At 43.1% G+C, this 47,467-nt stretch carries 36 protein-coding genes and 1 pseudogene; 14 read left to right on the top strand and 23 right to left on the bottom strand.

What is annotated here, in order from left to right:
- Positions 1-54: 54 nt before the first annotated feature.
- Complete coding sequence (locus ACU01J_RS15730) at positions 55-975, bottom strand: IS5 family transposase (RefSeq protein WP_481085133.1); 921 nt, start codon at positions 973-975, stop codon at positions 55-57.
- Positions 976-1,052: 77 nt separating this feature from the next.
- Positions 1,053-1,208, bottom strand: a pseudogene (locus ACU01J_RS15725) (glycosyl transferase); the annotation flags it as partial.
- 426 nt (positions 1,209-1,634) lie between these two features.
- Here ACU01J_RS15725 and rplY point away from each other — a divergent pair.
- Both rplY and ACU01J_RS15715 read left to right on the top strand, forming a co-directional pair.
- Positions 1,635-1,913: a 50S ribosomal protein L25 gene (rplY, locus tag ACU01J_RS15720; RefSeq protein WP_126573717.1), complete on the top strand. Its 279-nt coding sequence runs from the start codon at positions 1,635-1,637 to the stop codon at positions 1,911-1,913.
- A gap of 436 nt (positions 1,914-2,349) precedes the next feature.
- Positions 2,350-2,487 (top strand): hypothetical protein, encoded by a 138-nt coding sequence (locus ACU01J_RS15715; RefSeq protein WP_481086567.1) that lies wholly within the window; start codon positions 2,350-2,352, stop codon positions 2,485-2,487.
- Positions 2,488-3,064: 577 nt separating this feature from the next.
- On the opposite strand, the gene ACU01J_RS15710 is transcribed toward ACU01J_RS15715, so the two are convergent.
- From ACU01J_RS15710 to ACU01J_RS15675, 8 genes are all read right to left on the bottom strand, one after another.
- The gene (locus ACU01J_RS15710) at positions 3,065-3,793 is read right to left on the bottom strand and encodes an AraC family transcriptional regulator (protein ID WP_481086566.1); all 729 of its coding nucleotides are present in this window, start codon (positions 3,791-3,793) and stop codon (positions 3,065-3,067) included.
- Positions 3,794-3,911: 118 nt separating this feature from the next.
- Positions 3,912-4,388, bottom strand: a complete 477-nt coding sequence (locus ACU01J_RS15705) for a hypothetical protein (protein ID WP_481086565.1) — start codon at positions 4,386-4,388, stop codon at positions 3,912-3,914.
- Between the two features lie 118 nt (positions 4,389-4,506).
- Positions 4,507-5,868 carry an MFS transporter gene (locus tag ACU01J_RS15700; protein ID WP_481086564.1) on the bottom strand — a complete coding sequence of 454 codons (1,362 nt, stop codon included), beginning with the start codon at positions 5,866-5,868 and terminating at the stop codon, positions 4,507-4,509.
- 10 nt (positions 5,869-5,878) lie between these two features.
- Positions 5,879-6,796 (bottom strand): diiron oxygenase, encoded by a 918-nt coding sequence (locus tag ACU01J_RS15695; RefSeq protein WP_481086563.1) that lies wholly within the window; start codon positions 6,794-6,796, stop codon positions 5,879-5,881.
- Positions 6,797-6,835: 39 nt separating this feature from the next.
- Positions 6,836-7,738 carry a TauD/TfdA family dioxygenase gene (locus ACU01J_RS15690; RefSeq protein WP_481086562.1) on the bottom strand — a complete coding sequence of 301 codons (903 nt, stop codon included), beginning with the start codon at positions 7,736-7,738 and terminating at the stop codon, positions 6,836-6,838.
- Complete coding sequence (locus ACU01J_RS15685) at positions 7,735-9,285, bottom strand: AMP-binding protein (RefSeq protein WP_481086561.1); 1,551 nt, start codon at positions 9,283-9,285, stop codon at positions 7,735-7,737. The genes ACU01J_RS15690 and ACU01J_RS15685 overlap by 4 nt, the downstream gene beginning before the upstream one ends.
- Entirely contained in the window at positions 9,282-9,971 is a 690-nt protein-coding gene (locus ACU01J_RS15680) for a thermostable hemolysin (RefSeq protein ID WP_481086560.1), read from the bottom strand. The genes ACU01J_RS15685 and ACU01J_RS15680 overlap by 4 nt, the downstream gene beginning before the upstream one ends.
- A gap of 472 nt (positions 9,972-10,443) precedes the next feature.
- Positions 10,444-11,307 (bottom strand): phage integrase N-terminal domain-containing protein, encoded by an 864-nt coding sequence (locus tag ACU01J_RS15675; protein WP_481086559.1) that lies wholly within the window; start codon positions 11,305-11,307, stop codon positions 10,444-10,446.
- A gap of 751 nt (positions 11,308-12,058) precedes the next feature.
- On the opposite strand from ACU01J_RS15675, the gene ACU01J_RS15670 reads away from it, so the two are divergent.
- Positions 12,059-12,745: an HNH endonuclease gene (locus ACU01J_RS15670; protein WP_481086558.1), complete on the top strand. Its 687-nt coding sequence runs from the start codon at positions 12,059-12,061 to the stop codon at positions 12,743-12,745.
- Between the two features lie 108 nt (positions 12,746-12,853).
- Here ACU01J_RS15670 and ACU01J_RS15665 read toward each other — a convergent pair whose 3' ends face one another.
- The 3 genes from ACU01J_RS15665 to ACU01J_RS15655 all read right to left on the bottom strand — a co-directional run bounded on the left by ACU01J_RS15665 (position 12,854) and on the right by ACU01J_RS15655 (position 17,886).
- Complete coding sequence (locus tag ACU01J_RS15665) at positions 12,854-14,110, bottom strand: site-specific integrase (RefSeq protein ID WP_481086557.1); 1,257 nt, start codon at positions 14,108-14,110, stop codon at positions 12,854-12,856.
- A gap of 852 nt (positions 14,111-14,962) precedes the next feature.
- Positions 14,963-16,333, bottom strand: coding sequence for an L-serine ammonia-lyase (locus tag ACU01J_RS15660; RefSeq protein WP_481086556.1), 1,371 nt, complete (start codon positions 16,331-16,333; stop codon positions 14,963-14,965).
- 11 nt (positions 16,334-16,344) lie between these two features.
- Positions 16,345-17,886, bottom strand: a complete 1,542-nt coding sequence (locus tag ACU01J_RS15655) for a sodium:solute symporter family protein (protein WP_481086555.1) — start codon at positions 17,884-17,886, stop codon at positions 16,345-16,347.
- Positions 17,887-18,224: 338 nt separating this feature from the next.
- On the opposite strand from ACU01J_RS15655, the gene ACU01J_RS15650 reads away from it, so the two are divergent.
- The 3 genes from ACU01J_RS15650 to ACU01J_RS15640 all read left to right on the top strand — a co-directional run bounded on the left by ACU01J_RS15650 (position 18,225) and on the right by ACU01J_RS15640 (position 22,045).
- Entirely contained in the window at positions 18,225-19,523 is a 1,299-nt protein-coding gene (locus tag ACU01J_RS15650) for an MFS transporter (protein ID WP_481086554.1), read from the top strand.
- Positions 19,524-19,622: 99 nt separating this feature from the next.
- A complete protein-coding gene (locus tag ACU01J_RS15645) occupies positions 19,623-20,639 on the top strand; it encodes a nuclear transport factor 2 family protein (protein WP_481086553.1) in 1,017 nt (338 codons plus the stop codon).
- A 404-nt stretch (positions 20,640-21,043) separates the two neighbouring features.
- Positions 21,044-22,045, top strand: coding sequence for a LacI family DNA-binding transcriptional regulator (locus ACU01J_RS15640; protein ID WP_481086552.1), 1,002 nt, complete (start codon positions 21,044-21,046; stop codon positions 22,043-22,045).
- A 231-nt stretch (positions 22,046-22,276) separates the two neighbouring features.
- Here ACU01J_RS15640 and ACU01J_RS15635 read toward each other — a convergent pair whose 3' ends face one another.
- Positions 22,277-24,889: a cellulose-binding domain-containing protein gene (locus ACU01J_RS15635; RefSeq protein ID WP_481086551.1), complete on the bottom strand. Its 2,613-nt coding sequence runs from the start codon at positions 24,887-24,889 to the stop codon at positions 22,277-22,279.
- A gap of 458 nt (positions 24,890-25,347) precedes the next feature.
- Between ACU01J_RS15635 and ACU01J_RS15630 the strand changes: the two genes are divergently transcribed.
- The 5 genes from ACU01J_RS15630 to copI all read left to right on the top strand — a co-directional run bounded on the left by ACU01J_RS15630 (position 25,348) and on the right by copI (position 32,806).
- A complete protein-coding gene (locus ACU01J_RS15630; RefSeq protein WP_481086550.1) occupies positions 25,348-25,821 on the top strand; it encodes a hypothetical protein in 474 nt (157 codons plus the stop codon).
- A gap of 162 nt (positions 25,822-25,983) precedes the next feature.
- Complete coding sequence (locus tag ACU01J_RS15625; RefSeq protein WP_481086570.1) at positions 25,984-27,303, top strand: TolC family protein; 1,320 nt, start codon at positions 25,984-25,986, stop codon at positions 27,301-27,303.
- Positions 27,304-27,318: 15 nt separating this feature from the next.
- Complete coding sequence (locus ACU01J_RS15620; protein ID WP_481086549.1) at positions 27,319-29,031, top strand: efflux RND transporter periplasmic adaptor subunit; 1,713 nt, start codon at positions 27,319-27,321, stop codon at positions 29,029-29,031.
- The gene (locus tag ACU01J_RS15615) at positions 29,028-32,171 is read left to right on the top strand and encodes an efflux RND transporter permease subunit (protein WP_481086548.1); all 3,144 of its coding nucleotides are present in this window, start codon (positions 29,028-29,030) and stop codon (positions 32,169-32,171) included. Before ACU01J_RS15620 ends, ACU01J_RS15615 begins: the two co-directional genes overlap by 4 nt.
- Before the next feature lie 65 nt (positions 32,172-32,236).
- Complete coding sequence (copI, locus tag ACU01J_RS15610; RefSeq protein ID WP_481086547.1) at positions 32,237-32,806, top strand: copper-resistant cuproprotein CopI; 570 nt, start codon at positions 32,237-32,239, stop codon at positions 32,804-32,806.
- 31 nt (positions 32,807-32,837) lie between these two features.
- On the opposite strand, the gene ACU01J_RS15605 is transcribed toward copI, so the two are convergent.
- Both ACU01J_RS15605 and ACU01J_RS15600 read right to left on the bottom strand, forming a co-directional pair.
- Positions 32,838-33,266, bottom strand: a complete 429-nt coding sequence (locus ACU01J_RS15605; protein WP_481086546.1) for a hypothetical protein — start codon at positions 33,264-33,266, stop codon at positions 32,838-32,840.
- A gap of 132 nt (positions 33,267-33,398) precedes the next feature.
- The gene (locus tag ACU01J_RS15600; RefSeq protein WP_481086545.1) at positions 33,399-33,755 is read right to left on the bottom strand and encodes a PilZ domain-containing protein; all 357 of its coding nucleotides are present in this window, start codon (positions 33,753-33,755) and stop codon (positions 33,399-33,401) included.
- A gap of 228 nt (positions 33,756-33,983) precedes the next feature.
- On the opposite strand from ACU01J_RS15600, the gene ACU01J_RS15595 reads away from it, so the two are divergent.
- A complete protein-coding gene (locus tag ACU01J_RS15595) occupies positions 33,984-34,796 on the top strand; it encodes a fumarylacetoacetate hydrolase family protein (RefSeq protein ID WP_481086544.1) in 813 nt (270 codons plus the stop codon).
- 60 nt (positions 34,797-34,856) lie between these two features.
- On the opposite strand, the gene ACU01J_RS15590 is transcribed toward ACU01J_RS15595, so the two are convergent.
- Genes ACU01J_RS15590 through tssI form a run of 4 tightly spaced genes read right to left on the bottom strand, consistent with a single transcriptional unit; the run spans position 34,857 to position 42,213 of the window.
- Positions 34,857-35,954 (bottom strand): hypothetical protein, encoded by a 1,098-nt coding sequence (locus ACU01J_RS15590; RefSeq protein ID WP_481086543.1) that lies wholly within the window; start codon positions 35,952-35,954, stop codon positions 34,857-34,859.
- 1 nt (position 35,955) lies between these two features.
- A complete protein-coding gene (locus tag ACU01J_RS15585) occupies positions 35,956-39,255 on the bottom strand; it encodes a toxin VasX (RefSeq protein ID WP_481086542.1) in 3,300 nt (1,099 codons plus the stop codon).
- Entirely contained in the window at positions 39,252-40,127 is an 876-nt protein-coding gene (locus tag ACU01J_RS15580; RefSeq protein WP_481086541.1) for a DUF4123 domain-containing protein, read from the bottom strand. The genes ACU01J_RS15585 and ACU01J_RS15580 overlap by 4 nt, the downstream gene beginning before the upstream one ends.
- Positions 40,120-42,213, bottom strand: a complete 2,094-nt coding sequence (tssI, locus tag ACU01J_RS15575; protein ID WP_481086540.1) for a type VI secretion system tip protein TssI/VgrG — start codon at positions 42,211-42,213, stop codon at positions 40,120-40,122. The genes ACU01J_RS15580 and tssI overlap by 8 nt, the downstream gene beginning before the upstream one ends.
- Positions 42,214-42,607: 394 nt before the next feature.
- On the opposite strand from tssI, the gene rarD reads away from it, so the two are divergent.
- Positions 42,608-43,498 carry an EamA family transporter RarD gene (gene rarD, locus ACU01J_RS15570; protein ID WP_481086539.1) on the top strand — a complete coding sequence of 297 codons (891 nt, stop codon included), beginning with the start codon at positions 42,608-42,610 and terminating at the stop codon, positions 43,496-43,498.
- Positions 43,499-43,552: 54 nt separating this feature from the next.
- On the opposite strand, the gene ACU01J_RS15565 is transcribed toward rarD, so the two are convergent.
- Positions 43,553-44,971, bottom strand: coding sequence for a basic amino acid/polyamine antiporter (locus ACU01J_RS15565; protein ID WP_481086538.1), 1,419 nt, complete (start codon positions 44,969-44,971; stop codon positions 43,553-43,555).
- Positions 44,972-45,456: 485 nt separating this feature from the next.
- The gene (locus tag ACU01J_RS15560; protein WP_481086537.1) at positions 45,457-45,678 is read right to left on the bottom strand and encodes a hypothetical protein; all 222 of its coding nucleotides are present in this window, start codon (positions 45,676-45,678) and stop codon (positions 45,457-45,459) included.
- 286 nt (positions 45,679-45,964) lie between these two features.
- Between ACU01J_RS15560 and ACU01J_RS15555 the strand changes: the two genes are divergently transcribed.
- Positions 45,965-46,831, top strand: coding sequence for a patatin-like phospholipase family protein (locus ACU01J_RS15555; RefSeq protein WP_481086536.1), 867 nt, complete (start codon positions 45,965-45,967; stop codon positions 46,829-46,831).
- Positions 46,832-46,834: 3 nt separating this feature from the next.
- Here ACU01J_RS15555 and ACU01J_RS15550 read toward each other — a convergent pair whose 3' ends face one another.
- Positions 46,835-47,437, bottom strand: coding sequence for a 2OG-Fe(II) oxygenase (locus ACU01J_RS15550; protein WP_481086535.1), 603 nt, complete (start codon positions 47,435-47,437; stop codon positions 46,835-46,837).
- Positions 47,438-47,467: the final 30 nt, after the last annotated feature.

Genomic DNA, 47,467 nt, shown 5'->3' with positions numbered 1-47,467 from the left:
GGCTTTGTTGCGTAATTCGGACAGAAAAACAAACCGCCCGAAATTGTGCAATTCTTAAACAACAAACTGAGTTTCAGGCATACCAAGCCCTGTAAGCTTGTTCAGCGCTTTAATCATGGCGTAGGTTTCGCCAACCTGAGCATTGTAGTTTCGCAGGCTTAACCTCCCACCTAGCAACTGCTTCACTCGATACATGGCTGTTTCTGATAGTGAACGTTTGTGATAACCATACCGCTTTTTCCACTTCTTGTTGGAGCCGTAGAGCTTTTGGCAACCCACTGCTAAATTGCGAGGATGTCCTTGTTCCCAGAAGGCTGCCCCTTCTCTTGGTGGGATAAGCGGAATAGCTCGCTTAATCCGTATGGCATCATGGCAGTTCCTTGTGTCGTAAGCACCATCTCCAGATATCTCGATGATTTGTCGACGTGTTTGCTTGAGCAAATTAGGAAGGACTTCTGAATCAGTGACATTAGATAAACTCAGTTCTGCTGCTACTATCTCGTGAGTACTGGTGTCGACTGCTAAATGCAGCTTTCTCCAGACTCTACGCTTCCCGTCAGTACCGTGCTTCTTGACCTTCCATTCACCTTCGCCATAAACCTTGAGACCAGTGGCATCAATGGCCAGATGCTGTATCGCACCTCTGGTTTTAGTTTTAAATGAAACCTCAACCTGCTGGGCTCGACGGCTTATACAGGTGTAATGCGGACAAACAAGCGGTATGTTAGCCAGCTTAAATACTGAGTCTAGAAAACCTTGCAGCGCTCTCAATGGCATAGAGAAAACGCGTTTTACCATCAGTGCGGTAGTAATGGCTAGGTCGCTGAATCGACGAGGCCTGCCGCGCTTACTCTGTTTGCTTTGCTTCCACTCGCGTATGGCTTCCTCATCAATCCAGAAAGTGAGTGAACCACGGTTGATTAGGGCTTTGTTGTACTGTTTCCAGTTAGTTGTTTTGTAACGAGGTTTCGGCATAAGGCTACGATGATTAACTGATGTAGCCGATCAGATCGTAACTTCCTGATTTAGTTCCATCGAATTACGCAACAAAGCCTTACGTACCCACAGTCTTCACATAGAACAATCTCTTCATCGAAGTCTTTAAGCTTTGCGTGCACTCGTTTGCTTGAAAAAATACACACGCCAACCAACACCAACTGAGTAACAAACAAGCCCAGGTTAAACAAACCGTAAACCAGTTTATGTACAGTCAGCTCTGGTAATGATGCTTCTTAGGCTGCGACCGATTATTTTCTCTTCGTTTAATGTGATAACAACAATACTTACTGGGCCCATAATATGCTCCTTATAATCTTGAATAGACAGGTTTGGTTAACTTGGTATTCAGATTACAAGGCGCTTACTTTACCCGTCTTGAGGGGTTTGTTCAGATCTGGTCCAATTACTCAATTTTTTCAGCATCAGAAGAGTTGAATCAAAGTTAACCGATTGATTCTATTTGTCCTTAAAATAGGGGCTAATAGGCGATTATCTATTGCTAGAACGGGGATTGAGTGATAGTATCCGCGCTCGCTTACAGAGTTACTACCAATTTCTCTTGAGCGTTTACCACACATAACAAGGTCGCATTGTTAGTGTGAATATGAATTTCTTAAATTTTTGAGAGTAATACTATGAAATTTGAAGCAGTAGTACGTACTGAACTAGGTAAAGGTGCGAGCCGCCGCCTACGTCACGCTGGTAAATTCCCTGCAGTTGTATACGGCGGTGAAGAAGCAGCAGTTTCTATCGTTCTTAACCACGATGACGTTATGAACCAAATGGACAAGCCAGAATTCTACGAAGCAATCACTCTAGTGATCGACGGCGCAGAAGTTAAAGTTAAGCCACAAGACGTTCAACGTCACGCGTTCAAGCCAAAAGTTGAGCACATGGACTTCATCCGCATCTAATTCCCTACCAGGAATTAATTCGGATTAAATCCAGCCTTTTGCATATAAGATAATCGGCCTTACCATCCGAGAAGTCTAAAAATTCGAAACCCCGATGCTACCAACATCGGGGTTTCACCGTTTTTGAGCCCTCAAAAACGCTCTCAATTCTCTTCAACTTACTGAAACTTCGCCACTTTACCTGAGCCCACAATAACCATATCATTTTTGGGTGGATTAAGTGTGGACGAATAGTGGACTTATACAGTAGTTTCTCTCTCAACTATCTTAGACCCATTTTCACCACGACTCAAATCACTGCCCACCTCCCCTACTTTATTCTATGACTCTAGAACATATCTGAAAGTGCCCTCAAAGAGCCTCTAAACGGTTTCCGAGTAAATCCTACATCAGTGTTATACTTTCTATCAAATCGCTTACTGATGAGACTACAGAAATGGATAAAAAGACTTTTACCGAGCAAGAGCTACTCGAAGGATTAGATGCTTATACTGCACATACAGATGAGTTGGCGGAACTGGTTAAGGCAGAGGTGGATTTGGATAAAGCCGAAGAAGATTGCAGCCACGACTAAAGTGATCATTCGCAGCTGCTTATCTTTAAATTGACCTGAGGGACTAACTCATTTTTGGACAAAACTTTGTCAGCGACTTTACTAAATTAGTAACTTACAAATTACTTTAAGTAAGGGAAATGTGAGTTCATTTTGTCGGCTATATAAAGTTCCGTAGTTGTAACACAAGCAGGAAGGTTATTGCTTACCTGCTTAATGTTAAAGCTATTCTCTGGAGTTCATTTCTAAAATGAGTGCTTCTATGAGTTGTTTGGCTGTTAAATTTCTAGTAAAAGAGGTTCCTTGCCCAGACCAACCAGACCAATAGGTGGTATAGTCACTACACTACTAACTTATTCTTAAAATAAGCATTATAAATCATGTAATTATAATGAATTAGTGTATTCAAACTCATGAATGCGGAGAAGAGCCAAAAAAATAAGTCATTTAATAGCAGAAAGTGTGTCCTGATTCTTTGAGCTAGAAAGGTTTGGGGAAAAAACATTTTAGCAATGGCGGCGTACACATCGCTCGCCGCCATTTTAGTATGATACTTTAACAGTATGAATCATTATTACTCTTCCACATGATCTGGAATTTAGGAGCTTAACAGGATTTTTCTCATGCTCCTTGGAGATGAATTAAACTCTTTTTGAAACCAATGGCTGAATGAATCACCAGAGGCAAAACCTAACTTTATCGACAACTCTTCGTTAGTTAAGCCATCTCTTAAACCAGACAATGCTTTGCTGTGTTTCAGTCGGTTAATCCAGCATTTATATGACAACCCAGTTTCTTTGATAAATAGTCTGGATAAGGTACGCTCAGATGCGCCAACTTTCCTAGCCCACTCACTTAGGCTTACTTTTTCCGAAGGATTCCTTATCGCACTTTGGGTTATACGTACAAGCCTCCTATCTTCCGGCAGAGGGAGTATGTTATTACTCGGAACCGCCTGTATCAGTTCCTCCAGCAAAATGCTTAATAAGTTGTTAGCTTTACTTGATTCGACATCGCTGAATGCAAACTTGTCGATAATGCCAATAGCTAATTTACTTGCATCAACTAACATGATTTTCTCTGGCCAGGAGGCAGCAATCTCAGGAGGAATATACATGGCGATTAGATTGGCAGTGTATTTGCACTCAGCGTGGTGAGAAACATTGGGCGGGATCCAAACTAACATTCCTTTTTGAATGAGCCATTGGTTTTGTTCTGCTTGACCTCTACAAACACCTTGCTTCATATATATCAATTGTCCATTTTCATGTTTATGAATTGGTTCAATCATCACTTTGTCAATATGACGCTCGACTGTAAAAAGCATTCTGAAATATTCCCTGCCCAGTTAGTACTATCAAAAGGTAGATACTTTCTTTATACACGAACATATTGATTTGGCAATATTATCAAAATGTTTGGCATAAGGTACTTCCACTTATCAGTTACATAAACAATTGGATCCCTAACAAGTTCAATTTAAGTTGGCTGTGAAAAAACATGGTTATAAAAATGAGTGAAGTACATATCATCTGAGTCATCACTGCTTTGTGTAAACGCTGTGTCTCTGATAACCAAAGAACATCATCCGGATTGAGAGACGTTAATGCATCGTTAGCAGGGTCACGCCATTTTTTTTCAGCGATTGAATCGATGATGAATATGGCAACACTTAGTACAAACCAGATCTGGAACATACGGTGCCAGTCTTGTAAATAAAACATCACAATGCCACTTAACATCACGATCCAGCCAGCTATGTTGTAGTAGCGGTCTGTAAACGCCAGTCCTTTTAACAATAGAGTTTTATTTGAAGCTGTTGCGTTTCTTAACTTATAAGACATCCAAGGAGCGACTAGCAGTGATCCAGTCGCACCAACAGCTCCAATTGCATGTACCATTTTGAACAGGTCATAACTCATTTCTAATCTACCTTTTCATCGTTGTTTTAGAATAAATTATCATTGCTTGGTCGTGTCCAGAACGTTCATAACTGACGCAAAGCAGAACAAACCGGACAACGATGGAAATTTTAAAAGCTTATTTGTAAGACTTGGGTAAAGCGAAAGAGAATAACGAACCAAAAAATATGACAGCAGCTAATATGTAGAAACTTACTTCGTACCCACCATGCTGACTAAGCTGAATCGTAGTGAAAAGACTGATCCCAATAGCAGAACCGAGGTTTCGTAAGAACTGTACTGTAGAGGTCCAACTGCTTAGTTGTTCTTTGGGAGCAGAATTTTGCACGTAAACTAGCGTGCTGGTGGAAACAAACCCCATACCCAGGCCAATGAAAGCAAGGCACCCTGAGATAAGAATTACATTTTCCGAATTGATAGCTGGGATCATCCCAATAGTGCCTGCAAATAGCAGTAACATTCCAATGAGAGCCAGCGACTTAAACCCAAATTTGGCAAGTTTGCTTCCACAAATTGCGGCACCAAATACCCAGCCTAATGCAGCCGTAGTTATTAGCGCACTTAATGACACTGTTGAATGGCCGAGTTGAGCAAGTGTGATCGGGATTATTGTGACAGCTGAATATAGGGTCGCGCTTGACACTAAAACCATTACAACGGTGGATACCAAAGATTTATGTTTGAAAAAGGGCGCGGGAATAGGACTAGCCTTTGCATTCTTTAGTACTCGACCTATCAGTACGATGGAGGCACCTAGTAACAACAAAGTAAGTACATAATTGTTTAGCCATTCTATATGGTTTTCACTCACCAGCATCATCACAGCAAAACACATGATGGCAAAGGATATTTGAGCCAGGAAGTCGATTCTGGTTTGGCTTTGTTTATTACCGATTTCCAAGATTTTAACTTGAAGTAGCATTACCAAAGCAATCAAACCGATAGGTACGTTTATAAGGAATATCGATTTCCAACCAAACATGGATGAAAGAAGCCCACCAAGGATTGGCCCAAGTATTGCAGATATACCCCATACTCCACTTAACATGCCTTGCATTTTTGCCCGTTCGTCAACAGAAAACACTGCTGCAAGTAAGGCGTAACACAACACAATAATTGAGCCCGCACCAACACCTTGAATAACTCGTGAAAATATTAGCATTTGCATAGTAGTCGCGTTCGCCGCAAATATAGATGCAACGATAAACACTAATATGCTGGCAACCAGTGTGGGTTTGATTCCAAATTTGTCTCCAATAGCGCCAATAAAAGGTGCAATAAGCGCAACCGGTAACAAAAACCCAGACATTATCCAGGGGTACAAAGACAGTTGACCTAAAGAAGTACTAATCTCAGGCAAGACAGTACTTACAATGGTTCCATCAACTGCAGCCATAAAGAGCGAGAGAACGATAGCAAATGTGGCTACCGAGTTTTTATTGGAGTTTAATTGTACTTCCTGATTAATTTCAGTTTGCATAAAGACCCCCTTAACCGAAAACATGTATTTTTTTCGATTTGGAGAATCCTTTAACGATCTCCGCAGTATTATCATCGATGTGTTCATCAATATTCTTGATGTATTCACCAGATTGGATGATCTCTCGAAATCGGAGTGTCACGTCTAACTGTTTTTTTGCTGCTAGGTTGTTTTCTGTGTAATCGAGGTCAAATTCAGATTTGATAACATCTTGGGTCGTTAGAGCTAGTTGTGTGTTTAGTTCCTCTTGGATGTTGATAATTTCATGCATTCGTTTACGTTCACTTGAAGTAAGTGATGGAATAATGTGCTCAAATACAAAATGGTCAAACTCTATATGACGGGCTTCATCCAGACCATGAAAATGCAGTAATTGAGTAAGAAACATTTTTTGCATTGGATCGAGCACTTTCATTCGACGCTCAAACACCGTGATAATGGACTCGCCAACGTAAGCTGTTGAACAAAGAGCAGCGAGTTTTACAAGCGGGTTCTCATTGCCTTCATAAAGTTCCAGTCTCTCTTTGGCGTAGTTTTGTCTCAGCTTTATATCTCTACTAGATAGGTGCCTTACATATTGATAGAAGCTATTTGAATGCTGCACCTCTTCTGAGGCAAAACATGAGACAGAATGGAATAAACCAGTATTGGTGATTAGGTCAGTACTCTCTTGTTGGATCTCACATAAAACACGGCTCATTACGGATGCAACATGCATTTCAATTTCAGCTAGTTGAGCTAGTTCTTTATACAGATAAGCTACTGCTTTTTCTTGTTGGCCATCTTCACCTACAAGACTACGAGATAGAAATTCTAGTTCTTTATCTGAACCGGCATTTTCCCATTCCATACGATTTGGGTGCAGGTAATTGATATGGGAATACTTGTTAATATCAAAAACGTGATGTGATAATTGTTCTGAATTCATGGGTTAATTCCAGTTGTTAGGTCTGACTTTTATATTTAATTAGATGTATGAAAGAGCATTGAAGATAAGGCGTTCAGTATCTTCTATTTCTCTACGTCCATGCATAACACGTGTGTTGTCTATAAGCAGAATGTCACCTTGCTCCCAGTCAATGTTGACAGTTAGTTCTTCACAGAGGCTTTCCATGCGTTCTAGCTGATGACTTGGGATAGATTCACCATTAACGTAGGTGATTACAGGCGGTGCATAATGATTTGATGGACCAAAAATACTGTTCGCAAAATTATTGGTTAATGCTGGGTTTATATTGCTACTTCTTACCGGTTTGGTTTTAAAGATGTATTCGATTGACCCATCTTCTCGCAAAGTAATTTCAGAAGAATCACTGTCATTAACGAGCTGCTTTAAATCGTCAACTTTTATATCGTCAATAGAGTCAATGTGTTGACCTCTTGCAATACTGGCATGTAGGGCATAACGCTTCCATTTGGATTCACTGACAATACGTGAGTATTTGATTTCACGCTGGAAAGCTCCCTTTAGTTCATCATCCATTCTGTTATAAACGGCTTGTCCATCACATACTGTTGTTTGAGATCCCTGTCGTGGAGCAACACTACAGTAGAACCAACATAAATCTGGCCAGAAAGGGCTATTACCGTTTTCACAATGCAGTCCAACCTTGTCAGTGCCTGCATCTACCTTTTGAGCGGCTTCACCATCAAAACTCCTAGCGGGATCCAAACTTAAAGATGAACTTAATGATTTAACCAAGTCAGTAAATTTTTCGATATTGTGTGAAAATCCTCTAAAAAGTACATAGCCTTTATCTGCGAGCATTTCTAAGATGTATCCAGGGTCAACGTCTGAAAGAGCTGTATCTAGATGTGCTTGTAAAACTAATCCGGATTCAATTGTGTGATTTGTACTTGTAATATTCATGCTGTAAACCCTGCATTCTCTATAAATTTGATGACATGTTCTCTACGAGGACGGCCCGTAACTGTAAATAATTCGGCCATTACCTCTTTAGTGCGTTTGATTAGAATAGGCGTTCTTATGTGCTCAATTTGGTTAAGGTTTTTATTAGCAAATTGATAGATTATCCATTCCAGGTAGCCAAGATCTGGTTCACCTTCGTAAATAAAGAGTCCTTGAAGAAATTCCTTGTTATCACCGAAAACAATAACGTCAGTGACAAAGGGTAGAGTTCGATAGCCTGATTCGAGCCATTCAGGTGATACATTGCGGCCATTAGACATGATAATCATCGATTTCTTTCTACCAATGATACTGATGTAACCTTGATTATCTGTAGTTGCTATATCGCCGGTATGAAGCCATCCCTCTGAATCTAAGTTGCAACAACTTGGGTCACTGGTATTAGAGTAACCAGCAAATAAGGAACTACTTTTAATACAGAGTTCGCCATCATCTGCCACTTTAGTCTGAACATGAGAAAGAGGTTTTCCGACAGTTCCGATTTTATTTCCATCACGATAGTTCCAGCTTACGACCGACGAATTTTCACTAAGGCCATAACCTTGATACACATTAATACCAAGAGTTTGAAGTCGCTTTAGTACTTCTACTGACACTGGTGCGCCGCCAGCTGCAATTAATGGTTGTTTATCACGACCAAAAAGTGAATAGATACGGTTTTGCGCACAAGTAATGGTTTCTGCTTTGTCTGCGATGGCTTCCACTAGTGCAGGTGAAAGAGTAAGAGCCGTCGGTTTTGATTTCGCAATTAAATCCAATCTTTGTTTTGCTGTGACGGATGGATCGCCTAAAGGTGGCATTGACGTTGGAGGTTGAATTATGGCGCCACCAGTAGTCAGAGGCATGTAGATAGCTGTAACCTGCTCAATAAGTAAACTTAACGGTACTAAGTTTAAATATCGCAAATAATCGTCAGGGTAAGTTCGCTCTGCAAGTGATTCGATTAAATCATTAAGACCGTGACTACGGATGCAAACACCTTTGGGATTCGAAGTTGTGCCTGATGTATGGATAACTTTAATAATCTTATCGTCATCGATTTCCGGATAATCAAAGTATTTATATCTTGGAGTCAGCAATTGATTTGGTATTACAACATAGCGTTCACTTGGAAATTGGTAGTCAGCTTTTTCCCAAGTTTTAAGAGTCTCTAACCCAATTGGGTCAACTAGTAATAGGCTACATTTACTAAGTAAATTCGACGCTTGTTCAGTTGAGAAGGACAGGGGAACAGGAACTTCTATGACATTTTGATACATCAATGCGATGTCAGTAATGACCCATGAAGGTGTGTTTCCCATAACAACGCCGACATGCATACCATCTTGAATATCCTTCAATGCATTTTCTATGATATTCATTGAGCAGGTAAGTAAATCGCTGTAAGAGTAGGTTGACTCTTCTTTACCACTTTCATTTAATTCAACTATGGCTGGGTTTTTAGGGCCGCTATTTGCTATGTTAATGATTTTTCGAATTATATTCATTGTGCATGTTCCTCATGTTTGATGTCGAGGTTATGCAGTTGTCCTATTTCATCAGGAATAAGCTTTCCGCAATAGCGATTAAATAAATGGCCACAATTATCTAAAGAAATGAATACTAATTGAGGTGAATTATCATAATATGTTCCCCAATTATCACGTTCGGACTCACTGAGAACATCAGGTGTTGCATCACAAATATATTCAAATGGTATTTTGTAGTATTTAAATAAAGTTCGCAGTTGTTTGGTTGCCGTGCACAGGATCACTCTAAACCCAAGCGACCAAGAAAGAAGAGGTAAGATTTTAATTATTAGTGAAGCATATTTAGGACAATCAGAAGCAAGAGCGCCAATTTCAACTATTTCAGATCGTCTAATATTATCGTACCTATCGTTCAGTACGTCGTGTAGTGATTCACCCTTAAGATACCTTTCAGAAAAAAGAGCCTTATCATCTTTCCCCATAGACATGCCAGCACAGGCCATGATTTCAACGTTTTCCCCCTTTATTGTATAAACAAGAAGATCAGGTGAAGGCGACACATCTGCGTTATAGGTTTCGGAATAGATTTTTGATATATAGGTTAGAATCTCTGCATTATTTGCTTGCTTTGTTCTTATATTGACCTCAACGATTATATTTTTATTAAAATCTGTTGATGGTTCCATATAGGTATATTTTCTCACTAGCCAACCTCCGTTTTCTATTGAAAGCCTCCGTTTTTCATATTATTCATTATTCAAACTGATTTTATAACGTTAGAAACGGACAATTAACGGATCAGATAAGACATCTTGGATGGGTGAAAGTATCTAGCTGTTTGTAGTGGCCAATTTTAGTTGACCACATACGGGTACAGGAAAGAATAGGTATGAGAATCTTAGGCTGACCTGAATTTACTGGTCGGTGACATATTTGGGGGCTTACTGAGCACCACCAATTTACACTCAGCCATGAACAAAAGTACTGCGATTTCAGTGGCACGATCCGTCACTGAGTAATTACGTTAACACCGAAAGGGGCAAGAACAAGTTAGGAAAACTCGGACACACAGCTAAAAATGCTCTGACTTTGAACATTTTGCTCCTCCGAAAAACGACAAAAAGTGTTCTAACATAAAACACTTTTTAGATCGGTTATTGGGATCTAAGCTCTAATTCAACGGCCTAGATAAACCGCTGTCACTTCCTCTCGACTATGCCCTAACTCTTCGCTAATGATCATTCTGGCTTCATAGTCACGCTGTTTGTCTGCTCCACTCAACCCTTTCGTTGACGGGCCTCCCGCAGCAGGAGCACTATTACCCGTCAACTGAAGGTATCGCTGGTGCGCATACGCATGTCTCAGGCCATGTGCACTCTCTAAACCCATCTTGATACATGCTCGTTCGTATCTACCTTTGTGAGTTTTATACGTATCCTCTTTCGGTATAAGTGAGCCATCCCCCACCCACTTTTTAATCGAGTCGATGAGCTCACGCTGTGCTTGGGTTCTGATTGGTACGGTTCGGGGTCTACCGCCCTTCGTTTTCGTCAAAGCTAAGTAATCACCTTTATCTGAAAAGCGCAGTATTATCTTCATGCACTCTTCTCGGCGAAGACCAAAGGCGGCTTGTAATCTGAAACTTGCTTCTAAGTAGCGATTATTGAGCCTAGATAATTGCTCATCTGATATATGGCGGGACCGATTGATGTTTGTTACGTAGTGACGCTTTTCTATGCCGAGAGATGCGTTGTTAGCGGGTATTAAGCCAGGCTTACCAATTTTTTCTGATAGCCATCTTAGGTGAGACATTCGGTTTTTTATTGTACCAGCCGATAAGCCTTGCGATTGCCAATGAGTTAATAACTTTTCGGTATGTCGACGGCCAAAGTTCTTTAGCTCTAAGTTTCGTACATTGAGCTCTTTCAGTTGACTGTCCACCAGCTTGAGCACTTTCTTTCTCTCTGCTTGAGTGGCTTTCGAGCCGTCTGGGTTTCGGTGTAGTAATCGGGTAATTTGGAAATAGAAATTAGTAGCCATGTGCTAACCCTCTTCTTGTTCAATGAAAAATAAAGAGCCGTGTGTTGTCGGCTCTTTCTCTTGTCATTCGAAGGTTCTTATTTCACGGGTGCAGTAGTTAGGTATCAATGCGATTTCAGATTAGTGTTATTACTCCCGTTCATTTCGACAGAACGCCTATCACTTCAGTGAAGTAATTAGGTATTGGAGCGAGACTACTGCGCGGCAAAAATTCCGTACAATTGACTGACTGTAAGCCACGAGCAATTGCTTTAATTCCCAGAAGCCCGTCAGGCTGGTGAGATAAGAATGCGCTGGTAAATTAAGTGGTTTCTTCTACGAGTAATCTGTGCAGCGATGGCTGCGTATTTAATTCCATTTCATTGTGAGCGATGACTGCAATGCAATCAAATTTGATGACGCTCTCAGAGTCAGTTTTGATTCGGCGTCACGCGCTGATAATTCTGAGAATCGGCTCGGAAGGTAGTAATGGTGGGCGTTGTCCGTCCTGTCACTCCATGCTTGGAGTGACAGGACTAATGAACAAACTCCGTACTGAATCTGATAACAAAACCTTATACAGAGCATCATTCTAATTTTTCATTATGTGATATGATATGCACATTGATTGTTAGCGCGCGCTGTGGCGTATAACTTTCTAAATGTAAAGATTAAACCTACGAAGCGAGAGCTAACAATAGTTAGGTGTTTATTGGCGTCATTGCCTATCAATCATATTTTAAATAATGGGAAATCCTACATCGGTGGTTCTATGATTCAGTGGCAGCGTAAGAAGAGCAGCGGTGGTGAAAGACCTTTGTATAGCTTCGAAGAACTAAATTCTAATACTTTACGAGTTACCCGAGATTTTGAAGGGAGTACCTTCAAAAGAGATTTCTCTGTTGGGCATCGTTTTACAACATATAACGGGCTTCCAGTAGAGATGGTGAGTCTTAACCCCAATGGTGGAAGCTCTAAAACTGGCTACTATCTCATTGTTCGTGAAATCACTAAATCTGGGTTAGGCAAGAAGACCGATGTTAGTGCACAGAATCAGATAGATAAGCTCTATTTTAACCAAGATCCTGAAGCGGAAATTTCTTCACCTCATGAAGTTAAGGAAAAAAGCACTTACGTTGAAGGTGCGGTCAAACAAGTCCTAGTAAATCAATATGAGCGTGACCCAAAGGCTCGTGCTGAGTGTATTCGACACTATAAATGTGTGTGTAACATATGTAATTTTGACTTTGCCAAACACTATGGATCTTATGGCGAAGGTTTTATAGAGGTCCACCACATAAAACCTTTACATGAAATTAAATCTAGCTATGTGGTTGATCCAATAAACGACCTTATACCTGTATGCTCTAATTGCCATTCGATGCTTCACCGCGGGAAAGAGGCATTGTCCATCAGAGAGTTAAAAGCAATCTTTCACACTCAGAAAGACAACACTTAGTATCAAGTTTGAAGTGCGACAACAATTAGCAAAATTACACCGCCATTTTTCCTAGTCAACTCTTCAATATAATCTTTCTGATCTACTTAGATGAAGAGCGCTATTGCACTAACTCACTTTTGGCTGAACCTCAATCGCTGGAACCTGATTCCAGCGAATATCATTTTCTCTCGTGTATATCCTCGTTGTATCAGCATTAGCATGAGCCATCCGTTCAGTTGCGCTTATGCCCTGCTCTTCAATCATTCTGGCCGATAAACCTCGGATCTCGTGGTAGGTAGGTCGAAGAGATTTCTTGAGGTGATCGTATAGGCCCAAAGAGTCTCTTACCTTGCTGAACTCTTTGCTTATATTGTGGTGGTGAACCTGATAAAGATGATCCGTTTCCTTAGAGATACCTCGCTGCAACTGGCGAGGTTTTCTATGCACCACATACGGACAGTGCAACCTTGAGGTTTTGGACAGATCAACAATGTCTTTTATCGCCTGAGTGACAGGAATTGCTACCGCAGATGTCTCAGACTTTTGGACTTTCTGGCGATGGATATAAAGCGTGCCATAGATGGGTTGGCCGTCAATGTATTCCACCCTGCCCTCTAGATTCCACAAAATGCCGCATACGCCTTCTCTTGGCTTCTTGATTCGATAGCGCAAACGGTAGATTTCCCGCACAGCATGAGTCGTCTCTAAGGTTAAAGACATTGCGACTTTCAAGAACAGTGGTGCTGCTTCATAGATCTGGAGATAACTTTCGTAATCTAAGTTGTGACGCGCTTTGGTGTAATCCTCTTTGGATAAACGTCGCTGTTTCTTGTTAAGAACAAAGTTACTCTCTATCGCACTCTCATCAGCCAAATAGGAAAATATCTTTTTCAGATTGCTAATTTTTCCATTTAGCTGTCGATTATTGAGCTCAGCATAGTATTTGCCAATGTGCTCATTGATATGCTGTAACTTCAGTGATTTTGTTAAGCACTTACCCATGTGCTCTTCCAACCTTTCGCAGTCACGTTCTAAGTTTCTAAATACATCTTTTGAAAGCATCTCTTCGGCTTTTACACGGGCCAACACGATAGGAAGCCAATCTTTTAATGGCTTATTAAACTTATCTCTACGCCCTTTGGAGATAGCTCTTTGAAATTGGGTTGGCTCATTAAGATCGAAGTCTTGCGTCAACTCCGGCCTGTTCTGCATGTTATAAACATACGCCGCTTGAATCGCCTCTTGCTCAGTGGTGCCATTAGGGAAAAGTCGTTTAACACCTTCAACTGTTGTAAAGCGAAAACGAAGCTCTCCCCTGTGGCTCATTCGCACAAGAAATGCTGGGTAGTGAGCCGTTTCTTTACTTCTTGCTCGACCTACCATCACGACTCCAGAAATCTGACTAATTCTGAAATTCGATCGGCTGGGTTGCCTATATCCTCATCTATACAGACTAGGTATCGGCCCGTTGGGGTTCGAGTACCGCCCAACTTCCCAATTTTTATCCAATTAATGATCGTGGCGCTGCACATACCAGATCCTGGATAAAACTCCTCAATGTACTGACTCGGTCTTAAGTATCGGATTGCCATGTTCTTCTCCTCACATTTCAAATAATGAAAACTGCTTAAGAAAAACTATGCATGAAATTTTCGGTAAGATTTGTTTTGTGCGGCAATTGGCAACAAAAGCAAATGAAGAAGAGGTGCGTAAAGTGGTCGATGCCAGTCGCTATAGGGTGGACTTATACAGTAATAGCAAAATTACAAACGATTGATTTACAAGCCTTTACCAATTAGAGCATTTTCGCATTTAAGACGCCACTTTAAGATACGAAATGCTCTATAAAGTAATGAAAACATTTAAAATCAATACCCTACAATTGTTCTTACTACCAACATCGGGGTTTCACCGTTTTTGAGCCCTCAAAAACGCTCTCAATTCTCTTAGGCTCATTTTCACCACAACTTATTGCCCCTTTACTGAACATATCTGAAAGTGTCTTAAGAGCCTCTCGTCGTGTCCAAGTAAACCCCACATCAGTGTTACACTCCCGATTAAATCACTTATTAATGAGGCTACAGAATGGATAAGAAGATTTTTACTGAGAAAGAACTACTCTAAGGGTTAGATGCTTATACTGCGCATGCGATGAGTTGGCGGAGCTGGTTAAGGAAGATATGGAGGTACAGCTCACCCCACTATAATTTTACGATGTCAGAAAAGCATTACACCTTAATCACAAGGGGGAGACAGATGAATTAGAGCTAACCCCCCTAATGATGTTTCCCGATACTTCTTGTTCATGTCCTTGCCGGTTTGGTACATTGTTTCAATGACTTTATCTAAAGATATTAGACATTTACTATTGCGTTTGAGTGCCATACGAGAGGCGTTGATTGCTTTCATCGCTCCCATTGCGTTACGCTCGATACAAGGCACTTGTACCAAGCCACCGATTGGGTCACATGTCATACCTAATGAGTGCTCCATTGCAATCTCAGCAGCAATACAAATCTGTTCATTACTACCACCACGAAGTGCTGTCAGGCCTGCGGCTGCCATTGATGATGAAACCCCGACTTCACCCTGACACCCAACTTCGGCTCCTGAAATCGATGCATTAGTTTTGTATAGGATCCCAATAGCGCCTGACACGGCGAGGAAATTTTTCAATTGCTTGGTATCAAGTGGCTTAATAAAGCGGTGGTAGTACATCAATACTGCCGGAATGACACCTGCTGCACCATTAGTTGGCGAGGTAACGACCTGACCACCCGCAGCATTCTCCTCACTTACCGCAAAGGCAAACAGGTTAATCCAATCCATGATTTCCATCGGATCGTTCTCTACCGCTGTATTGGCTTCTAGCTTTTTCAGTAGGTTTGGGGCGCGACGAGTCACGTTCAAGCCACCTTCCAAAATCCCTTCAGTTTCGAAACCACGCTCCATACAACGGGTCATCACTCTCCAAATTTGGTCGGCTTGCTGATCGATGTCCTGCATATCTTGGAATGCTTGCTCATTACTAAGAATCATACCGCCAAGGCTCATGCCATGTTTCTCCGCCTGAGCCAACATTTCATCAGCACTTGCAAACGGATACTTTACTTCAACCGAAGTGGTAGCACTGCCATTTTGCAGCTCATCAGCAGTCGCAATAAATCCTCCACCAATCGAGTAGTATGTTTCGAACCCAAGCTGCTTACCTTGAGCATCAAATGCGGTGATCGTTATACCGTTCTCATGCAGTGGCAAGTTATCGCTATGAAAAAGCATGTCTGTCTGGTAGTTAAACTTGATCTCATGGCGACCATCAACAAATAACAAACCTTCATCAATGGCTTTGCGCATCGCTCGGTTCGCTGAAGCGATTTTAATTGTGTCTGGCTTATTGCCTAACAACCCTAGGATCGTCGCACGGTCAGTATGGTGACCAATGCCAGTCAGTGACAGAGAACCGAAGAGATCCACCTGAATACGTACAACTTTTTCCAGATTAGATTTAATCAAGCGAGTGAAATGTAAACCCGCAATCATAGGACCATTGGTATGGGAACTCGAAGGTCCGACACCAATCTTATAGATATCAAAGATAGACAGCATAAATTTACCCGTTACGACAGTGCAGCATAAAGCCAATCAGGTAAAACCGTACAAGCCGCAATGGTCGCAGCAGCGAACACCAACAACCCATAATGGCTAGCCGTTGGCTTAGCGAATAGATGTTTTTGCTTACTAATAAAGGTTTGCTGTTCCTCAGTAATGAAACCCCATCGATAACTGACGAGTATTCCAAAGACTAAGAATACGAAGGTTCCTATCGGCGCAAACCAAGGCCAAGATACATCCATATATCTCGCGATGAAAACAGCGACGACACTCGTGATGCTTCCTACTATCACACCTGCCTCGTTCGCCTTTGACCAAAACAAGCCAAGAACAAACGAACCTAATCTAATCCCGACGAATATCGAGGTCAGGCTAGCAATAGTCTTAAGTACAGATTCATTTGATACAGCGAACAGCGCTGGAATTACCACCATAGCCGCCGCGAGTAGACTCATTTTCCTTGAGACATTTTCATAATGTTTGTCGCTAGCATTTTTGCGAATAAAGCGTTGGTAGAGATCAAATGTCGCCACCGTAGCCATTGAGTTGTAAGTAGAGTCGAGGGTCGACATTGCAGCGGCAGCTAGTGCAGAGATGATCAAGCCAATAATCAACGGATTAGTATGGTTGAACACAAAGTCCAAAATCACTTCATTACTATTATCAAATGGCTGATCTTGGTAAAAAATACTTAATAGCACCCCTAACACCGCAAAGAACAGATAAATGAAAAACGCCCCGTAGCCACATAGCAGCATCGACTTTTGAGCGGTCTTTTCGCACTTAGTTGCAAGCGTTCTTTGGATAATCAGCTGGTTAGTACCGTAGACACTTAAGTGCAAAAAGCTCACGGCAACAACACCAGCCCAAAGAGTGGTATCCACACCTAAATCAAAATCTAGATTGATGATATTGAGATGCTCACGCGACAAATGCTCGGCGGTGTTAATGTCAGTTAGCAAACTGACAAAAATAGCGATACTGCCGGCTACCAATACCGCCGACTGCAGCATATCTGTCCAAATAACTGTCGAAATACCTCCTGCATAGGTATAGCAAGCAGTGAAAATGCTGATGTATATAATGGCTTCAGAGATGCTTATCGGCAGCACATGAACCAAAATTAGTGCCACAGCATAGAGGATGATACCCGCAGAAATACATTGAACTACAATAAACACGATCGAGTTAATCGTTCTAGCATATACGCCAAATCGATGCTCTAAATACTCGTAAATTGAGGTTAAGCCTAGCTTGTAGAAGACAGGGACGAAAAAAACGACCGTGAAAAAAATAACGATTGGATAATTGAGATGAACACTCATGGCTTCCATACCTGAGCTATATACCCAGCCAGGCATACCAACAAACGTCATCGCACTAATGTAAGTAGCCAATATCGAAACACCAGCGGTAAACCAACCAAACTGTTTCCCACCAGTGGAGAAATCCCCGCCAACACTGTAGCGCTTATTCACTAAATAACTAATGAGTATGGTAATTGCTATATAGCTAGCGATGACAAGCAAACTTGAGTACGTAACCATTTTTAAATTTCCGATATTTTATGGAAGCCATAATCTGGGCTTGATGCTACTAAAAACTGGCTTTCCGTATCCAAAATATCGTAGTAGCTGTGATAATTGTCACTAATATAGATGATTTCATCGCCAAAAACGCCAAAATGCCACTATAGCGAGATCCAGATCACCAAAAACACCAAAATGGGTACGCATTCATTTTAAAGTTGATTTTGATCACGGATCATTAGCGAGGAATAAAATTATCATTACCAGCGAAAAGACACGAGATTAGATCAAATCAAGATCCAAAACATTTAGTCTTTATACACTTAAAATCCAATATAAATAGAGGTTTATCGGTCATGACTGCGAAAAGACACATGAGCGAAGTTCCTATGATTCAAAGAGTAGCTGCGTATCTAGCGATACTGGTCGGATACTTTTTCTATTGTTATAACTTTGTAATTATTGACTACGTACGCCCATACATTGTTGAAGCGTATGATGGTATTAGCTTGTCGGACACTGCCCAATTTTACACCTGGCAATCACTAGGTGCCCTTATCGGTGCTCTTTCTTGTGCTTGGTTTGCTACCAAATTCGGTAAAAAGAATACACTCATCGCCATTACTGCCTTAAATGGCGGTGCAACCATCATCAACATGATGTTCTCTGACTATGCAACATGGGCTGCGATGCGATTCATCGTAGGTATCTCATTAGGTGGTTACTTCACTGTCGCGGTCAGTCTGATGATCGGTCTATTTAAGCCAACCGTTCGCGGCAAGCTAACCGCTTTCGCCTCATCAATGTTCTCGTTAGCGCTAATGGCTATGGGTGCTTACGCAGCCTTTATTTCAAGTATTGATGCACCATGGCAGAGCCTAATGTGGGTGGGTGGTGTGCCGCCTCTTGCTGCTGCAGCAATTATGATCTTCATTCTTCCAAGTGACAAAAAAGTGATCGCTTACGGTGAAGAAGAGCAGCAACAAGCCAATGAGTCGTCAACTGAAGAAGTTAAAACCGGTTCTTGGGGCGAAATGCTAAGCAAGCCGTACCGCATGATCACCATTACTTGTTTGCTACTTGCTGGCCTTAACTTTTACGGTTATCAGTTCTTCTCAGGATTTGTTACTACTTACTTAAAAGAAGTCCGCCAATTTGATGGTGCCACTATCGGTCTGATCTTTTCTATCTCTGCATTCGGCTCGCTATTCGGTGCTTGGGTCTGGGGTGCAATCGCAGATAAATTCGGCCGTAAAGTCAACGCATTCGGCTTTATCCTTGCGGGTATCATGGTTTCAATCTTCTTTGTTGCACCAAGTGACGTGATGATCGGCAGCCTAAACATGCTGGCTCTACTTGGCCTTATCTACAACTTTGGCCTATCAGCTTCTGCGGTATGGGGCGGTTACTTCTCAGAGCTATTCCCTCCACACCTACGTAGCTTCGGTGCCGCGCTATTCCACGGTGGTCGTATTATCGGCATGTTCGCTCCAATGGTACTTATTTTCATTCAAGAGCGTACCGACCTGCAAACCGCAATGTGGGGTTCACCGATTGTCTGGATCGTGGCTGGCCTACTATGGCTATCTCTACCAGAAACACTGAAAGGCGGCGTGTTCGACAAGAACAAGAAAGCGCAATCAGCGACTGCTTAATTAATCCAGTTTAGCCGACTGAACCGTCAGTCGGCGATACAAAACAACTTCGAGTCCTGTTCCAAACTTGCTGACTCGGCAACTTAAAGAGAGTTTATTATGTCTAAATATCAAGAAGCTAAGCGTATTGTTCGCAACTATTTCGACGCTATGGAAAACGCGACTCACGAGAGCGTAGCAGAAGTTCTTAAATTGCATACATCTGAAGATTACCTATGGCGTGGTGTTTATCCATTCCGTGAACAAGAAGGCGCTCAAGCAGCTGCTGACGTGTTCTGGTCTCCTCTAATGAAATCAATGACACGTATGCAGCGTCGTCAAGACATCTTCATCGGTGGCGAAAACGAAGTGACTTCTGGCGAGATTTGGGTAATGAGCATGGGCCACTTCATGGGTCTATTTGACGCTGAATACCTAGGTATGCGCCCAACAGGCAAAATCATGAACATCCGTTACGCAGAGTTTAACTGTGTTGAAAACGGCAAGATCACCAAAACTGGCCTATTCCTAGATTTACTAGGTGCGATGGATCAAGCGGGTTGTTACCCACTTCCGCCGTCAACAGGTAAGCACTTCGTCTACCCTGGTCCTCGTAACCACGACGGCCTACTTTTCGAAGACGCAGCACCAGAAGAAGGTGTAGCAACTCTAGCACTTGTCAACAAGATGGTTGATGATCTATCTGCACTCAACGACAGCGGCGCAATGGGTTGCCCACCAGAAGTACTAGAGAAGAGCTGGTCTAAAGACATGATCTGGTACGGCCCATGTGGTATCGGTGCATCTTACACTATTCCTCGCTACCAGCAGCAGCACCAATTGCCGTTCCGTAACAACCTAAAAGACAAGAAGTTTAACGGCCACGTATGTCGTTTCGCAGAAGGTAACTTCTCTTGTTTCTTCGGTTGGCCAAACCTATCTAACACGCCAATTGGTGGTTTCCTAGGTATGACAGGTGGTGAAGTACGTGCAGACATGCAAGTCGTTGACGTTTACTACCGTGACGGCGACAAGCTATCAGAGAACTGGGTACTGATCGACCTTCCTTACTGGCTAAAACAGCAAGGTCTAGACGTGTTCGAACGCACATCAAGCATTCTAAACCCATCGCTATAAGAGTTCCGAAAGGCGGGCCGTCAACCCGCCTCAATATCGCTTAGATCTCCCTTTCAGTTTAAGCGATTTGCTCCCAATTTGTTTGAAGGCAGTGAGTTTGTAAGCAGCGACGATCAATTCGCCGCGGGTATTCATTACTACTTCTGATAACAGCATCCAGCGGTTTTGGGAACGCTGCTTGATGCGTTTATCGCAGACGCCATCCAATCAAGCCTTACTTTATGGTAAGGCTTTTTGGTTGAAACACGTCTTTTGGCCACTGTGCTCTTTTTGGGTTAACCCAAATGACAAAACCAAAACCTTTTCCAGCCTTTATTTAACTGAAAGATTACTATTTATGTAGATGAATACGTACCTATTTATGGTAATCTATGCGCAGTTTAACGTCGTATGAATCTGCACACATGTCTGCTGAAAAACAAACCGTCACATCCAAAGACGTCGCCAAATTGGCTGGTGTATCTCAATCTACTGTTTCACGCGTATTTGTTCCTGGAAGCAGCGTCTCTGAAAAGACAAAGACCAAGGTATTTGAAGCGGCAAAAGCACTCAATTATCGCCCAAATGCATTTGCACGCAGCTTAACAACCAATGAATCGAAACTTATCGGCTTGGTCTTTCCCGACGCCGACTACCCTATTCATATGAAAACCCTCCAGCTCATTTCAAGTGAATTGCAGAAGCAAGGTTACTCGGCGGTGTTGATTCCATGGCAAGTGGATGATGAAGACAACCACTCAATCCCAAACATCTTCCAATACCGCGTAGATGGTGTCATTGCCGCTTCCGCCACCTTCAACAAGTCACTGTATGAAGAGTGTGAAGAGTTCAATATCCCTATCGTTCAGTACGCACGAGTCGTCGAAGGTACCAAGAGCAGTTACGTTATCAGCGACAACTACGAAGCTGGTCAACAAGCGGCGCAACTGCTGCACGAGCGTGGCGTGAAAAACGCAGTTTACCTAACGGGTGAAGTACCAACCTTTACCAATGACGAGCGTCAAAGCGGCTTCAGCTCAGAGTTTGAAGACTTAACGGGCAAGACGCCACGCATCATAGAGGCGAGCTACGACTACGCAAGTTCACTGGATAAAGTGCGTGCTATGTTAGCAGACAAGAATCGCCCAGAAGCCGTATTCTGCGCTACCGACAACCTTGCAATGGCAGTAATGGACATTGCACGTATTGAGTGTGGTATTCGTATCCCTCAAGATCTGAAAGTCATCGGCTTCGACAACATTCCACAAACTGAATGGTTGAGCTACCAACTGACTACTTTCCGCCAAGACTTCCGTCGTCTTGCGCGTGAATCTGTAAAAATTGTCGTTGATCAAATCAACAACAAAAACAGCAGCTTGGTAAAGATGATGGTGCCCACTAAATTGGTAAAAAGAACTACTGCATAATTCGGAACGATAACAGATACTTCGGAAAGTATCTTGCTTAATGTTTCAGCGGCTTTGTTGTTTAAATTGAAGGAACCATCCGCGAAGCTTCAAGCACTAAGTGAAGGAACAGAGATCGCACGAAACGAGCTAGCCAATCAATAAACTTCACTTATATTCGAAAATAACAAAGCTCCCTAACTTAGGGAGCTTTTTCATCACATCTAGCCTTAGATGTTTATTAAGCACTTCTTACTGAGGGTTTAGACCTAAAGTCTGAAGCACTAACTTAAAGTTATCTTGACGCTCTTTAACCGCATGTACTTCACCACTAATTGGACAGTGGCTATCAGGACAACCACGGTTTACGATGCCTGAAACTGCATCAATAAACGCCGTACCTTGTAGGCCACCATCAACATACTTCTTCAACTCAGTATGGTAGTTCCAATCTGCATATGGACCGCCTACATCATTGTATGTCTGAACCGATGATACCCAGTAGAATAGACCAGCAATCCACTTGATCTCTCTGTTCTCTTCCGAGCTACAAATCAAGCCAGGGTTAGAACAGAAATCTAAGTCCGCATAAAGCGGGTTCGCTGGTGGCGCTTCAACTACCGTACCATTAACCGTTGTACCAATAGTCTCAGGATCTACGTGTGAACGCCCCATGAAGTGGTTCAATGTACCAAAGTTCTGACGACCAGTGGTTTGGATTACACCACGACCCCACCAGCCACAGCCTTCAACGGTACCGTTCGTATCACTACCATCCCATATGAACTTACCTGCTTTCTGGCCTTCATAAACTTTACACTCATCACGCTCCCAAGCTTGTTTAGAGCTGTCTACGCTTGTTGGAACTTCCATACAGTGGCCGTCGTTTGTCCAACGACCAACGTTACCGTTAACTAGTAATCCTTTCTCAACTAGAACAGAGTCTGGTGCGGCAAACACCGGAGCTGGAGCTCCATACCATTTCGCATTGGTTAACGCTGTTACTTCCATTTTTGGATCGCGAGGACAAGAGTACGGATGATCAATACCTGTATTAGGGTCCATACCATAATCCGCATATTTTTGATCTAATTGACCACAGCTTGCTGTCATTGGGTAATTAACCGGAGCACCAAAACGCACTTCGGACCAATTGTTCTCATCACAAGCGTTGTAGCGAATTGTTTCTTGCATACTCTGCGCTAAGAAAGCTGCAATGGCGACTTTTGCGTAAACTGAATTCGTAGCATCATCTGCCGTGTCATCTAATAACCAGAAGGTATTTCCAGCTACACCCACGTTATGCATCGAGTTTAGACCTGCTAAGAAATCGGCCCACTTGTATACCGTAGATGGAGCCCATTGAGCTTGAGCGACTTCATACAGGAACGCTTGGTTGTTCATTGCATTTTCCGCACTTGCTAGCTCAGAGTTCAGTGATGCGATACGAGTCAAAGGACCGTTTTGCACACTTTCACCCACGTAGTACAAAGGCACTGTTTCTGTCTGGTAACGAGCGATTTTCGCATTTAGATCTACGCTATCTGTATCAAACAAGATAGCGAAGACATTACTGTGTGCCGCTTTACGAATATTACGGTCACCTGACGTGTTACCTAGGAAATAAGTCGCAGCTTGAGCCGTTGGAATAGAATCAAGTAACGCAGGTGTCTTGATGTGGTCAGAAACCTGTTTAACGTACTCTAACGCGTAATGCCACTGCTCATTGGTCAATGCTGCAGTCGTTGCTGATTTAGTAAACGCTACAAAATCGGCTTTGTTAAGTGAATCTGCCTTGTACAGCTCAAACGTTGACAACAAGTCTGCAGATGCACCAGAAGCTGCATTCCAAACTGCGCGCTTGCCTGAATGGGTGTTGTAAGCAAAGTCACCAATGCTTAATGTCCAACCAAACGTCGCTTGTGGAGCAAAAGTAGAAACGACAAGGTTGTGTGCTTGCGCCCAACCTTGAACATCATCAGTCAGAGCATTGATTGCATTTACATCAAGTTGGCTATGCGTACCCGTTGCATCGACTGCTGCTGTTAGAGCTTGTTTAACGGCAACCGCACCTAGCGCAGCGCCTTTATCAGCCGTTGCTACATCAAGTACATCACTGCTTAAAATAATAGACGTTGAACCCGCCGCGTCAGCCGCTTGAATCAAAGCAACAAACGCGTCAGTCAATTTCGCTACATCAGCAAGATCCTGACTGTTCGCAACACTCACATTTAAGGTTGATGGGGTATCGAAAGTCGTTGGCCCTGCAACCACAAAGTTACTTGGCCAACCTGCTACTTCAAGTCGCACTGGATCAAGAGGATTTGGTAATGAAAGGGCTGTCGTACCACCACCGCCATTAGAAGAGGTATCACAATCTAGATGATGTCCCCAACTGCTGTCACTACCAGGGATTGCAGATGTCCACCAGTTTGCTTTATAGGCAACATTTTCATTGACCATAATGTCGCCACCTGTGGCGTGGTCACCTTGCGTCCAGTTAGGATACACATTGAATTCCGCACACACGCCAACGCCTGGCGTAGGATCTGGTGTTGGATCTGGGTCCGGAATTGGGTCTGGAGTAGGATCAGGCGTTGGATCTGGATCCGGCGTTGGGTCTGGGTCTGGCGTTGGCTCTGTACCGCTTACCTGTTTCCAAGGAGAGTCCCACTCATTCGCATAGGTGTCTGTTGGACTTTGCCCCACATTAACCCACCATTTGGCTTCATAGGTATTTCCATCAATGGTTACTTGCGTACCACCAGCATATGATTTTGTTGCATCGTAAGGTTCAGCTGCAAACAAGTTGCCACTTAAAACAATACAAGCTAACGTGGCCGCCACCTTGTTCATCCTAAACATATCAGTTCCTTTCAGTTATTGATTTTCTATTTAGATTTCACGTTTTGTTTGATCATCCACTTATTGCGCGGATAAATAATCATCAAAAATCAAGTTAGCAACTCTTGGCTAATTTATCTGTCAGATAATAAAAAATCATACTGTTATGCGGTTAACATCACGAGAATCTATGATTCACCATACAACTTACTTATTTGGGAAAAACAACACATTTACAACATGAATGAGCATGGCAAAAATATAAGACATGCTGCTAGATAATTAATGTAACGAGTATATATAGGTGGTTGTTTTAAGAGAGGGTTATAAGTGTCTAACGCAGTAAATAGGTTCATCGTATTTTCATCCTGCACGCTATATTAGATATATATCGACAAAATTCACTCTAAATCGAAAAAACTGTTGACCTTACCCTTAGGGTAGCCTTTAAAGTTCTACTCTGTAAACAAAGGTATGCAATGACTCATTCACTCAAAAACACAATGATTATGATGTTCAGTATCATATTGATGCTGATCTCTAGCTATGTGTCGAGTTCACCAGTGAAGGCGGTGAATAGTGTCTCTTTTGAAAATGTTACAGCAACAGACGGGCCTCACAGCCACCACTCTCAATTCATGCAAATGACCGAAGTGTCAGAACCAAAACGTACCCGCTCACAACATACTGACTGCATGTTGATGAATGAAGGTAGTGTTCCTCATTCAATGGTAAATAGTTCTCAACCTAATTCGAGCAACTCGGTACATTGCGGAGAAACCGATAGTGGTATGCACACTTGCTGTACGACCGTATGCTCTAATGCCTCCTACCCTATTCATGGTGCGCAACTCTTGAATGCGATTACACCATCATTAGCTCCACACCAATCGATCAAGATTGGTGATACAGTTACACGTCTTCAATCTATCTTACGACCGCCAACCGTTTAATTCCCAATTATCAATATCACTTCCCAAGCATGACTTTAATTAAATAAAGCCGCTGGGATAAGTCTATGCGTTTTCTAACGCCCTCAATGGATTATGATTGTGAACAATGAATTAAACGGCTTTGGTTTTGCGAAACCGATAAGCCTTTGTATCGCCGTATCAATCGCCGCGATACCTGCCGTCTCTTATGCAAAAGAAATGAAAGCTTCTACGAGCATCGCGGCGTCAACAAACCAGCTCAATGCACTGATTGAATCTGCGTTAAGCCAAGATGCTAGTCGAGCGCAATACACGGCTCAGTCACTGGCTATGACTGAATCGGGCGCCGCAAGCGCGACATTAATGGATCCAAAACTCAAGGTTGGATTCGGCGGGTTGCCTATCGACTCTTTTAAGTTTGACGAAGATCCAATGACCAATATATCGGTAGGCTTGATGCAGCAGTTCGAACGCGGCTCAACATTAGAGTTGAAACAACGCAAGGCGAATCAACAAGCAAGCGGATTGTCATTGCAAGCTTCTCTAAGAGAACGAGAAGTCGCCAGTCAAATGACGCAGCTTTGGTTGGAGCTTGGTTACCTGCAATACGCTAAGTCGATCATCGTTGAAAACCAGCGTCTAATGACTGAAATGGAGCAATTCGTGACAACCAATTACTCAATTGGTAAAAGCGAAGCTCAGGACCTGATCAATACTCAATTGCAGGTGAACAAGCTTGAAGAAAAGCTGCAACTCAACCATCAGATGCAAAGTCGTATCGTCACTCAGTTCTCTGAATGGCTTGGATCTAATTGGCTAGATAACAATCGTACTCTTTCAGCAAGCTACGCCCTAAATTGGCCCGCGCTAAACACGATTTTGTCATCACACGCAGGCACAGCTCAATACTATGACCAGCTTAACCAACATCCAATGGCACAAATGGCTGACTCCAACATTTCTGTTAATCAAATCCAAGTAGAAGTGGCAGAGCAAGCATACACACCGCAATTTGGGGTTGAGGTCATGTACGCCTACCGCCAAGCCAACAACATGATGGGTGAACCTGCATCTGACCTTGTGAGTGCTTACCTGACCATGGATATTCCTCTCTTCACGGGGAATCGCCAAGACAAAAACCTTTCCGCCGCGCAGCATCAGGTGGGCGCTGCAAAATATCAAAAAGATACTTTGCTCGCGCAAATGAACGCTCAAGTTAATGCGTTGATGAATGATCGCGTGAACCTGCAAGAACGCATCGAGCGTTATCAAGAGCGTTTGCTTCCTCAAGCGACGGCACGAACCCAAGCCGTCGAACGAGGCTACCAGAACAGTACCGCACAATTTGGTGATGTGATTACCGCATCAAATGATGAGCTTGCACTGCAGCTTGAAGTCGCTCGTTTAACGACTGACCTAAACATTACCAATAGCAAGTTAGCAGCGTTACTTAGCGGCTTCGAATACACAAGCCCTGAAACAACCCTAGTCCACAGCAAGTAAGAATAAGGATTTAATATGAGTACATTTAAAGTTGCGACGCTTGCGTTATTGGTGGGCGGTGCTGTTGGCTACGGCGCTAACTTTTATTTATCAGGTTCTGGACATACGATGCCAAACGCCTCATCAGGAGCGGCAACAAGTTCAGATGAGCCGTTGTATTGGGTGGCTCCAATGGACCCAAATTACCAACGAGACAAACCTGGGAAATCTCCAATGGGTATGGATCTGATTCCAGTTTATGCCCGTGACCTAAACGGTGACAACGATAAACCAGGAACAGTCAAAATTGCCCCTGCTGTAGAAAACAACCTTGGTGTAAAAACCGCTTTAGTGGCCAAAGAAGCGTTATCACCTCGTATTGAAACCGTTGGCTACATTGCCTTTGATGAAAGCCAATTATGGCAGACCAACGTCCGCGCTTCGGGTTGGGTTGAGAAGCTCAACATCAACGCAGTTGGTGAGAAGGTATCCCAAGGTGAAGTTCTGTTTTCGCTCTACTCTCCTGAGCTAGTCAAAGCTCAAGAAGAACTACTCAGCGCCTATAAAACTCAGCGTAAAGGCATGATTAAAGGCGCAACAGACAGATTGATTACCCTTGGCGTAGACCGAGTGCAAATACGCGCAATTACACGTCGAGGCAAAGCGTCTCAAACTATCGAAATCAAAGCTCCGGCAGATGGAATTATTGCTAGTTTAAACATTCGTGAAGGCGGTTACTTATCACCTGCGCAAGCCGTAATCAGTGCTGGCCCTCTTGACGAAGTCTGGGTAGATGCCGAAGTCTTTGAGCGCCAGTCTCATTGGATTAGCAAAGGTAGCCAAGCATCAATGACCTTAGACGCCATTCCGGGTGGAAACTGGACAGGTGAAGTTGATTACGTCTACCCAATTTTAGACCCTAAAACTCGCACCTTAAGAGTCCGTTTAAAGTTCCCTAACCCTAACGGCGAACTGAAACCTAATATGTTTGCTAACGTTGCACTGCTCCCTGTTAGTAACGAACAAGTACTGACAATTCCGCGCTCATCGGTTATCCGTTCAGGCGGAATGACTCGAGTTGTGCTCGCAGAAGGTGACGGTAAATATCGCTCAGCACGCATCGAGGTTGGCCGCGAAGCCGGAGAGAAGATTGAAGTGCTAGATGGCCTGCAAATTGGCGACAAAATAGTCACCGCAGCACACTTCATGCTCGACTCAGAATCAAGCCAATCGGCGGATCTATCACGTATCAATGGTATCGAGCCACCAAAAGAAACCGCATGGGCTAAAGGTGAAATCACCGATGTGATGCAAGGTCACCGCATGCTGACCATCAACCACCAACCGGTACCTGAATGGGATTGGCCGGGAATGGTGATGAACTTTACTGTTGCAGAGGAAGTGGATTTCACCCCATTTGCTCAAGGGCAAGCGATTGAATTTGAGATGCAGAAAACACCACAGGGCCAATACGAGATCGTTGATTACAAAATCAGTGATGCCGCTGTCGTTGCCGAAGTTTGGGCAACGGGTGACATCTCTATGTTGATGGCCGACTTTGGCATGATCACGTTAAACCACTTACCGGTAACCGAGTGGGATTGGGATTCAGGTGAGCTCAATTTCTCTGTTGGCGAAGAAATCAACTTATCAGGCTTTGAAGAAGGGCAAAAAGTTCGGTTTCTAATCGAGAAACAAGGTTCTGAGTACATCCTGAAGCAACTTGAGTTAGACGAGGGCCGAGTATGATTAATGCGATTATTCGCTGGTCGATCAACAATCGATTCTTAGTCCTTGTTGCGACCATTGCGCTGGTATTCGGTGGTTTATACAGCATTAAGAACACGCCGGTTGATGCGATTCCTGATCTCTCTGACGTACAGGTGATCATCAAGACTAGCTACCCAGGTCAAGCGCCACAGGTGGTTGAAGACCAAGTCACTTACCCACTGACCACTGCTATGCTCGCGGTACCTGGAGCAGAAACCGTCCGTGGCTATTCGTTCTTTGGCGACTCTTACGTCTACATCATCTTTAATGATGATACCGACATGTATTGGGCTCGTTCACGTGTACTGGAGTACTTAAGTCAAGTTGCGCCTAATTTGCCACCAAGTGCCAAGCCGACACTCGGCCCAGACGCCACTGGTGTGGGCTGGGTATACAGCTATGTGCTTCAAGACAAAACTGGTCAGCACAACTTAGCTGAACTTCGTAGTCTACAAGACTGGTTCTTAAAGTATGAGCTGCAAACCGTTGATGGCGTTTCAGAAGTCGCCACTGTTGGCGGTATGGTTAAGCAATACCAAGTTCAGATTGATCCAGCTAAGCTGCGCGCTTATGACCTAACGCTACAACAGGTCAACATGGCGATCCAAAACGGTAACCAAGAAAGTGGCGCATCGGTTGTTGAAGTGGCTGAAGCGGAACATATGGTCCGTACCACAGGTTATCTATCTGGTATTGAAGATATCAAAGCCCTGCCACTGAAAGTGACCGAACAAGGGACACCATTACTGCTTGGTGATATTGCTGATATAAACCTTGGCCCGCAAATGCGTCGTGGCATTTCAGAGCTTAATGGTGAAGGCGAAGCTGTTGGTGGTGTCATTGTGATGCGCTTTGGCGAAAACGCCAGTGAGGTTATTGCCAAAGTTAAAGACAAGCTCAGCGAACTACAAAACAGCTTGCCAGAAGGTGTAGAAATTGTCGCGACTTACGACCGTTCAACACTTATTGATTCAGCCGTAGAGAACCTATGGAAGAAGCTGACAGAAGAGTTCATCGTGGTTGCCATCGTCTGTGCACTGTTCTTATTCCATATTCGTTCATCACTGGTGATCGCGCTAAGTCTGCCAGTCGGTATTCTCTCTGCATTTATTGTGATGCATTGGCAAGGTATCAACGCCAACATCATGTCCCTTGGTGGTATTGCGATTGCCATCGGTGCCATGGTTGATGGCGCGATCGTAATGATTGAGAACGTGCATAAACATATTGAACGAACTCCTCTCAACGATAAAAACCGTTGGCAGGTGATCGGTAATGCAGCGCAAGAAGTGGGCGCACCGCTCTTCTTCTCACTGCTGATTATTACATTGAGTTTCGTTCCAGTATTCGCCTTAGAGGGTCAAGAAGGTAAGATGTTCTCTCCTCTCGCCTTCACTAAAACCTATGCGATGGCGGCGTCTGCCGGTCTAGCTATCACGCTTGTACCGGTGCTGATGGGTTACTTCATTCGCGGTAACGTGTTGCCGGAGAACAAAAACCCGATCAACAAAGGCTTGGTGTCACTGTATAAGCCTTTATTGAATCTAAGTCTGAAATATCCGAAAAGTATTATTTCGATTGCTCTAGTGTTAATGGCTTCGGCTTACTACCCAACCACAAAAATGGGTAGCGAGTTCATTCCGCCGCTAGACGAAGGCGACCTAATGTACATGCCGACCACATATCCGGGCATTTCGATTGGTAAAGCGCGTGAAGTTCTACAGCAAACCAATAAGTTGATCATGACCGTACCTGAAGTGGAAACCGCTTGGGGTAAAATTGGCCGCGCCGAGACAGCCACCGACCCTGCCCCCCTTACAATGATCGAAACTGTGATTCAGTTGAAACCACGTGACCAATGGCGTGACGGCGTCACAACAGAATCTCTGCGCAGAGAGTTTGATGAACTCGTCAAATTCCCGGGGCTAACCAACGCTTGGGTTATGCCAATCAAAACGCGTATCGACATGCTTGCTACCGGTATCAAAACGCCTATTGGTATCAAAATCGCTGGCCCTGACTTAAAAGTGATTGAGAAGATTGGTTCGGATCTTGAGCCTATTCTTAATGCGATTAACGGTACCGCTTCAGTCTACGCTGAGCGTGTTGCAGGCGGTCGTTATGTCACCATCGATATCAACCGCCGTGCAGCCGCGCGTTACGGGTTAAGCATCAAAGATGTTCAGCAAGTTGTCTCTACAGCCATAGGCGGAATGAACGTGGGTGAAACCATTGAAGGATTAGAACGCTACCCTATCAACGTACGTTACCCGCAAGACTACCGTGATTCTGTGGTCAAATTGCAGAACTTGCCCCTTGTCACACCAAATGGCGCGCGCATCTCACTCGCAGACGTAGCAGATATCCGCTACGAAGATGGTCCTCCGATGATCAAGACAGAGAACGCACGCCCGAATGGCTGGGTATTTGTCGATATTGATGGACGAGATCTAGGTTCATATGTTGAAGAAGCAAGACAGACTGTCGCTGAGCAGCTCGTCCTTCCTGCTGGCTATTCACTAGCTTGGTCAGGTCAATATGAATATATGGAGCGTGCTAAAGAGCGTTTAGGTGTCGTCGTGCCAATTACCATTGCCATCATCATGCTGCTGCTTTACTTCAGCTTCCGTCGCTTGGGCGAAGTAATGATCATCATGTTGACCCTGCCGTTAGCGATGGTCGGTGGCCTGTGGTTGATGCATTACCTTAACTACAATTTCTCTATCGCAGTGGGGGTTGGATTTATTGCCCTAGCAGGTGTCGCAGTGGAGATAGGTGTGATCATGCTGGTTTACCTCAACCAAGCCTGGCACTACACCAAACTTAAGGCAGAGGAAAGCAATCGAGCACTTGAGGGTCGTGATTTGACTGACTCGATTCGAGAAGGTGCAGGGCTTCGTGTACGCCCAGTGATGATGACGGTTCTTACCGTGATTATCGGCTTGATCCCTATTATGTACGGTCAAGGTACTGGCTCTGAAGTAATGCAGCGTATCGCCGCACCAATGATTGGCGGTATGGCTTCAGCACTGATGCTTACCCTACTCGTACTGCCTGCAATTTTTAAATTGTGGAAACAACGTGAACTTAAGGCTCACCAAAACACAACACACGACTAACTCAACACATTGGGGAATGCATTTCCCCAATCATAATTAATTCGCCGACTAGGTAAGGAACAACAATGAAAAAAACACTACTTGCAATCATGCTTTCTCTGACGACAACTGCAGTCTACGCAAACTCTGATCATTCAAACATGGATCACGGAAAAATGAACCATGGCAATATGGACCACGGACAGATGAATCATGGTTCTATGGATCACAGCAAGATGTCAAACAACAAGATGGACCACTCTATGATGAATATGGAAGGTATGTCTGATGTTGGTACGCCTGCTAAAGGGGCAAAACCAGACAAAGTGGTTCACGTAATCTTAGATGACGACATGACCATCAAGTTTAAGAAAGAGGTAAAGATTGAGCCAAACGATGTTGTCCAATTCGTTGTGATGAACAAAGGTAAGATTGACCACGAGTTCACCATTGGTTCAGCGAAAGAGCAACTAGAACATCGTGAAATGATGAAGACGATGAGCCACCACGCCCACGACTCTGGCAACGCAGTGACCGTCAAACCAGGCAAAGCAAAGCAGCTTCTGTGGCATTTCCACGGTGACAACAATGTCGAATTTGCTTGTAACATCCCTGGTCACGCAGAAGCAGGCATGGTCAAAAAGACTACTCTTTAATATCAATGAGGCAGCGAAAGCTGCCTCTTTTTCACTTTATTTGCGCAAGCTTTAGGTACGAGTGCAGCTCACCATTTTTCAGTTCAACTGCGGAGTGAATATTGATTTGGGCATTACCAATCACGGCTAAATTATACTTGTTGGAACCTTTGTGGATTTCAACCAGCAATACGCCATCATCCAGCTTCCATTGCCCCGTAGTTTCAAAACGGTCAAAAAGACGAAACTCTTCCAGCATCCCATTACTATGAAAAATTAACTCAGTTATGTAGCCGCCCGTGCAGGTTTTTATCCAGTGAGTGTTCTCTACATCTTCAATCTCAATATTACGCTTGCTGTCTAACCAACGCTGATACTCTGGTAAATTCACCAAACCTGAAGGTATATGTGGTATATCCACCAGCTCCTTGGTTTGGCACTCTCTCAAGTACAGCTGCTGTAACAACACGCTTTTGTCCATTGATTCGCTCCCTCTCTTCTAGTCTTGCTCTTATTCTCTATCAATTCCTTACATGAAGATCTTACATCCAGAAAAGAAAAAGGCCATACAGGGCCTTTTTAATAATATAGTTTGTACTTAGCGTAAGTAGCGTTAGGCGACTTCCTTCCTAAGTTTTTCAAAGAAGAGTGGGTATTTACTGCGAATAAAGCGTTGCTCATCGACCATAATTTTAAATGATGGGCCCTTTTTTAACTTAATAATAATTTCATCATTATCAAAGCGAAGTATAGCGCCCTCAATCTTTACAACGTTATCTTCATTGAGGTTAAGCACACCTTTTACCGACAGACCTTTATACATATTAGTGAAGTTATTAGAGACCATTCTAATGCCGCCTTCAGACACCTCAGTAACCTGAAACATCTCATCACCGAATCGAACAAAAGGCCTAGCTCGCTTAGGATACTTTAATCGGTAGTAGCGGCGTTTTTGTACAACGTCATTCATAGACTTAATCCCATTTCACACTGCATACTTGAAGCAGGTCATTCCTTTAGTATAGCTCTATCGTCTATAACATGGCGAACGAGCAATCAATTTACTGAATATATTACCTAAGTTATCGGAAAATTGTCGAAATTCTTCACTGTTATGTTAGGTTGAAGATCACGTAATACAGTCGCTAGCTTACTGAAAGATAAGATATACATACAGGTTCAACCAAGGAGCCCCCCCATGAATTTATGGCGTTATCTCATCTGTTTTATCCCTTTTCTCCCGTCATTAGCTTATGCAGAAATCACTCATTACGTTCGTTATCAGCACTTAGGCAAAGTCAGCTATGGCAAGTTGGTTGAAGATAAAATCTATCCACTCCAAGGCGATTTGTTCTCTTCCACGGCGATTTCACCTCATACAATTAATCTCAACGCGGTTACCTCATTGGTTCCGACCAAGCCAGAGAAGGTATTCGCCGTTGGGATGAATTACACCAACCATTTAGCCTCTCCTGCTAATCAACCGCCACCGATATTTTCTAAGCTACCCTCTTCATTAACTCTTTCAGGAGCGCCAATTAATGTCCCGCAAGGTGCTACTAATGTTCATTTTGAAGTTGAGCTTGTAATCGTGATTGGTAAGACGGTTAAGAACGCTTCTGAGCAAGAGGCCAAACAAGCGATATTCGGCGTCCCTGTCGGCAATGACATTACCGAACGAAACTGGCAAAGCAGCGACTTACAGTGGATTCGAGCTAAGGGCTCAGATCGATTCGGCCCTATCGGCAACAGTATTGCCGTGGGTGTGGATTACAACAATGTAGAACTCACCACTCGTCTAAACGGCCAAGCGGTACAGCAAGAAAACACTCGAAATATGATTCATAGCCCTGCCAAAGTAGTCAGCTACCTAAGCAAGCACTTTACCTTAAAGCCCGGCGACTTGATTTATATGGGCACACCGGGACAAACCAAAGCGATGAAAGATGGTGATGTAGTGGAAGTGTCGATTGAGGGGGTTGGGACTGTGGAGAATTTGGTTAGGTTTTGATGGTTCAGAGAGAGGAAGCTACCGAAAACAGCTTCCTCTTTTGGTAATACTAACCTGCATCTACGCAACAAGCTTTTGCAGAGTAGTTAAGTTCCCTCCTGCAGCATAATGCGCTTCTGCCGTAGCTTTTTGCTTACGTAATTCTTCGCTTGGTTTAGCCCATTCTTCTTTGGGTATTGCTTTAGACCACTCATCGACTTCTTTAGGGAATTTAGCCATCGATATTTTGCTGTCCCATTCTGAAACCAAGTAAGGTAACTTCCACAGACATAAAATATTAAACATGTAGTAGCCAAACATATTAAAGTATGAGGCAGTAGGGTCTGACATACTCATAGCAAAAACAGGTTTAGACCCATTTTTAAACTTCTGCTTGATCTGCAAACGACGTTCATCAAATGATTGTCGATTTTCATCTTTAGCTTTTTGGGCCCAATATTCAGACTCTTCTTCCATATAGCAGCGAATAATTTCCCACGCGCGTTGCCCTTCTTCCATAATCCCTACAGGCCTTTTAAACATCCAATAGTCTTTACCTGTCGAGTCGGGGAAAGCCATACCAAAAGTGACGTTAGATACAATAGCACTACCAGTAAAACCTTTATGCATTGATACCCATGAGACTGTTTCCTCCCAAGGTACAATTGTTGGCGTGTTACTTCCTTCTTCGAAGTAACAGACTTCTCTACGCTGTCGATTAAATCGGATCGGCTTATGACGTGCTTTTTTTAAAGAAGAATTGATTACCGCACTCCAACCAAAAATTGAAGGTAAAATGATAGCTAGAATCAAAGCCCACCAATCCTCTCTGATTGATACGGATAGTGCTTGAAAAAATCCTTGATATGCGCCTTTCATTGCATGCGCACTTAGCATCATAACAGACAATACTACGAACGCAGCAAGCACGACCCAAAAAATTACTAATTGAGCTTGAAATGCTTTTCCTTGGTTTGACTGGCCTACATCCATATACGTATCGTTAATTTCCACAATTTGGTTTGATTCACCTAAGCCACGAGGGCTAACTCTGGATGAAGGCAATGGTTTAGGAGAAAAGAATAGAGCTTCACCAAGAGGGAACTTACGCACCTCACCTACAAGAGGACGCTGGTCGTTTAAGTTAAAATCCTGTTCTACGCTTTGTTCTTTAGCCACACTATGCACCTTGTAGTTTCAGCTGATTTGTCGTTAGCGGTAATAAGTTATCGTGTACAATGGTTCTTACTTTTAGCATACCAACTTCACTCAAAAGCCCAAGCCGGTTCAAACTTGTAGTTTGGTAACGCACGACCGTTTTTTCTGATGAATCCGGTGTTGGAAGATAATGTAATTCTACGCCGATACCATGTTGAGCATTCGCTTCGCGTGGGAAAATTGGAAGTCCGATCTCAAGTGGCTCATTTGGTGTGCTCAAACAGACCCATTGCTGCCCAGCGGCTTCAGTCCAAGGCTTCCAGTTATTTCTTTGCTGATCAACAAGCCAATAAACTGCAATTTCAATTCCAGCATCATCAAGTTCATTGATAGTAATGCCTGGCATTTTCAATGAAAGAGCATTACCTTTTGGAAGCTGTTTAATTGACATAGTTGGTTTAGAACTTATTTTAGCCAGTTGCTCGTTACTTACTTGAAGAGAATTATTTTTTGGGGTATCCCCCCAAAGGCTATCTCTAAACCATTGCATATAGTCAGACAAGCTAAAGTAATTATATCCGGCCGTAACTCCAAGTTGAATTGCAGACACGAACAAGCCTATCATATTAACTCTGACACCAATCGAAAGAAGGCGGTTACTACTGTTTGCCCAGATAGCAGCTCTTGCAGCACTTTCTGTACGCATTGTAGCCCATCCTACTTGAGCGCTTTGGTATAGCCCGTAACCATTCACAATCGTCATACTAGATTCAGCAAGAAAGTCTGTACTATGTTTTAGTATTGACGCTGTTTCTCCTTTTGATAGCGCACCCACTAATTGACTGCCTGATTGATATGTTTTCATTGTTGATGACATCATTCCAAACAGATATGCACTACCACCTAGAGCAGCAGTCCAACGCCCCAAGTTAGCTCCGTAGGCTAGCTTTGAACTACTATGGCTGACACTGTTGAGCGCCGCTTTATCATAATTAGATCTCAAGCTTTGAGCAAAACCGAAAGTTGCACTTAATGCTGAAGTTATGTCTTTCATTAGAGAGATACTAGTCACGTTATTGCTAGATTCATTAGATAAGTCTGAGTAAGTACTAATAGCATTATATACTGCCAAAAAAGTGATAACGGCAGATAACCCATCCCAACCACTATGACTATTCCAAGCTCTAACTTTACTAACCGAGCGATAATCTGAAGCCATCAATTTTACATCAAGTTTTTGAGCTTCACTAAGTCCCTTTATGTAAAAGCCAGCTTTTTCTGGACCGTCACCTAATGGGGAGATAGAGCTATGAATCTTAGTTTCAAGCTTAGATAGTTCAAGTTGATTAGCTTTGTGACTTTCTTTAAGTTCATGTAAGTCTGGTTGACCAGTGTGCCCTTTCTTCCGGTGATCAGCCCATACTCGACGCATTGTATTTTTTAACGACGTATTTTCGTTGCGAATTTTAGACGCTTGTTTGGTAAGAAAATTAAACTTATGAAGCTCTTCTTCACTTGCAAAACCAAGAGTGATATCACTGTTTCTATAGGCTTTCAATACTCCTAGCCAAGCAGCGCCAGTATAGCTGCGTAACACTTCGTGAGGATTGAACTCCTGCACGTAACTTATTTTCTGAAAGAACGTGTCAATTGTATTTGTGAGACCAATGGTATTAGCAGGGATGAACGTTGAGTCAATAAGTTGAGAATAGCTACCCAATGTACCGTTCGTTTGGATTGATTCATGAGACCCGAGCTGCTCATTTATGATGTTATTAAGACTTACTCCAATAGCATTAATTTCCGCGAGATCTTTTTGATACTTCGCAATAAGCTTCGCTTCATTGATTTTCTTACTAATAGCTTCTGTCAATTTGTCGTATTCATCAACTGACTTCGTGAATAGAGCTCGATAAGTTGCGATCCAAGGCATTTCCTCTAATTTTTCAGCCACTAATTGGCTAGCCGCATCGTTCCAGCATATATCTTGAATACAGCTGTATTCAGCCGCTAACAGCTCCTCCAACTGTGAGTCTGTGGTCGAATCAAAGTACCAAGCAGCGGAGTAAAAGCGGGAAAATAACTCTATCCGGTCTTGAGAAATTGCATTAAGCCGCTCATCCCAATAAGCCAGTTTTTCTCTTTCTTGCTCAAGGAAATCCTCCATTGCAGCCTGATTTATTACATCTTTAATTCCTTGTTTTCCATTTGAACCATTCCAGATCTTCCATACAGGAACTCCGTATAGGTCATTGGCAAATTGCTCTTGGATGTCATGGATAAGATCTTTGTATTTCTCCATTTTTTCAGAGCCAAGAGCCTGCTCCATAAGCCGATATTTCTCTCCAACAGAGGGACGGCTAAAATCGTGGTATTTGTCGTCGTACTCTTGTATCCAAGCGACTACGCTTTCTTTTTGACTTGAATTCAGTTCGTTACTGAGCTTTTCATTCCCTAACATAGCTGCTAACGCATCAACTTTTTCCGGAGAAATCAGCAACTGGGTTTCGATATAACAGCCTTCGACATATTTTTGATACTGTTGCTCATCAGATTGCCAATCCTCTAAAGACTTAGCGACTAGCCCTTGGTAACTTGCCAAATCTCTTAAGACACCTATGTCATCATTAAGAACTAAGTAAAGGTGATCTTCTTGATATTCAGCGAGAACAGAACTATTGATAGCTGTGAAATCTGTTTCTTTAAATAGCGACTTATGTTCCCACTCATAAGGCTTGTACTCAACGTCATTATTGTGGGTACCTAGCTGCTCCGAACACTCTGCAATAACCTCCGATGCTTGTTTCGGTGTCAGCAGGTCATTTCCACCGTTAGTCGCATCAAAACTTGATAGGTTTACCTTTTGCATAAAACGCAATCTATCTTTATCTGAGCCTATCACTTGAGAACATTTTTTTGCTGTCCATTGAAGCTCAGAATAGGAGCAATAAATCACATCGCACCGTTCGAATACTAAGTTAGCGTCACCGACCGAATTCGTTCGTTCGTCACTATTTACTTCAGCATCTTGCCAAAGTAGTTTCGTGATTTTCCCATCCTCTACTCGATACTCGTGAAGAATCCACTGGCTATCAGTGTTTACCAAAACGTAGAGCCAACCATCACGGAGCAACCTAATGCCTAAAGGCTTCGAATGAGTCTCAAAAGGTAATTTTGTGTGTTCCTTTGCAGATAGTGTTTCGACTAAGCCATATCTAACCGGAACTAGTTGAATTTTACTTTTTTTAAGAGAGCAAGTACCCGCAGGGTCTTGAGCATCTTTTGTCTGACCCGTTTTAGCGTCATCATTTGGATTGCTCATACTTGTTTCTCCTGAGTAGTTTTTTGATTTGAGTAAACTAAGGCGAGCTCGGAAGCCGCTTCAATTCTTTGAGATGGCGTTTGCTGAGATGGCATTTCGATTAATTGATAAATGTCCGGGTAAACTTCTGGGTCTCGGAACTTATCCTCCCCCAAGAAACCTATAATATTCATATACATTAAGAGGTCACGTTCCGAAGTAAAACCTTTGTCATACGCTGTTAAAGCATGTTGGTTGACCCAAGATGTACTATCGGTTTGGTTGTCTAATAAGGCTGGAAACCACTTCAAAACATGCTGGGATAATTTCTCAATCGTCGTATCCCAAGAAACTCTCCCGAGCAATGCCCATTGTTCGTCAGAAACCTTTAGTTGCTCACGGTGAAACTCTAAATCTGGAGACTTTGCGCTCTTCCAACCTTTACGAGTCGGAATCCATACTTTCGATACTTCATTCCAGAACTGAGGTGTTTGGGTAGCATAAAAAACCCAAGCACATTCCGAGTTCGCCATCTTGATATAAATCTGACTCCCGTATGGCGACTCTGCAATAATCAGCTTTCTATAATTTTCGCAGATAACATCTAGAGCTTTGCTCGAGGAAATAAAATACCCAGCTAATGAATTATTAAGCTCAAAAAACCAATCCCGAACACTCTTTGAAGCTTGTACAATATAGGGAGAAACTTCGATAAGCTGATCATACGGTGCCTTCATATAGATAGGCTCTATATGAAGTGGGCCATCTAAGGCATAAAGTTTTGAAGCTAGTCCCTCAATTTGTGCCCCATCAACAACAAGGTATAGTTGCTCATCTTTCTCCAGCTCAAAGCTAAATCCCGCTTCTAAAAACGATTCGTTTAAATTATCCATTTTTACTTAGCTCTTCACAGACTTCACACACTGGATCCACCCCTTTTAAAGCCTCTACCTGTCGACTTTTCAATAGAGGGCTCATTGCATTTTGTGTTGACGTAATCTGTAATGGAGTTGCCTCCTCCGGCGTAGCCAACGCCTCCAACCCCATCGGCATTGCTGGGGCTAAGCCACCAAATCCGCTGCCGCTGCCTGCGCTTCCGCCAGAGTTCATATTGATTGCTGGACCCACGACATGAACGCCACCAGCATCAAGTTTCACAAAGCTTCCACCAGCTTTGATGGTGATTCCGCTACCTGCATCGAGAACAATCTTGTTGCCTGCTTTTAGGTGTACTTCAGAACCTGCATCGATTGCTGTTTTGCTTTTCACTTTTTGCTGAAGTGCTCCGCCAATGGTTACGGATTTATCGGCGACGATCTTTTCTCGCAACTCACCTTGAACCGTTGTGTGACGATTGTTTTTAGTCAATTCAAAGCTGTCGTTATCAACCTTTAAATAATCATCACGTTCAATTTTGGTCACATGATCATTTTTAATTTCTACATCCATGTCTTTTTGCGCATGGAGGTAAACACGTTCTTGGTCAACCTGATCTTCAAAACTCAGCTCATTAAAGCCTTGGCCTTGATAGGTCTCAGTTCTTATTGCTGTTTTGGTTTTGTTATCAGGTAAAGGATAAGGAGGTATATTGACTGCGTTGTAGGTTCTACCAGTAATGATCGGTTGATCAGGGTCGCGATTAAGAAAAGAGACGATCACTTCTTGGCCTACTCTTGGTATCGCTACGTTACCGAACTGCGACCCTGCCCACCCTTGAGAGACTCGAACCCAGCATGAACTGTGTTCATCAGCGTTTGAATAACGATCCCAATCAAAGTGGACTTTTACGCGGCCCTTATCATCACAGTAGATATCTTCCCCTTCAGGGCCCACTACCGTTGCTATCATTGGGCCATCAACGCTCGGTTTAGGCGATGGTTGCGCTTGCCAAACTGTGTCTGCGGGAATCACTTCAATATGATTGAAGTAACTGGTTTCTCCAGTATTCCCTTCTTCTTCCAGTGCTTGAGGCTGTGTACCAAAGTGATGGCTAGAGACGATGACCCACTCTCGGTTTACTGTAGCGTCGGGATGATCTTGTAGCTGAAACTTTTTACCTGACAATAGCGAAGCTTGGTTACTTTCGCCTAGCGCAATTCGCGTATTTCGACGCAGAAACTCTAATCGTGCCCTATTTATCTGCTGACCTAAAGCGTCGCTTTTAAACCTTCCTGGAAAGTCGAAATGTTCATAAACATCCGCTCGCTGAGCACCCAACTCTTTACCCTGCTGTTGCTGCGCAAAGTCATACGCTGGCTTTTTGAAACTGTAGTCTTGAAGCTCACTGTGGCTGACGCCGACTGTTGATTGAGTCGAGAAAGTTTTGATATAAGGCAGCTCAACGATTCCACCACTCAAATGAACATAAGGGACCGGTTGCTCTATCGCGATTAAACCATCGTTTGCATCCGTAAAGAGCAGTGTGTGTTTACTTTGCTCGTGGACAAAGCTATAACTCAACCCTTCTTCTGCGGCCAGTCTGTGTAAAAAATCCAGATCAGACTCTCGATACTGAGCGACAAATTCTCTCTGCACGTACTCATTCTTTAATACAAAGGCATAGTCAACGACCTCCATCTCTTGAAGTAAGATTGAGATAATTTCAGGGGTCGTTTTATGCTGGAAGAGTCGAGAGTTACGACGCAGAGATAGGCGCTCTAACGCTGGCACCATAGTTAACTGGTAAAACGTGTGATGATGCCCGGTATTACCCTTGCTAAATTGGCGCACGATACCATTGATTTGCTGGACAACCAGACCATCTCGCACTAGTTCAAAGTCGACAGAACGATCAATGATGTCGCTTGGTACCAGATCGGATTGCCTGCTAGCGAGCTTAAACTCGAATCGAAACCCGTTACACACCGCGCCATTACGGTCAGTGGAACTTGATATGCTATCACTGCCTGAATACTCGATAACGCGTAGAGTATCGTGTTCAAACCCATCGATATGAATATTCAAGTTGAGCGTTGGCATTATCAAAGTCCTTATGGTTACCTTTCAGGTAGACAACATTGTGAACAGCATACGAAGCAAACTTAATACCAACCAATTAAACCAATAAATACAGCAACTTAATTTAAACTTAATGTTCTTAAAGCGAAAAGCCGCCTCATACGAGCAAACTTTTACTTGCGAACGTCTCATTCTAAAGATTCTTACCGCCACCAAGTCGTACTGACTCCTGGTAAATGTCCAGTTTTCCGCCACTAAGCGAACGCTAATTTGCGCGAATCAATAGAGTTCAGCAATGACAAGATTGACTGGAATAAGCGGTTGGTATGCATGTTTTAAAACGCCATATATTCACTTTACTTTTAGAGCAAGTCGGCATAAATTCCCCTCAATTACTTAACCTTTGAGAGTCATTATGTCTGAGCAACGTTTAGGCAATGGGATGGCTGCCTTCTCCTTCCTTCTGTGGGGTCTACTTCCCCTCTATTATCAATTTTTGCCAAGTGCAGCTACCGATGAGCTATTGGCAGTAAGACTGATTGCTTCTGTACCATTTGGGGCCGTAATCGTGTTGCTGATCACCAAACGTTTACCGGATTTCAGTGTAATTTGGGCAGATAAACGCTCACTTATATACTCGACCATTGCGTCACTAATGATGTCTATATCTTGGTGTGCGTTCACTTGGGCTATGACCCATGATCGAGTAATTGACGCAAGTTTAGGTTTCTTTATCAGCCCTATCACTATGATGGCCCTTGGCGTATTTTTATTAAAAGAGTCGCTATCTTTTGGTAAAAAGGTCGCACTTGTACTCGCGTGTATTGGATTAAGCTACCAAATTTTTCACTATGGAGAAGTACCTTATACCGCACTAACAATGGCGATATTCTTCACTTTTTATGGTTGGTGTAAGAAGAAAGCTAACTATGACTGGAGTACAGGGCTATTTGTCGAGGCTCTTGTGTTGTTGCCATTGGCGCTCGGTTATATCTTGCTGAAAGAACTGACAGTGGGTACCGAGTCATTGCATTCAGGCGCAGTTACTTTTGCTTTATATATCGGTGCGGCTCCGGCGACACTATTGCCTTTAGTGTTCTACTCCATTGCGATTCGCCTCACGACCATGTCGACGATTGGACTGATGCAGTACATCGAACCGACTATCCAGTTTTTCTTGGCGATATACTTATTTGGAGAAGCGTTTGATGAAGTGAAGCTCGTCAGCTTTAGTTTCATCTGGGCGGGTTTGATATTTACTATATTAGACAGCTTAAGATACCGTTACACTGCCAAATATCGATAAGTTGTTATCCAAATAAACAAAGCCCCCGACAAATAGTCGGGGGCTTTTTTGTGATTAGAAGCTTACGCTCAAACTGCCCTGCCAAATCATTCCTACGGTAACAATCGCGACGATTCCTAGCATTCCAGCTCCAAATTTTTCTTTGCCTTCGAAAGGGTTAACCCCCTGCTCTTTCTTCGCTTGGATGTAGAAACACAGCCCTGGTAAGTAAAGCAGTGCTGAGAGGAGTAAGTAATTAAGGCCTGACGCATACAGCAGCCAAATTCCGTAAACCGTCGCTCCCGCACCAATCAGTAGTAAGCTACCTCGATTCTTCTCTTCAATTGCGATCTTGAGAACAAAAGCGCCAACAAGGAAATAAGGCACTAAGATCATTTCTGAGGCGATAATCAATAAAGTATCGTAAGTGCTCCCTGCAAACATGACAAAGATTAGCGAAATTTGAATCCACACGTTGGTCAAAGTTAACGGTTTAACTGGGCTGCCCACCTTGTTAAGCTCAGCGTACTTTTTCGGGAACATCTTCTCTTTCGCACATAGGTATGGCGCTTCTGATGCCAGTACCGTCCAGCTAAGAAACGCACCACAAACCGAGATCAACAATCCAACACTAATGATGTATTGTCCCCACGGGCCAAGGATGTGCGTCAGTACTTTCGCCATTGAAGGGTTCTGGTAACTCGCAAGTTCAACCGGTTTTACAACCCCCATCGATAACAGGGTAACAAACACGTAAATCGAGAGTGCAGTTAGCAGGCCAAGTATGGTTGCGCGTCCGATATCTTTACGGTTACGAGCTCGGCTAGAAACAACAACGGCTCCCTCAATACCGATAAACACCCATACCGTCACTAGCATGGTGCTTTTTACTTGTGACATAAGATCGTGACTTTCACCGAAGTGCAGACCTGTGAAATCTAACGTAAACGTATTCCAGCTAAAAGCGAACAGTGCAGCGATAATAAAAATAAGTAACGGAACCAACTTAGCGTAAGTGGTCACCATATTAATTAATGCAGCAGTTTGTACGCCACGTAACACCAGTGCATGCACCATCCAAAGCAAGCACGATGCTCCAACGATCGAAATCAGTGTGTTTCCCTGACCAAAGATGATGTTATCAGGTGTATCAAACAACATGCCTAAAGTACTAAACACAATAACCAGATAAGAAACGTTGGCTAACATTGCGCTGAGCCAATAGCCCCACGCAGAACAAAAACCAACGAAGTCGCCGAAGCCTTCTTTCGCGTAACCAAATACGCCGCTATCGACATGAGGGCGATGCATCGCGAGCTTTTGGAAGGAAAGAGCTAAAAAAATCATGCCAACCCCCGTGATCGTCCAACCAAGGATCACGGCGGCAGGGCTTGCCACTGAAGCCATATTTTGTGGCAAGCTAAATACACCAGCACCAATCATTGAACCAATGACGATCGCTGTTAAAGAACTCAAGCCGAGTTTGTTGTCCATTATTATTTCCGGAGTTACCGTTCAGGAAGGTGCAATATTACGCCTAAATGTGATTGATAGTTAGAGCCTGTGTGAGCTATATCGCGTACATCTAAAACGAATCTTCTATTTCATTGTCACCGATCAATTCATGCTACACATTCTAAGTCTTTTGGTCTTAAAAATTAATAGGAAACATTACGAAAACTCCACACAAATCCAAAACAACAGATACTTACACCAACAAACAAAAGACAATAAAAATATTAACCTACCTAAAATTAACGGCGTAATTACGATTTCAATAAAAAAATATGCAATATAGCTGAATAACTCGCATAAAACAGAACTTGGTCTAAACTTACTTTAGTGGCTGAGACGCGATAACAACCGCTCTGAGTATCCATTACTTCCTGTTTGTACGGTCGCTTTATGCGGCCATTTTTTTTGCCTATTACAAACGAGAAAGGCAACCCAATGGCTGCCTTCTTACTGTGTTTAATATTCTAGTGGTTAGCAGTGTCATCTCGCTGCCCAAACTCTGCTTGCTGGTAGATATCTGCAAGCGTTCTATCTTTCCTAGGCTTTGCACTCTTTGATCTTGATGCGTGCTGACTATCTTGGCTATGTATTGCCTTTTCGTGCGCCTTAGCTGATTGGATAAAAGCTGGATCGGCCAAAGCTTGTTGGCGTAGGCGGTTAACGCGTTCAATTGTTTCTGACAACATAGTACACCTCCAGTTACCTGTATCTATATCCAGTATAGTTAGGTATAAGTTTACGTCAAGCACTTTACTGTATATAAAACCAGTTACAATCCGTAACTCTCTGATAGGAATAACCTTACCCCATTATTAAGTATAGACATAAACATCTAAACCTATATGTTCAATAGGTAATTCTTATCAAAAAAGTGATAGGCAGCACCTATTACAGTTATCTATATCTCCCACTTCAGTCATTGTTAGCAAGCTTTTAAACTAGCCCTAAACCTTGACAGAATTGATAGAGATTATGAAAGCGATAGTTGTGGAAGGCGGTGCCATGAGAGGCATATTTGCTGCGGGTGTATTGGACAGCTTTATTGAGAGTGATTATTTTCCTTTCGACTTTGCGATTGGCGTTTCTGCCGGTACCTCAAATCTTGTCGGCTACCTAGCAAAGCAGCAAAAACGAAGCTATAAGGTGATAACCAACCTAGCGACCCATCGCCGCTTCTTTGATCCTAAACGGTTTCTAAAAGGAGGAAGCCTTGTTGATGTACAGTGGTTGGTCTCGCAATCGGAGCATAGCTATCCGCTAGACCGAAATAAACTGTTTTCCACTACCCCATTATGGGCAGCTGCAACCAACATCGAAACAGGTAAGGCTGACTATTATAACGTCACCTCAGAAAATATAGAGCAGGTACTGGAAGCGACTGCAGCGCTGCCAATCGCCTATAAGCAAACGCCGTGCTTTTCTGGAGGCTGCTATGCTGACGGCGGGGTTGCTGACTCAATTCCTGTTATTGAAGCGTATCGACGTGGAGCAACAGAAATAACAGTGGTGCTCTCTCATCCACTCAGTTACGAGATGCCTCAGAGTAAGAGTTCTTGGCTGATAAAAAGGCTATTAAAGAAACACCCGATGATCGGTCAAGCAATGCAAGAAAGAGCAAGACGCTACAATCAATCATTGGATTTTATTCGTAACCCACCTAAAGGCGTCATTATTCGTGTTATTGCTCCACCTGAGTCATTCTCAGTTAAGCGGCTCACCATGAAAAAAGAGGTATTGATTGAAGGCTATCAAATGGGGGTTGAAGAGGGAGAAAAACACCTCTCAAGTCGGAAAGGTGTTTTTGGATTAACCGATGAAAATTGTCACTTCTGCTTATAAGCGTCAGTGAGCAATATCTAGCTGATTATCTTTCACGCCATTAACGCGAAACCAACCAGCAATACTGTAGCGTTCCGCGTTAGTTGGTAATACCTCGTGAGGAAATTGCTCAGAGAAGAACACAAATAAACGACCCGATCTTGGTGGAATGGTCGCAATCTGATTATCGTCAAGATCGTAGACGACTAGCTCGCCTGCATCTTCTTCCGACCAAGACTCATTCATATAAAATACGGTTGTCAGACGACGGTTTTCATTACCTTTAAAGCAATCTAAATGCTTCTGGTAAAAGTCCCCTTTTTCATACTTTGCAAAGTGCGCTTCGTATTCAAACAAACCTAGGAAAAAGTGGCGGTTCGCTTCAAGTCGAATCTGTTCCATCTTATCTAAGAATGACCCAACTGCTTGGCCCATATTGCGACGAAGCCACTGAATTTTGTCACTTCGGATTGCACTTTCACGCATAACTTCGTCGTTACGCCCAATACGTGCTTTTTTCCAATCTTCCGGAATAGAGTCTCTTAGTTGTGATACTTCATCTTCTGATAAGAAGTCGTCCCAAACGTAGTAACCCTGTGTAAAAAGAGCATCGATAAGTTGGTTCATGAATGGCTATTGTCCAGTGATTAAATCAAG

It is taken from the genome of Vibrio sp. 2433-A1 (assembly GCF_056726085.1).
The sequence above is the reverse complement of the archived record's forward strand: the minus strand, read 5'-3'. Positions and strand labels throughout refer to the sequence as shown.

Bases quoted from the DNA above. Each gene is read 5' to 3' on its own strand.
- ACU01J_RS15730 (WP_481085133.1), bottom strand. From the start codon at position 975: ATGCCGAAACCTCGTTACAAAACAACTAACTGGAAACAGTACAACAAA.
- rplY (WP_126573717.1), top strand. From the start codon at position 1,635: ATGAAATTTGAAGCAGTAGTACGTACTGAACTAGGTAAAGGTGCGAGC.
- ACU01J_RS15715 (WP_481086567.1), top strand. From the start codon at position 2,350: ATGGATAAAAAGACTTTTACCGAGCAAGAGCTACTCGAAGGATTAGAT.
- ACU01J_RS15710 (WP_481086566.1), bottom strand. From the start codon at position 3,793: ATGCTTTTTACAGTCGAGCGTCATATTGACAAAGTGATGATTGAACCA.
- ACU01J_RS15705 (WP_481086565.1), bottom strand. From the start codon at position 4,388: ATGAGTTATGACCTGTTCAAAATGGTACATGCAATTGGAGCTGTTGGT.
- ACU01J_RS15700 (WP_481086564.1), bottom strand. From the start codon at position 5,868: ATGCAAACTGAAATTAATCAGGAAGTACAATTAAACTCCAATAAAAAC.
- ACU01J_RS15695 (WP_481086563.1), bottom strand. From the start codon at position 6,796: ATGAATTCAGAACAATTATCACATCACGTTTTTGATATTAACAAGTAT.
- ACU01J_RS15690 (WP_481086562.1), bottom strand. From the start codon at position 7,738: ATGAATATTACAAGTACAAATCACACAATTGAATCCGGATTAGTTTTA.
- ACU01J_RS15685 (WP_481086561.1), bottom strand. From the start codon at position 9,285: ATGAATATAATTCGAAAAATCATTAACATAGCAAATAGCGGCCCTAAA.
- ACU01J_RS15675 (WP_481086559.1), bottom strand. From the start codon at position 11,307: ATGGCTACTAATTTCTATTTCCAAATTACCCGATTACTACACCGAAAC.
- ACU01J_RS15670 (WP_481086558.1), top strand. From the start codon at position 12,059: ATGATTCAGTGGCAGCGTAAGAAGAGCAGCGGTGGTGAAAGACCTTTG.
- ACU01J_RS15665 (WP_481086557.1), bottom strand. From the start codon at position 14,110: ATGGTAGGTCGAGCAAGAAGTAAAGAAACGGCTCACTACCCAGCATTT.
- ACU01J_RS15660 (WP_481086556.1), bottom strand. From the start codon at position 16,333: ATGCTGTCTATCTTTGATATCTATAAGATTGGTGTCGGACCTTCGAGT.
- ACU01J_RS15655 (WP_481086555.1), bottom strand. From the start codon at position 17,886: ATGGTTACGTACTCAAGTTTGCTTGTCATCGCTAGCTATATAGCAATT.
- ACU01J_RS15650 (WP_481086554.1), top strand. From the start codon at position 18,225: ATGACTGCGAAAAGACACATGAGCGAAGTTCCTATGATTCAAAGAGTA.
- ACU01J_RS15645 (WP_481086553.1), top strand. From the start codon at position 19,623: ATGTCTAAATATCAAGAAGCTAAGCGTATTGTTCGCAACTATTTCGAC.
- ACU01J_RS15640 (WP_481086552.1), top strand. From the start codon at position 21,044: ATGTCTGCTGAAAAACAAACCGTCACATCCAAAGACGTCGCCAAATTG.
- ACU01J_RS15635 (WP_481086551.1), bottom strand. From the start codon at position 24,889: ATGTTTAGGATGAACAAGGTGGCGGCCACGTTAGCTTGTATTGTTTTA.
- ACU01J_RS15630 (WP_481086550.1), top strand. From the start codon at position 25,348: ATGACTCATTCACTCAAAAACACAATGATTATGATGTTCAGTATCATA.
- ACU01J_RS15620 (WP_481086549.1), top strand. From the start codon at position 27,319: ATGAGTACATTTAAAGTTGCGACGCTTGCGTTATTGGTGGGCGGTGCT.
- ACU01J_RS15615 (WP_481086548.1), top strand. From the start codon at position 29,028: ATGATTAATGCGATTATTCGCTGGTCGATCAACAATCGATTCTTAGTC.
- copI (WP_481086547.1), top strand. From the start codon at position 32,237: ATGAAAAAAACACTACTTGCAATCATGCTTTCTCTGACGACAACTGCA.
- ACU01J_RS15605 (WP_481086546.1), bottom strand. From the start codon at position 33,266: ATGGACAAAAGCGTGTTGTTACAGCAGCTGTACTTGAGAGAGTGCCAA.
- ACU01J_RS15600 (WP_481086545.1), bottom strand. From the start codon at position 33,755: ATGAATGACGTTGTACAAAAACGCCGCTACTACCGATTAAAGTATCCT.
- ACU01J_RS15595 (WP_481086544.1), top strand. From the start codon at position 33,984: ATGAATTTATGGCGTTATCTCATCTGTTTTATCCCTTTTCTCCCGTCA.
- ACU01J_RS15585 (WP_481086542.1), bottom strand. From the start codon at position 39,255: ATGAGCAATCCAAATGATGACGCTAAAACGGGTCAGACAAAAGATGCT.
- ACU01J_RS15580 (WP_481086541.1), bottom strand. From the start codon at position 40,127: ATGGATAATTTAAACGAATCGTTTTTAGAAGCGGGATTTAGCTTTGAG.
- tssI (WP_481086540.1), bottom strand. From the start codon at position 42,213: ATGCCAACGCTCAACTTGAATATTCATATCGATGGGTTTGAACACGAT.
- rarD (WP_481086539.1), top strand. From the start codon at position 42,608: ATGTCTGAGCAACGTTTAGGCAATGGGATGGCTGCCTTCTCCTTCCTT.
- ACU01J_RS15565 (WP_481086538.1), bottom strand. From the start codon at position 44,971: ATGGACAACAAACTCGGCTTGAGTTCTTTAACAGCGATCGTCATTGGT.
- ACU01J_RS15560 (WP_481086537.1), bottom strand. From the start codon at position 45,678: ATGTTGTCAGAAACAATTGAACGCGTTAACCGCCTACGCCAACAAGCT.
- ACU01J_RS15555 (WP_481086536.1), top strand. From the start codon at position 45,965: ATGAAAGCGATAGTTGTGGAAGGCGGTGCCATGAGAGGCATATTTGCT.
- ACU01J_RS15550 (WP_481086535.1), bottom strand. From the start codon at position 47,437: ATGAACCAACTTATCGATGCTCTTTTTACACAGGGTTACTACGTTTGG.